Raw genomic sequence first — 57,671 nt, 5'->3', positions numbered from 1 at the left:
GTATTCACGGTGCCCACCCGGTCCTCGCTCGCTATTTTCCGTTTTCCGGACAGATTCTCGACAATTTCGATGGGCGCGGCATCATGACTACGCCGCGTGATATGCGACCGTGACCTTTTGGTGTAACGGGTTCCGGCAGATGAGCGACTTCAGCACTGCTCGATCGACCATGGCGAATGTCGGAATCGGAGTCGGATATGAAGGTGCGGGAAACCGGAAAACGCCGATTGGTGCGTCTTCTGGTTGGTGCCGTGGGTTTGTCGACATTGTGGCTTCCGGTGTCGGGAAGTGCGTCCGGTCAAGAGCAGGATTCGGCGCTGCCCGCGCTTCAAGTGGTGGTGCTGGTCGATGAGTCCGGCAGTCTCGGCGAACCCGATGTGGCCCGCGAGAAGGAAGCGGCCCGGACGATCGTGTACAGCGCACTCGCTCCAGGTTCGGTCATTTCGGTGGTCGGCTTCGGGAGCTCGAACGGCCCTGGACAGAGTGCGGTGCAGGTGGCTTGCCCGCCGACGGCTCTCGACTCCGCCCAGCAACGCGACTCGCTCGCCGGCTGCATCGGTGGCTTGCACCGGCGGGCTCCCGCCGAAGGCGACGGCACCGACCACGCGACCGCGCTGCAGCAGGCTCTCGGTTTCGTCGGGGCCGCAAAGCCGGAGAAAAAGCTGATCTTCTTGCTGACCGACGGCAAGCTCGATGTTTCGGACAGTCCGGCCTGGGGTGACACCCCGGCACGCCGCAATGGCGCTGCGGCCGCGAAGGTCCAGGAAACCTTGAATGACCTCGACCGCGCCGGCGCCCAGGTGTGGCCGCTGGGATTCGGCAAAGTCGACAACGCGGCCCTGCACGGATTCGCGAAGGGCAAGAGCTGCACGCCCAGCGTCGCGGATCCCCACGAACAGGTGACGCCGAGTTCGGCCGAACTGACCGCCGCGGTGCAAGAGGCGTTCAGTTCCGCGAGCTGCGTCAAATACGGTCCGCTGGACACCGGCAACGTGCCGAAAGGCGGATCCGTCGAACTGACCGTCGAAATTCCGCCGGTGGCGGGCGACGCCTCGATCCTGGTCTACAAACGGGACCCGCGGGTGCAGGTGGAATACCTGCCGCCCAGCGGCACGACGCCGGCACCCCGCGCGGGCGGTTCCCGTTTCGAATTCGCCGGTCAGAACACGGAGACCGAGGCACTGCGCATCACCGATCCCGAACCCGGCCGCTGGACGGTGCGGCTGTCGTCCGCGGACGTGCCCGCCCAGGACGTGGCGGCGACCGTCGCTTACCAGGCCACCGTCAAGGCGTACCTCACGGTCAACCCGCCGCAGCCGGCCGCCGGGCAGCCGGTCGACGTCACCATGCAGGTGTGGGCGAGGAACCGCGCGGTCACCGACGCCGGAACACTGCAGGGCCTCACCTTCAAGACGGTGGTGACCGGGGCGTCCGGCCGGCCACTGGGCGACGTCACGCTGTCCGACCCCGACCGGGACGGGACCTTCACCGGACAGGTCGGCCTGCCCGCCGACGCGACGGGCGCCTTGACCTTCACCGGCACGGTCACCGGGGTGGGCATCGGCGGGGACACCCGGGTGCTCTCGACGAGCGTCCAGAACGGCCCGGCCCCGGTCCAGGCGCAGATCCTGTTCGACACCAACACCGCCGCCGTCAACCCGGGCGGGACGGTCACCGGCACGATCGCGATGACGAACAACTCCGGCAGGCCGGTGCCCGCGCGGCTGGAGATCGCGTCCCCGACCGCGGGGGCCAGCATCAGCGTCGAGCCCGGCTCGGCGGTGGTGCCCGTCGGCGTCACGACGATCCCGTTCACGCTGCGGTTCGGAGCGGACACCGTCGAGGGGTCCAACGCCGCGACCCTGAGGGTGGTGACCGACGGCGCGGCGCCGGTGACCGTTGCCGAGCGGTTGTTCGCGACGGACGTCGAGCCGGAGCCGACCATCCTCGAGAAGCTCTTCTGGGTGTGGGTCGCACTCGGCATCGTGCTGGCCGGCCTGCTGGTGTTCGCGGTCATGAAGGTCCGGGCGCGGCGGTCGGCCGGCCAAGTGCGGGATCTGCAGGTGCAACTCCTGAAGGGTGACACCGAGATCTCGGCGATCGAGCCGCAGGACGGCGCGGCGGCGGAGTTCGCGTTCGTCATCTACCAGGACTTCCCGGCGCGGCAGCTGAACCCGGCCGGACCGGGCGACGCGGAGGTCTACCGCGTCCGCCGAGCCGGTCCGAACGTCCGGCTGGCGCCGCCGCGGGGAGAGCCCGTCGTGCTGACTCCCGGCCAGCGTCACGAACTCGGCGACGAGCACGTGCTCGTGGTCCTGGACCAGCGGGTCAGCGGAGTGGTGGGCAGCCCGGTCGTGGACAGCGGCTTCAGCCCGTTCGGCGGAGCGAGCACGACGGGCGGGATGCCGCCGTCGGACACCCGGAGCTATGCCGATCCGTTCGCCGATCCGGCGGGCCCCGGCGTCCCCGCGCCCGTGTCGTCGGCGTCGGGCGGGTTCGCCGGCCCAGGCGGCCACGACGCCGCCACCGGTGGGGACCCGTTCTCCGACCAGCCGTTCGGTGGTGTTCCGCCGGCCGGGGGCGGCTCGTACCACGATCCCAGCAACCCGTTCGCGACCGACTAGGAGCGCGAGGAATGGCAAGCCCGTGGAACGCCTTCGGCGCGAGGCGATCGAACTCCGCCGCCCAGGTGCGCCCTGCGGACGGCGAGACGCGGCCGATGTGGTTGAGCGCCTCCGGGTTCGTGCTCGCGCTGGTCGTGTCGATCGGCGGATCCGCGACCGTCCTGTTCGGCTTCCGGCTGCCCGTTTTCCTGACGCTGCCGCTCATGATCGGCTGGGTGGTCGGCCAGAGCGCCCTCAACTCGTGGACCATCGAGGTCAAGGCCGGTGACCCCGGCCGGTGGCGGCTTCCGGGCAGGCGAACCGTGTTCACGGTGCTCGAAGGGGTGGTCGTCGCGGCCGCTGCGGTGTTCTGGTTCATCGGCGGCATGGGCACTTCGGTACCGGCCTCCGGAGCAGCGGCGGCGAGCGATCTCCAGCAGCTGCGGGACGAACGCGCCGATCTGCAGTCCGTTCTCGCCCGGCCGATCCCGGACTCCGCGGGGGACCCCGAGGCCGTGCGGCTCGACCGGCAGGTCACGGCGACCGGGAGCGAGCTGCAGCGCGCCGATCACGACGTGCTGTGCGAGCTCGACGGCACCTGCGGTACCAGGGTGGCCGGCCGTGGTCTCGCCTACTACAAGAAGGTCGAGTACCGGGACGGTGTGAAGCGAGATCTGGACAAAGTCTCGGCGCAGCTGGAGGCCAGGAAGGCGGAGGTGACCCGCGAAGCCGGCCTGGTGCGTTCGGAGCAGGGCACGGCCAGGACGCGGGTGACCGAGATCGACCGCCGGCTGGCCGCCGCGACCCCGCCCCGTGATCAGCCCGCCGGCGCGGCGGTGGACCGGTTCTTCAACGACCGGGGTACGTCGTTCCTCGTGCTCTACGTCGGCGTCTTCGCCGGATTCTTCGTGGTGGACTGGATTCTCCTCGCGCTGCTCCTGCGCTTCGGCCACCGCCGGCTCAAGCAGTGGGACCTGGACTTCGGGACGGCTGCCGGTTCGGTCAAGCGGGGAACTCCTTGGCACCGGTACGTCGAGAGCCGCAACGGAGCCGCGGCCGAACCGGAGGACGAGGCGCGGTGACGGTCGACGAGCAGGCGTTCCAGGACTTGCGCGCCGCGGTGGAGCAGTTCCACACGTCGGTGAACGCGGAGTGGCGCGCACCCAAGGACAAGACGGTGCAAAGTGCGATCGACGACGCCAAGCTGATCGCCGAATTCGTGGTCTGCCACGTCCTGAAGGACGGCGCCGGCCACGTGATCGAGGGGCGGCTCCGGTCGGACCCGGGCTTCGGCGAATCGATCGGGACGATCCAGCGGTCGTTCGAGGAGTTCCGGAGCTGCCTGCTCGCGGTCGGCAAGGCGGGCCCGGACCGGCAGCGCAAGGTGCTGGACCGGCTGGCGGAGCAGGCCCGGAAGCTGCGGACGGTGGCGGAGTCCACTGTGGATCTCTTCGCCGAGATGCTGGACGACCCGCTCGTCAAGGACAAGGAGGACCCGGCCAACCGCGCCGTCGCCAAGGCGGCAGTGGCCGAGATCCGCCGGCAGCTCAAGGCGCGGTGGCTCCTCGACGAGACGGCGCACGCACTGGACGTGGCAAGGGAAGCGGCCGGCGCCGTCGGCGCCACGAGCGTGGGACGGCACTACTCGGACCACGCCGACGAAGAGGCGCGGAAAGCGGACCGGCTGCGCGTGGCGGTCGTCGCGCTCCTGGTCACCGTGGCCGCGGGGTTCATCGTGCTCAACTTCCTCAGCACCGAGTTCACCCTCGGCTCCGAAGTCCTCCGGCTCTCCGCGACGGTCCCGCTCGCCGCGCTGGCCGCGTACCTCATGCGCGAGTCGTCGAGACACCGTGCTTCGGCGCGGTGGGCGGGTGAACTCGCCATCGCGATGCATTCGCTGACCGCCTACATCCAGCCCCTCGGCGCCGAGGGCCTGGAACTGCGCCGGGCGCTGGGGATGCGGGCGTTCGCGGCGACGTCGAACCGTGACGCGGGCGGTGATCCAGGGCTCTACGAAGACCTCATGTCCGCGGTGGACGCCTTGGCCAAGGTCGAGCAGCTGCTGGAGCGCGTTCGCGGCGTGAAGAAACCGCCGGAGGAGGACTCGTGAACAGGACCGGCCGGGCACGCGGAGGAGCCACTCCCGAGCGTGCAGGGGCGCCGAAGACATCCGCCGGTCGTGCCGTCGACCGGCCCGTTGAACAGGGGAACACACGATGAGGATCTACCAGCCGATGATGTTCGTCGGGCTCGGCGGAACCGGCTGCAAGGTCGGTGCGGAGCTCGAGAAGCGCTTGCGCGAGGAACTGTGCGGTCCGGACGGCACCCGCTTGCTCGGCGACGTCCAGAACCCGAACTTCCTCCCGTACCAGCTGCCGTCGTGCCTGCAGTTCGTGTACGCCGACCTCAGCACCAACGAACTGCAGCGCGTGCGCCGGGAGGTCGTGCCGGGCCGCGAGCACGATCCCGCCGCGCAGAAGACCATGCACCTCATCACCGATCTCGTGCCCGCCCGCCTCGCCAACTCGGCCGATGTGGCGCAGAGCCTGCGGATCAACACCGACGAAGAGACCATCAGCTGGCTCCCGGCCAAGGAGAGCGACCCGCGGATCGGCCCGCTGGTCCGCGGGGCCGGTCAGCTGCCGACGGTCGGTCGGGGCGTGCTGTTCGAGACGATCCGCCGCAACCCGGACACCGCCCTGCTCGGGGTCAAGCAGGCCATCGCCGACATCAACGAATCGGCCGGGGACCTGTTCGTCGTGAGTGGCAAGCGCACGCAGCGGGTCGACACCGTCACCGTGTTCGTCGTGTTCTCGGTCGCCGGCGGGACCGGCAGCGGAATCTACTACGACTACCTGCACTTGATCGGCGACCTGATGCAGCGGGGCGGGAAGCAAGCCGAGATCTATCCGCTCGTCCTCATGCCGTCGGCGTTCGACGACGGTCAGGGAGGCGGCAGGCCCGCGGAGCTGAACGCCGGCTCCGCGCTGGTGGACCTGTTCCGCCTGATCGACGACCAGAACGCCCAGGGGTCGCCGGACGAACTGGACGCGCACGGAACCCATGGTGCCGTCGCCGTGCGGTATCCCCAGCTGGAACAGGTCCAGCTGCTGCCGAACACGATCCAGACCGCGTTCCTCTTCGGGCGCCCGGTCGGCGGGGTCCGCCGCGACGACCTCAACCGGTCGATGGTCTCGCTGATGACGTCGCTGGTCGGAGCGGGACCGACCGAGCAGGGCGACGAGGACGAAGGGGCCAACCGGCCGTACCAGAGCTTTGCCGACGGGTTCATCAACAGCAAGGTGGACCGCCACGCCACCGCGGAGACGGGAGTGGGCCGGCGTGGGGTGACGACCAGCGCGGTGGCCGCGCTCACCACCCCCTTGCTGGAGCTCACCGAAGCCGTCAGCTCGCACCTGCTCGCCAACGCGGTCAACGAGCTGCTCGTCCCACCCGGTGCCGCCGAGTCGAACCGAAGCCACATCCGCCAGTTCGTCACCGCTTCGGGCCTGGACCGGATCCTCGAGGCCAGCCCGGCGCGCATCCCGCCGCAGGGCAGCCCGGTGGGGTACGGACCGGTCCTCGCCGCGTTGACCGAGCGGGCGAACGCCATGGGCGTCAACATCGAACGCGGCCCGGACACGCTCGCCGGCCCGGTCGCGACGCTGGCCCAGAGCTTCATGCCGGCGAAGGCCGCCGAAGTGCTGTTGCGCGACCTCGACCTGTTCCGGCTCCAGCGGGCCGTGTTCGGCCACCGCGACCTGACCGACCCGCTCGACCGCAGCGGGTTCCGTTCCCTGCTCGAAAACTGGTGTTCGCCGCCACCCGCGCCGCCCGGGCTCCACGCGGCCGCCCCGCCGCTGCCGCAGAACCTGCCGAGGAAGCTCACCCAGCGGCTCCGGATCGCCGACGAGCCGGTGCAGGCCGTCATCCGGCAGCAGGACATCTGGTACGCCTGGCAGACCCGGCGGATCTGGAACGCGGCGTGGAACGAGAGCCGGCGGATGTGGACGCGCCCGTGGCAGGCCTTCGTGGAGGAGTTCAGCGCGATCCACGAACGGTTCGTCGCCTACGCGCGCAACGAGCCCCGCTCCTTCGACCAGCGGGCCAAGGACCTCTACAAGCCCCGGGTCGGCGTCGCCTACCTCCTGCCACCCGAAGACCACGGTCTCGAGGGTTTCTACGAGTCTGTTCTCGACCGGCTGAAGGAGGAATACAGCCAGCACCTCGGGCCGAACGCGCACGAAGGCGATCTGCTGAACCTCCTGCTCGGACAGGACGGCTGGGCCGCGGCCTACGCCAAGGGCAGGCAGGAGCCCGAGGACGCGGTCGCCTACGTCCGCCAGCGGATCAAGGAAGCGGTGTCCGAACAGCTGCGGCCGTCCGATCGGACCCGTCCCGCGCTGGTCCCGCGCATGGAGGACCTGCTCGCCAACGCGGTGCGGCGCCGGGACGACAGCCTCACCGAGGCCGATCTCGACCGGTTCCGGCAGAAGCTGGCCGAACTGGTCCCAGGAGGGTTCGCCCCCGACGGGAACGCGCCGCTCAAGGCGCTGTTCACCTATCCGGCGGCGCAGGAGAACCACGACATCGAGCGGTTCCTGCGCCGGGAGGTCTCGCTGCCGATCGACATGATCGGCGAGCCCGAGTTCCGGGCCGTCCAGGCGGACGCCATCGTCGTCGTGCTGAACCGCAGCTCCATGGGGGTGACCGAGGTGCCCGAGCTGCGTCGCGTCGTCAAGCTGTGGGCGGAAGCGCAGCACCGGCCGCATCCCCAGGACAGCCTTCCGTGGCGTCGTCGCCTGAGCCAGGACGCGGGGTACCTCCTGATCGGCGAGCAGGACCGCGCCCACGTCCTGCACCGCCTGCTGTGCGCGGCCTGGGACGGGAAGGTCATCGTGTCCGGCGACCTCGCCAGCCCCAAGTCCATCACGGTCGAGCTGGGAAGTCGCGAGTCGGTGGCGATGAAGCTGGAACTGAGCGCGCTGGGCGCGCTCTCGTCGTGGGCCAGTGTCCTGCAGGCCTACGAAAACTGGATCCTGACCGACGACAACCCCACCCGGCGCAGCCTCGCGGCTCGGCTGATGTCCTCCGTGCCGCTCGATGCCGGCCGGGCGCCGATGCCGCCGGCGGCGGAGTTCACCACGCTGGTCGACCTCGCCGAGTCCGAACTGCTGAAGGTGAAGCAGGCCGAACAGAACCGGGTGCTCCAGAAGGATCCGCAGCTGGCGGTGGTGCAGCAGTTCTGGTCCCGTTCCCTGCCTGCCGCACTGCGGCTGCAGGTCGGTGCGACGACGAAGAGCCTGGTGGATCTGCGCGAGCAGATCGAGATCACCCACGGCCTGGGGGAATGAGGAATCCCGGATGGACATGACGGAAGTGGTTCTGGTCGACCTGCGCGCGGGCGAGCGCTGTCCCTTCGAGCCCGCGGGCCGGATCCTGGTGCTCGACGACGCGGACGCGCTCGTCGAGCACGCGGAAACCTACCTGGCGCTCACCGGCGAAGAAATGGTGACCGGGATCGTGTGCGTGGTCGTCGGGGAAAGCACGGCCACCGGAGGTCCGCACGACGGTGCGGTGCTGGACGTGCCGGCCGCGCTGACGTACGCCGCGATCCTGTGGGCCGGGGACACCCGGGGGGTCGAGTGGGCACCGGGCAGCGAGGCACCGCGCCCGGCCGCGGCCGGGACGGATTCGCTCGACAGCCTCATCGCGGCGCTGCGCGTCCCCGAGGTCTTCGACCAGGTGGTCGCCGCAGCCGAGCGGACCGGCCCGGCGACCAGTCCCGGAGTGCGGGTCGTCCCGGTAGGGCCGTCCGGGCGGGAACTCGCGGAGGCCCGGGACGCCGTGGTCCGCGGGCTCGGGGTGCTCGAGCCGGCGGCGTCCCCGGCCGGGGTGCCGGACCTGCGAGGTGTGGGCGGCGAGCGCCTGCCCGAGCGAGGAGTGCTGACCGATCCGGTGCGGGCCGCGGGGACCGAAGCCGCCCGCTGGGTGCGCCGGACCAGTGAGCTGGCCGTCCGGCTGGGTACGGCACAGGCGGTTTTCGGCGCCCAGCGTCCCACGGCCCGGCTGGGTGAGCACTTCGCGCGGGCGAGTGCGGCCGCCGAGAACTACCGCCTGTACCTCACCGAGGTGCTCAACCGCGTCGACGGCCACCTCGAGACCGGGCATCCCCTGGTCGACGACGTCCTCGAACTCGGTGTACCCGCACCGGTGGAGGCGAACGGCCGGGCGGTCGTGACGGCGTTGCGCGATCACGTCGACCGCCGCATCGGAGCCGGGGCGTCGCTGCCGGGGTTGGCCCTGGAGCTGCGGATGGCCGCCGCCGCGGCGGCACCGCAGGGGTGCGCGGCCACGTTGGACAAGGTGCGCAACCACCCCGTGCTGGCGCTGGCCATGCCCCCGTTCAGCAGGTGGCCGTTGTCCTTGGCGGCGATTCCCTGGATTTTCGTCAGCTGCCTGGCCCTCACCGTCCTGCTTGGTCCGGGCCCGACCGGCTGGGTGGCCGGCGGGTTGCTGGCCGCCGGCTGGTTCGGCGCCGGCTGGCTGCTCCTGAGCCGCAGTCCCGTGCCCACGGGCGAGCGAGGGTTCCCGGCCACGGCGTTGCCTGCCTTGCTGGGCTACGCGATCGCGGCCGTCGCCGGGGTGGGTGCCCGGCTCGCCGGCGAAGTGGCGGCACTTTCCACGCTGGTGCCCCGGTTGGTGGCGCAGTCGGTGAGCCTCGTGGTCGTCGTCCTCAGTGCGTGTGTCGTCGTTCTCAGCTGGCGCTCGGCTGTGCGCCGCTGGCAGGCAGCGGTGCCCGCGGCGGCCTTGCTCGAGACGATGTCCGGGCTGACCGGACTGACCGAGGAAGCCGTCGGCCGGGAATGGGTGCCGATGCGACGGCACAGCGCGATCGCCACGGCGGCGACCGAAGTGGCGGTGAGCCTCGAAGAGGTCGCCCAGGAGCTGGAACGGTCCCGGGAGCGGCTTTTTGCGGTGGTGTCGGACGACTCCGGCGGCGAAGCGCGGCACTCGGTGCCACCCGAGCTGTACGACGTCGTCCGGGGCGACCTGGCCGACCTGGCCGTGGCGGCCTTGGAACCCGTGTGGCCGGCCACCGAAAGCGGACGGGACGTCACGCCGGGAGTGCTCTCGAAGGGACTCGATCGCCTGCTGCACCGGTACGACACCCACGTGCGGCAGCGAGGGCTGCTCGCGGCGCCGGAATTCGGCCGCGACCGGCGGCCGCGGGACGCGCTCACGGCACGGGTCTGGGCGGAGTCGGCGGAGTCCCCGGCCGTTCTGCGCACCGGCGCCGATGCCGTCCTGATGCAGCTGTGCCGCAGTGCCCAGCTCCGGTTCCTCCGCACGGTGAACGACCCGGAGCTGATCCGCTTCGCGCCCGCCCAGCTGCGGCGGGTGCTGGAGGAACAGGGAAATGCCCGGCCGGTCACGACGGACCCCCGGATCATCTGGAGTGAAAGCGGTGAGGTGGTGGGGGCACTCCGGCTGTTGCCGTTGCGACCCGAGTCCGTCCGGAAGTCATGGGGAGGTGTGTCCTGAATGGACGGCAACGAGGAGACCGTGCGGTGCCGCGACGTCACCGGACGGTTGCGGGAAATCCGCCTGACGTTCGGAAGTGACTTCGTCTCCCCCGGATCGGTGCTGAGCCAGCAGCTCGTGAAGGCGAACGAGCAGCTGTACGTCCGGAAGTTCGTGTCGCCGGGCGACGGCAGCCGGCACCCGCGTCTCTACCAGGTGCTCGACAACGAAGTGCGTGCCGGGACACGGATCGCGCAGGTGTTCGCCGATCGCCACCCGGCGGAGCTGCCCCAGCTGGTCGCCTACAACATGGACACGGAAGAACCGTTCGTGCTCCTGCGCGCCTACCTCGGCGATCCGGCGGCGGCGAGCGTCAAGCGCTTCGACGACGCCGCGAGACGGCAGTTCCAGATCGGATTGCTGCGGGCGCTGCACCTCACCGGCGTCGCCGGTGTCGTGCACGGCGCGGTGGGCATCAACACCGTGCGCTGGTCCGACGGGCAGGTGCAGCTCGTCGACTTCGAATCGGCCGGACGAGCCGGCGAGCCGCGCGTCGTCGGCGGCACGGCACCGGTCCGGTCACCCGAGCAGGCCGCCGGCGTGGGCGTGGCCGACGTGCGGGACGACCTCTGGGCCGCCGGCCAGCTGATCCGGTCCCTGCACTTCACGACGTCGAGCGACGCCGTCCCGCTGGATCGCGGCCGTGATCCGGAGCGGCTCCGCGTGCTCCTGGACGACGTCTTCGACAAACCCCTCGAACTGCGTCCGCATGCCGCGGAACTGCTGCAGAAACTGCATGCGCCGGCGCCTTCGGTGCCCACGACGAGCCCGGACGAGGCGTTTCGCGAGGGACGGCTGATCTTCGACCGCATCAGCACCGACCGGCGTGGGGCACCCGGCCCGGTGGCGGTGCGGCCGCCCGGCTCCGTTTCGAAGGCAGCCTTGCTGTTCCTGGCGGCCGTTGTCCTGGCGGCCGGCGTGATCGCCGGATTGGCGGTGTTCCTGTGACGAACCCCGATCAGCGAATCTCCGGGCGACGGGTGCGGTGCCCGATCTGCGCCGACGAATTCTTCTGGCCGGACGAGCCGACCGTCTCGCTGCATAACGCCGAGCACGATCGCTACGAACTGGTCGACATCTCGGCGTTGTCGCCCGCCAAGCAGGCCGACCTCGCCCGCCGGGGCTACCGCGAGTGCCCGAACCCGTCCGGCGACACGTCGCGGCACTTCCTGCCCGCCACCTACGCGAACTATGCGGATCCGCTCGTGGTGGGCCTGGTCGGCGCCTCGACGTCGGGCAAGACGCATCTGCTCACCGCGATGATCCGCCAGGCGTACACCGGCGGGCTGCGGCCCTACCGGATCACCGCGGCGGCGCTCGACTTCCGCAGGCACGCGCACTTCCGGGAGAACTACATCGAGCGGTTCGAGCGAGGAGGCGCGTTGCCGGCGACCAAGACCGGCATCATCGACGCGGCGGACATCCTGCTCCTCCGGGGCCCGGGCGGGGAACGTCCGGTGACGTTCTTCGACGTCGCCGGCGAAGACCTCGAAAGCCCCGAGGCCCGCAACCGGGCGTCGCGGTTCCTGGTCGGGGCCGACGCGGTGATCTTCGTGCACGCGTCCGACGACCCGCTGGAAACCCGGCGCCCGGCCGCGGCGAGCGAGAACAAGTCCTTCGACCTCGCCATCGAGCGGCTGCAGGGAATCGACGGCAGTGGTGCCCTGCCCGCCACGATCGCCGTCACCAAGTCCGACCGGCTGCGCTACCAGCCGCCGGCGGACCGGTGGCTGCGGAGGGGCGACGAGCAAGTGCTGGACGCCGCGAGGATCCGCGACGAGAGCCGCGACGTCTACGCCTACCTGCACCACATCGGGGCCGGGGCGTCACTCCGGCCGTTCGAGTCGTTCGCGCGCACCACGATGCACTTCGTTTCGGCGAGCGGCGGGGACGCCGTCGGCGAAGCGATGGACAAGTGGTTCCCGCGGGGCGTCCGCCCGACCCGGGTGCTCGAGCCCCTGGTCTCGATATTGGCGATGACCGGGGTCATCCCCGGGGTGGAGGCGGAGAAGGTGGGCAAACCATGACCGGCACGCGGACCCAGTTCCAGGTCGAACAGGCCGTTTTCGGGTGGTCGAACGAGAGACCCGGTGTGCAGCTGCTCGGCTATTCGTTCGCTTCCGAGCAGGAGGCGCAGAAGTGGAAGATCCGGCTGATCGACCACGTGCGGATGCTGCCGATCGGCAACGCCCCGGTGCCCGACACGGCCTGGTCCTACTTCCGGTTCGACGGCGGCACCGCGGCGCTTCTGTACCGCACGGTGTCGTCGGCTCATTCGACCGGGCGCAACAATTCGCGGGCGTTGATCGGTATGTCGGGCTCGCTCACCACGTCCGTCGCGCTCGGCTTCGCGCTCAAAGGCTTCCTGGGCGGCGGAGAGCAATCGGTGCGCGACGGTGCCCGGCTCATCGTCGACCCGGAAACCTGCGGCGTTTCCGAGGACCCCCGTGAATACGCTCAGGCTTGGTGGACCAACGTCGCGGCGATCCTCGCGCGGATGCTGGACGAACCGGGGCGCCCGGTGAGCATCATCGGCTGCCGGGACGACTGCCGGCTGATGATGATCGTCGTCCTGCGTGCCGTCGTGGAGGACCAGCGCCTCGCCCGGCACGGGCACCTGCCGTTCGATTCCTTCTCGACCTACGAGGACACGCACGACACGAGTGTCGTGGACCTTCCCGATCTCGTCTTCCTCAGCAAGCGGCCCTCGGGTCCCGGCGTGGTCGAGCGCGTCGTCGTCGACCTGGAGAACGACACCGGCGAGGGACCGAACCTGGACGAAGCGACCCGGATCCTCGACCGGTTCGTCAAGCGGCAGCCGGCGCTCGACTCGGTGCCGGCCGGCAGGGCCGCGGCCGGCGCCCCGGCCGGGTACGACAGCGGAACACCCTGGGAGAGCCACGAAGATGGGCATGCGAACGGCTACAGCACGCGCTCGGGCGGCGAGGTGCGAGTGACGAACCGCCGACAGGAACCCGCGACGCAGCACACCACCGCACTGCGGAACGCCGAATCGCTCGAGAAGTTCACCACCGAACTCGGGCGGTTGCGCTCCCTGTGCCAATCGAAGCAGATCCGCCAGCAGGTGCGCGGTGAACTGGACGTACGGGCGCTCGACACGCTGGCCGGCATCGTCGAAACCGACCTCGTCCGGCAGCTCGGCTCGCAGGTCCTGGAGACCGCTTACGGGAAATCCCTGTCGGACGTCGACGACGGAACGGCGCTGAAGCACGCGGCCGAGTACCTGCGGCGGGGCCAGTCCGAAGTGCTCGCCCACCTCCTGGGACGGGCAGTGGAGAAACGCAGCCCGAATGACGCACGCGACGCCGGCTTCGAGCGATGGCGGAACGACGATCCGTTCGTGGCGCCGAACCGCCGGCGCCGGATGGCCCCGCTGGTCCAGCGCGCGAAGCGGGCCCGATACCTGCCGCTGATCTCGGTGGTCGCCGTCGTCGCGCTGCTGGCGGTGGTGTTCCTGCTCGGAGTCCTCGCGGGTCGTTCACCCGCCACCGAGCAGTCCGCTGCCCCGGCGGCCGTCCCCTCGACGGTCCCGGTGCCCACCCAGCCGGCGGTGGCGGAGCCGGTCAGCAAGTCCGTCGCCGGCGCGGTACCGGCCGGGTACCGGGTGTTCTCCTTCTACAAGGCGGATGAGCTGTACTACCCGCAGTCGCCGTGCGAAAAGGCGCAGGGCGGGACGTGGCTGTGCCGATGGGACACGCCGCCGGCGATCCCGGCGGCGGTGCCGGTCGCGGTGCCGGTTCCGCCCGGTCAGGTGCCGGGACTGATTGACCAGGCCGCCGGGCACATCGGAGTCCGCCGCGTCGCGGATTGGGGGCTCGAGCTGAACGATGCCTGAGCTCCGTGCCGTGGTCGGTTACGGGTGGGCGGCGGCGCGTTTCGGGATCGAAGATCTTTGTGGCACAACCGGTCAGGAACCGCCCGAACCGGACTTCCAGCGCGCCGCAACGGGGTTGATCCTTGTGGCGGGTCGGACCTACTCTTCAGCGTCGATGACCTGCCGAGGAGGACCCATGCGTGGTGCCAACCGTTGCCGTGGTCACTTGGTGATCCTCTCCTGCGCGCTCTCCGCCGGTCTGCTCGCCGTGGCGAGTCCGGCAGCCGATGCGGCGACCGCGCCGCGGTACTCGCCCGGTGCGGCGGGCGCCGGGGATCCGTACTTCCCCGATATGGGCAACGGTGGCTACGACGTCGGGCACTACGACATCCGGCTGGCCTTCGATCCCGCGTCCCAGGCCATCGATGCCACCACGACGATTCTCGCCACGGCCACTCAGGACCTCTCGCGCTTCGACCTGGATTTTCAGGGGCCGCTGACGATCAGCCGGCTTTCCGTGAACGGCCAGAACGCCGCCTTCACCCGCAGTGGTGCCCAGGAGCTGGTGATCACTCCGCCGCGCGGGCTGCGCCGGGGCAGCACCTTCGTCGTTTCGGTGAGCTACGGCGGCGTTCCGCAGAAGATCGACGACCCCGCGCTGGGGCTCTCCGGCTGGGTCACCACCGAGGACGGCGCCGTTGCGCTCAACCAGCCGATCGGCGCCGCGACCTACTACCCGGTCAACGACACCACCGACGACAAGGCGACCTACACCCAGACCATCACCGTGCCGACCGGGCTCACCGTGCTGGCCAACGGCGAACCCGGGCCCACCACCACGCACGGTCGCCAGACCACCTTCCGCTGGACCATGAACCGGCCGATGGCCAGCGAGCTGAGCATGCTCGCGATCGGCCGCTACGACGTCACCCGCGGCGTGGCGGCCGGCGGCCTGCCGAACATCACCGCGATCGGCAAGTCGATCGACACCAAACCCGGTCAGGGCAAGGTGTTCAACCAGACCACGGCGCAGATCATCCAATGGGAATCCTCGATGTACGGGCAGTATCCGTTCGACTCGACCGGCGGCATCATCGCCGACGTCGGCGTCGACTACGCCCTCGAAACGCAGAGCCGGCCGGTCTACGACCAGAGCACCAGCGACGTCGACGGCGACCTGCTCGCCCACGAGCTCGGCCACCAGTGGTTCGGCGACAGCCTCACCCCGGTGCACTGGTCGGACATCTGGCTCAACGAAGGCTTCGCGACCTATTCGGAATGGCTCTACCAGGAGAAGTTCAACAACGTCCCGGTGCAGCAGACCTTCGCGAAGGCCTACGCCGACGAGAAGGACTGGAGCGGCAAAGTCGCCGACCCCGGACGTGACCACATCTTCGACGATCTGGTCTACAACCGCGGCGCGATGGCCCTGCAGGCGCTGCGCACGAAGATCGGCGACCGCGCCTTCTTCCGCGTGCTCACGCTGTGGCCGACGGCCAACCGGTACGGCAACGTCTCGACGCGGCAGTTCATCCAGTTCGTCGAGCGGCTGACCAACCGCAACCTCGACTCGTTCTTCCACACCTGGCTCTACCAGCCGGGCAAGCCGACGCTCTGACGAGCGGTCGCGCGAACGCGACAAGAGGTGATCGAAATTCGTCAGTCCTCCTGTCGACTGAGATCGCCGCGACCGCCCGCCGATTCCCCCTGTCCGACGCGGCGCCTACCCCGAACACTTGCTGCACGTGCATCAGCACGAGCTGATGCGAGCGCGAGGAGGGTGCATGCAGGACGATGGGAAGGGCAGGACCGAGCATCGTACGGTCGTGACCGTCGATGTCGAGCGGTTCTCCGACGAGTGCCGGACCAACAGCGACCGGCTCGAAGTCATGGAAGCACTGCCGGAGGTGGTCCGGACTGCGTTGGTCGAGGCGGGCATACCTTGGGACGAGTGCGTCTGCCAGCCCAACGGGGACGCCTTGTTCATCACGGTCCCGGCGACCGTGCCGAAGGAACTCCTCGTGGTCGCGGTGCCCACCTCGCTGAGCCGGGGCATCCGGACCCACAACGCGAGCCGGAACCCCCACGCGCACATGCGGCTGCGGATGGCGCTGGACTCGGGTGAAGGGGAGACCGGCGAAAGCATCTGGTCGTCCCGAGCGGGAATCCACGCCACCCGCCTGCGCGACGCGGACGTGGTCAAGGACGCCCTGGCCGGTTCGCGAGGCGTGCTGGCCGTGGTCACGTCGGACTGGTTCTACCAGCAGGTGGTGCGGCAGTCCCGCGCCATCGATCCGCGGGTCTACCGCCAGATCAGGGTGCGGGCGAAAGAGACGACGGCCATCGCCTGGCTCTGCCTGCCCGACGACCACCACGGGGAAAGCGGTGAGCAAGCCGGCAGCACGACGCGGCACAGTTCGCCGGCCGGCACTGCGGCGCCACGTGGGCACAGCGGCCTGGTGGCGCTACCGCGGCAGTCCAAGAACCTCCGGTCACTGGCGTTCAACGCCGACGACACCCTGCTCGCCGTGGGCGGCGACAGCGTGGAGGTCGACCGCGAGGGAACCGTCTGGCTCTGGGACGTCACGGACAGCGCCAACCCCGTGGCGACCGGCCGGCCGTTGACGGTCGACAGCCCGTTCGACGTCAAGTCCGTGGCTTTCCACCCGCACGAGACGCTGCTGGCCGTGGGCGGGAACGGGGGCAGCATGTGCTCCCAGGTATGGCTCTGGAGCATTGCCCCGGACGGATCGTCGTCCTGCTTCGAAAAACCGATCACCTGCTACACCGACTCACTGCGCGCCGCGCTCTTCAGCCCGGACGGGCAGCTCCTCGCCGTCGGCACCGGCGGCGGGATCAGCCTCTGGGACGTCCGCGACCCCGGCAGCCCCTGCCCGGTGGCCGAACTGCACGCGGGGACGAACCCCGACGACGCGATCGGCTCGCTCGCCTTCAGCCCGGACGGGACCGTGCTCGCGGGCACCGGGTACAACGGCAAGCTCTGGCTGTGGGACGTCACCGAACCGCGAGCACCTCGGGCCCTCGGCGGCGAGACGGATTCGATCGCCAGCTACGTCGTCGCCACGGCGTACTCCCCGCGCGGCACCGACATCGCGATCGTCGGCTACAACCTCGTGCCCGCTGGCCGGATCTGGCTTTGGGACGTCGCGAACACGAGCCGGCCCGTGCACCGGGGACGGCACCCGAAGTATTCGGGAGGGGTCATCAGTTCGGTGGCCTTCAGCCCCGACGGCGGCACTCTCGTCCACGGCGGTGAGGGCGGTATCTGGCTGTCGGACGTCTCCGACCCGAACCGGCCGGTCGGCAGCCGGCGGCTCGACGCCGACCGGCCCGCCGGTGTCGTGTCCACCGTCGTCTTCACCCACGGCGGGAACCTGCTGGCCTCCGGCAACCACGACGGCGACGTGCACCTCTGGCGGCTCGGCTGACGCGGAGGACCGCTGATCGGTCCTGGTGGTGGCAGTGCGGCTGCCACCACCAGGACGCTCACGCCGGCTGGAGCGAAAGGAGGACGCGGCCGAACGGGCCTCCCTCGGCGAGGTGGCGTTGCGCCTGCGCGGCCTGCTCCAGCGGGAACACGCGGTCGACCAGGGGGACGATCTCCTTGCGGCCGAGCATTTCGAGCAGGTGCGTGTTCGCCGCATTGATTTGCTCGGGGGTGAACAGCGCGAACCGGAAGCCGTGGATGTGGGTGTTCTTCCAGATGAGGTCGGTGACGTCGATTTCGGTGCGGGTGCTCGCCGCGTAGCCGATGCTGACCAGGGTGCCGTCCACGGCCAGGGCGCCCAGCGCGGCGCCGGTCACGGAGCCGCCGACACCGTCGAGGACGACGTCGACGCCTCGGCCGCCGGTCAGCCGGTGCACGCCGTCGCGGAGGGACTCGGTGGACAGGTCGATCACCTCGAACCCGGCCGCGCGGCCGCGCTCCGCCTTCGCGGTGCCCGTGGCGGTCGTGATGGCCACGCCGGCGCCGAGCACCCGGGCGACGTCCACGCCGCCCTGCCCGACACCGCCCCCGACACCGGGCGCGAGGACGGTCTGCCCGGGCCGGAACCCGGTGAGCTCGGTGAGCGCCAGGTAAGCGGTGAGGTGCCCGGTCGCGGCGGTGAGCGCCGCCGCGGCGGTGTCGTCGACGCTGTCCGGGATGGGCAGGACGTGCTGCGGGTCGACGGCGATGTACTCGGCCCACGCGCCGTCGGCGGCTAAGCCGTACCGGCCGCCGCTGAGCACGACCCGGGTCCCGGCCGGCAACCCGCTGGCACCGGGCTCGGTGAGGACCCCGACGCCGAACCCGCCGGGCCGGATCGGCAGCGGCCGGACGGCCGCCGCGGGAAGCTTGCCGCGGCGGACGGTGTCGTCCAGCGGGTTCACCCCCGCCAAGGTGAGCCGGACGAGAGCCTGCCCGGGGCCCGGGACCGGGATGGGGACGTCGACGGCTTCGAGGACGTCGTAGTCGCCGAACTCGTCGTACTGGATCGCGCGCATGGAAGACCTCCGAAACAGGTGTTCTGCTTTCAGTTCTTTTCGGAACGGTGCCGCGCGCGGTAGGCGCGCAGGTTGGCCGGATTGCCGCAGACGCGCACGTCGTGCCAGGTGCCGCTGTTGTTGCGCGAGCGGTCGAAGAACGCGGCCTCGCACCGGAGGTTGCGGCAGGTTTTGAGACGGCGCCACGTATCGGCGGCCTGGGCGTCCCCGATCGCGATCAGGGCGACCGAAGCCAGGGCCCGCCAGCCGGTGCCGCGCGGTTCCGGCCGGACCCGGCCGTCCGAGCCGAGGCGGAGAACCACCCCGGCCTGGTGTTCGGGGAGCGGTATCGCCGGTCGGGCCACGTGGGCGTGGAGATCGACGCGGAGGTCGCGAAGCGGGTCGAGGTCGTCCTCGCCGAGAGCCACCGCGGGTACGTCCTGGCCGGTCTCCCCGGCCCAGGCCGCCAGCGCCGCGCCGGCCCAGTCCCGCGCCGACGCCACCTCGGCGAGCAGGTCGGGCCGGCGGGGACGGCCCGCGGACCGGGTGTTGAGCAGGTCGTGGACGAACCCCAGGCCGCCCGGGGCGGGCACCAGGCCGTAGCGCTCGGTCGCGAGCCAGGTCATGAAATAATCATGACGCGTTTGACTATTTCATGGGTCGTGCTGTGGGCGAGGTCACTGCTCGACCGATCAGAAATCCTCCGCCGCGTCGTCAGTTCTGGCAGCCCCCTGACACCGGTGGAAGGATCGATGACCATGACCGACGCTGGACCGCTGGACGCCGACGAGAGCGCGTTCATCGCGGCGGCCCGCTCAGGCGATACCGCGCGGTTCGCGCTCGTCACGGAGCCGCACCGGCGGGAGCTGCAGGTGCACTGCTACCGGATGCTCGCCAACTACGAGGACGCCCAGGACATGACGCAGGAGACGTTCCTGCGGGCGTGGCACAAGCGGGAGACCTTCAAGGGCCACGCCGCGCTGCGGACCTGGCTCTACCGGATCGCGACCAACGTCTGCCTCGACTTCCTGGACAAGCGCACTCCGCTGCCGTCCGGGCTGCCGGACTCCGAGCTGCCGCACCTGCAGCCGTACCCCGACCGGATGCTCCCCGAGGACCCGCAGGAATCGGTGGTGGCGCGGGAGACGATCGAGCTCGCGTTCATCGTCGCCGTCCAGCACCTGCCGCCGCGGCAGCGGGCCGTGCTCGTCCTGCGTGATGTCCTCGGCTGGCCGGCGGCGCAGGCCGCCGATGCCCTCGAGCTGACCGTCGCGTCGGTGACCAGCGCACTGCAGCGGGCGCGCGCGACGATGCGCGAGCAACTCCCCGCCGGCCGCCTCGACTGGCGGAGCCCCGCCACCCACGAACTGTCGGACGACGAGCGCGGCGTGGTCAAGTCGTACATCGACGCCCATGAACGCAACGACCTCGACGCACTGGCGTCCCTGCTGCGCGACGACCTGCGCTTCGCGATGCTGCCCGATCCGGGCACCCTGAGCACGACGGCCACGGACGCCGTGGACGGCTGGGTCTCCGGCGGGCTTTTCCAGCGCGGCCACGACGACTGGCGCGGTATCAGCACGACGGTCAACCGCATGCCGGCCGCCGTGCTGTACCTCCGCACCCCCGACGCCCCGGAGCACCGGCTGTTCGCCATCGCGCTCCTGCACGTCGTCGACGGGAAGATCGCCGAGCTCACCGGGTTCGACGTCGCCGGCAAACCCTGGCTGGACCTGCCCGAGACGCTGTGATCACCGCTTCGTCTCGTACCGGGTCAGCACCACGCCGCCGGGGAACGTCCGCGTCTCCACGAGGTTCAGGTTCACCCAGCTGTCCAGCCCCGTGAAGAACGGCGTGCCGCCGCCCACCAGGACCGGATGGGTGACGATCTCGTAGTCGTCGACCAGCCCGGCCCGGATGGCGGCCCCGGCGAGCGTCGCGCCGGCGATGCGCATCGGGGCGCCGTCCCCGGCCTTGAGCCGGGTGATCTCGGCGACCGCGTCGCCGGCGACCAGGCGGGTGTTCCAGTCGACCTGGTCGATCGTCGAGGAGAACACCACCTTCGGCGTGTCCCGCCAGTTCCGCGCGAACTCGATCTGCGCCGGGGTCGCGCCCGGCAGCTGGTCGCCGGTCGGCCAGTGGGAGCTCATCGCCTCCCACAGCTTGCGCCCGTACAGCGTCAGGCCGCTCGCCTGCTCCTGGTCGAGCCACCACTGGAACAGCTCGTCGCTCGGCGGCCCGCTCCAGCCGATGCCGACGCCGGTCGCGGCGATGTAGCCGTCCAGGGTCACGTTCATGCCGAAGATCAGTTTCCGCATCGTGCCAGCCTTCCGTGAGTCGATCTCACAGGTACAGACGGGCGCGGCGCGAAAACCTGATCGGTGGATCCACCCCAGGCGACGCGCACCGTTCGTCAGAACAGGGTCGCGGGCTCGATCGGCTCCGGCTCGGGCAGCGCCTCGAGGCCCGGCACCAGCGCTCGGACGTCGTCGTGGAAGCGGCGGGCCAGCGCCGGTGCGTCGTTGTTGTCGGGGGTGTGCAGGAAGACCGTCGGCGATCGGCCCTCGCGCAGCCAGCCGGCGACCGCCTCGGCCCACGGCCGCCACCCCTCGACCGTCTCCTCGACCGAGTCGCGGCCCAGGTAGCGGACGATCGGCCGGTCGGTCAGCGCCCGCGTTCGCCGGGGCAGCCGCGGTTTCTTGGCCCAGGCGTCCTGCTCGGCCTCGCTGGTCGGCGGGCTCCCGAAGAAGACCGTGGTGTCGAACGGCACCCACTCGGCGTCCGCACTGGCGAGCGCCCCCTCCAGCAGCGACGTCGAGGCGGCGTCGGTGAAGAACCCGGGGTGACGCACCTCCACCGCGCGCCGGCGGTCGGCGGGGAGGCGGCGCAGGAAACGGCCGAGCGCGTCGACATCCGACGGGCCGAACGAGCCGGGCAGCTGGGTCCACAGGACCGCCCGTTCGCCGAGCGGTTCGATCGCGTCCAGGAACGCCCGCATCTCGGTCTCGACCCCGGCGAACCGGCGCTCGTGCGTGACGACCTTGGGCAGCTTGACCACGAACCGGAAGCCGGGATCGGTCTGCTGCGCCCAAGTCGCGACCGTGGTCCGGGCCGGAGTCGCGTAGAACGTCGTGTTGCCTTCGACCGCGTTGCACCAGCCGGCGTAGGCCCGCAGGCGTTCGCCGGCCGGCAGCGACTGCGGCACGAACCGCCCGGGCCACGCCTTGTGGGTCCACATCGCGCAGCCGACATGAAGACGCGCCACTCCGTCAGCTCCCCTCGATCGTGGACGAAGTTACCGGTCACTCCGCCGGCATGGTCACCAGGCTGATCATGCGGCGGGTGCGGCCCGGGCCGGGGTCCCGGCCCAGCCGGGCGGTGACGGCCTCGCGGATCGCCGTCGCCAGCTCGGCCATCTCCGCGTCGGTCAGCCACAGCGCCGCTTGCTGGTAGGTCACGCCGTCCGCGGTGGGGTCGGCCGGGTCGCGCGTCAGGTACTGGTCGAAGTCGGCCAGGAGACCGCCGACGAAGGCGGTGAAAGTCTTGCGGTGGTCCTCGGCCGTCATCGCCGCCCGGTCGGCCGGGCCGATCTCCGCGTGCTGCCAGGACAGCCGGTACCGGCGTTCGACCGTGCCCCGGACGCGTTTTTCGTCGAGCACCTCGAGCACGCCCGCCGACGCGAGCGCCGCGACGTGGCGGTACATCGTCGCGTGCGGGATGTCCGGCAGGCGCTCGCGCAGCTCGGCCGTCGTGGCCGGGTGGCCGTCCAGGAACGTCCGCAGGATGCGGAGCCGGACGGGGTGCAGCAGCAAGTCGAGCGTGGCCATGGACACGAGCTTCCCACATCTGATACTAATATCAAAACTGATACCAATGGAGGTGCGTCCCATGGACCGCGGCACGACCACGAACGATGTGCGGGAACTCCGGCTGACCGTCCCGGCCGCCGACGGCCTCGCCCTCGCGAGCACGCTCACGCTCCCCGCCGGCGAGGGCCCGCACCCGGCTGTGCTCTGCCTGCCCGGTTCCGGGAAGGTCGACCGCGACTCCAACGCCGGCCGGGTGCGGATGGACCTCGGCCGCCCGCTCGCCGCCGTCCTGGCCCGGCACGGCATCGCCTCACTGCGCTACGACCGCCGCGGCGTCGGCGCCACCCCGGGCGACTGGCACACCGTGGGGTTCCTGGACAACCGGGCCGACGGCGCGGCCGCCCTGAACGCCCTGCGTAGCCACCCGGAGATCCGCTCCCGCGCCGTCGGCGTGCTCGGGCACAGCGAAGGCGCCGTCCACGCGATGTGGCTGGCCGCCCACGCCCAGCCCGCCGCCGCGGTCCTGCTCGCCGGCTACGCGCGTCCCGGTGACCAGGCCCTGCGCTGGCAGGGCGCCCGGCTGGCGGAGTCGCTGCCGCGCCCGCTGCTGCCCGTCCTGCGCCGCGTCGCCACCCGGCAGCTGGCGCGGCTGGCCGCCACCACCACCGACACGGCCCGCATCGGCGGCCTGCGGATCAACGCGCGGTGGTGGCGCGAGCAGCTGGCTTACGACCCGCGTCCGGACCTGGCCCGCATCCCGGTTCCCGTGCTGGCCGTGACCGGCGCCGAGGACGTGCAGGTCGACCCGGGCGACCTCGACGTGATCGCGCAGCTGGTGCCGGGCGGGGCCGAAACCCACCGGACTCCGGGCCTTACCCACATCCTCCGCCGCACCGACGGGCCGGCGTCCGTGTTCTCCTACCGCCGGTTGCTCCGCAACCCCGTGGACGAGGAGCTGCTGAACACCGTCGCCGGCTGGCTGGCGATCCGGCTTCGCTGACTACCCGCCGGTAACATATTGCCGGCCTATCGAAATCCGCATACGGGACGGCAACAGCGGGCTGGTTTGACTGGCCGGCATGACCTACGGCGAACCAGCACGTACCGCGGTCCGATCGCCGGCCCCGTCCCCGCCGGCGATGGGGATCACGATCTACGGATGCGAGCCGGACGAGGCCGTCCTGTTCCGGGAGATGGCGCCGCGCTTCGGTGTCGTCCCGACCATCACCGACGCCGCCGCTTCCGAAGCCACCAGTGACCTCGCGCTCGGCAACCGGTGCGTCAGCGTCGGGCACAAGACCCGGCTCACCGAGCCTGCCCTGCTCGCCCTGAGCAAAGCCGGGGTCGAATACGTCTCCACCCGGAGCGTCGGGTTCAACCACATCGACGTGGGCTATGCGGAGCGCGTCGGCATTTCCGTGGGCACCGTCGCCTACTCCCCCGACAGCGTCGCCGATTACACGCTGATGTTGATGCTGATGGTGGTGCGGAACGCGAAATCCGTCCTCCGGCGCGCGGAAGTGCACGACTACCGGTTGAGCGAGGTACGCGGGAAAGAACTGCGCGACCTGACCGTCGGGGTGGTCGGCACGGGACGCATCGGGGCCGCGGTCATCGACCGGCTGCGGGGTTTCGGCTGCCGGACGCTGGCCTACGACAGCCGCCCGCAGACCTCGGCCGACTACGTCGCGCTCGATGATCTGCTGGTGCAGAGCGACATCGTGACACTGCACACGCCGCTCACCGCGGACACCCACCACCTCCTGGACCGGCGGCGGATCGGGCAGATGCGCCGCGGCGCGGTCGTCGTCAACACCGGACGCGGTTCCCTGCTCGACACCGAAGCCCTGATCCCCGCGCTGGAAAGCGGAAAGCTGGGCGGCGCGGCGTTGGACGTCCTCGAAGGCGAAGAAGGCATCTTCTACGCCGACTGCCGGGACCAGCCCCTCGGGAGCGAATCGCTGCTGCGGCTGCAGGGCATGCCGAACGTGCTGATCAGCCCGCACACCGCCTACTACACGGACCACGCCTTGAGCGACACCGTCGAAAACAGTCTCGTCAACTGCCTGACCTTTGAAAGCGGGAATCGGCATGGATAGGTTGAAGGTCGGAATCGTCTTCGGGGGATCCACCGAAGAACACCCCGTCTCCGTCAAATCCGCGCGAGAGGTCGCGAAGCACCTCGACCCGGAAAAGTACGAACCGTTCTGGATCGGGATCACGAAGAACGGCGAATGGAAGCTCTGCGACGGCCCCGGCGAGGGCTGGGAGAACAGCCGTCCGGTCGTGCTGTCACCGGACCGGACCGTCCACGGGCTGCTCGTCCTGGAAGCGGGCCGGTACGAAACGATCAGGCTGGACGTCGTGCTGCCCCTCCTGCACGGCCGGCTCGGCGAGGACGGCGCGATGCAGGGTTTGGCCGAACTGGCCGGCGTTCCCTACGTCGGCTGTGACGTCCCGAGTTCCGCTCTGTGCATGGACAAGTCCCTCACCTACCTCGTCACCGGGAACGCGGGGATCGCGACGCCGGAGTTCCGGGCCGTCACCGCGGACGAGACCGTCGATCCCGGCGAGCTCACCTACCCCGTCTTCGTCAAGCCGGCCCGTTCGGGGTCGTCCTTCGGCGTCAGCAAGGTGTCCCGCGCGGAAGAACTGCCGGGTGCGGTGGCGGCCGCGCGGCAGTACGACCACAAGGTGCTGATCGAGCAGGCGGTCGCCGGCAGCGAGATCGGGTGTTCCGTCCTGGGCAACGACGAGGACCTGATCACCGGCGAGCTGGACCGGGTCGCGCTCTCCCACGGATTCTTCAAGATCCACCAGGAAAGCAACCCCGAAAGCGGCTCCGAGAACTCGACGTTCGTCGTTCCCGCGGACATCCCGGCGGAGTCGCGTGCGCTCGTCCGGGAAACGGCGAAGGCCGTCTACCGTGCCCTGGGCTGCCGGGGGCTGGCGCGGGTCGACCTGTTCCTCAAGGAAGACGGGACGGTGGTCCTCAACGAGGTCAACACCTTGCCCGGCCTGACGTCCTACAGCCGCTACCCGCGGATGATGGCGGCCGCGGGGCTGCCGCTCGGCGAAGTGCTCGACCGGCTGGTGTCGCTGGCTTTGACGGGGAAATCCCAGTGAAGGACGACTTCGTCTTCGTGGACGAGTTCGCGCCCGGCATCCGCTGGGACGCCAAGTACGCCACCTGGGACAACTTCACCGGCAAGCCGGTGGACGGCTACCTGGCGAACCGGGTCGTCGGCACGCGAGCCCTGTGCGCGGCCCTGGAACGAGCGCAGGAAAAGGCCGAGACCCTCGGCTTCGGCCTGCTCCTGTGGGACGGCTACCGGCCGCAGCGCGCCGTGGACTGCTTCCTGCGCTGGTCGCGGCGGCCCGAGGACGGGCGGACGAAGCGGCGGCACTACCCGAACATCGACCGGGCGCAGATGTTCGAAAAGGGTTACGTGGCCACGAAGTCCGGGCACAGCCGGGGCAGCACCGTCGACCTCACGCTCTACCACCTGGCCACCGGTGAGCTCGCCGCGATGGGCGGTGACCACGACCTGATGGACGCGGTCTCGCACCACGGCGCACCGGGGATCACGCCGGCCGAAGCGGGCAACCGGCACCACCTCTGTTCCCTCATGGAGGCCTGCGGCTTCCGCCGGTACGACCGCGAGTGGTGGCACTACACGCTGCGGGACGAGCCTTTCCCGGAGACGTACTTTGACTTCCCCGTCGGCTAGCCGGGAGATCCGCCCGCTGCGGGCCGCCGACACTCCGCGGGTCACCGGGTTGCTGGCCGAACTCGGGTACCCGGGCGAACTCGCCGCGGTGACCCGGCGGCTGGCGGCCGTCCTGCGCTCGGACACGCAGCGGGTGCTGGTCGCGGCGCCGGGCGACGGCTCCCGCATCGACGGCTACGTCAGCGTCGAGCGGCGGCAGGCGCTCCCGCACCAAGACGAAACCCTCGAGATCACGGGCCTGGTCGTCGTCGCGGCGGCCCGCCGCTCGGGCGCCGGCCGCGCGCTGGTGGAAGCCGCCGAACGGTGGGCGGTCCGGCAGGGCCTGCGCACGATCGTGGTCCGCTCGAACGTCGTGCGCGCCGAGTCCCACCCGTTCTACGAGGACGCCGGGTACCGGCGGAAGTCGACCTCGCACACCTATCGCAAGGAGATCTGAGCCGTGGCCGCACCGCGCGTCGTCGTCGCCGGTGGCCATTCGGCCGGGCACATCGAGCCCGCGATGAACTTCGCCGACGCGGTGCGCCGGCTGGTGCCCGCCGTCGAGATCACCGCGCTCGGCACCGTCCGCGGCCTGGACACCACGCTCATCCCGGCCCGCGGCTACCCGCTCGAGCTCATCCCGCCGGCACCGCTGCCGCGCCGGCCGGGGCGAGCACTGCTGCGCACGCCGGGCCGGCTGCGCGACTCGGTGCGGGCGGCCGGGTCGGTGCTCCGCCGCGTGCGGGCCGAGGTCGTGGTGGGGTTCGGCGGTTACGTCTCCCTGCCTGCCTACCTCGCCGCGCGCGAGCAGGGCCTGCCGATCGTCGTCCACGAGGCGAACGCCCGGCCCGGCATCGCCAACCGGCTGGCGGCCCGGATGACGCCGCACGTGTTCGCCGCCGGGCCGGGGATCCGGCTGGCGCACGCCACCGCGATCGGGATCCCGCTGCGGCCGGCGATCGCCGGGCTCGACCGGCCCGCGCTGCGCGACGCGGCCCGGCAGCGGTTCGGCCTGCACCCCGATGGGCCGGTCCTGCTGGTCACCGGTGGTTCGCAGGGTGCGCGGGCGCTCAACGCCGCGGCGTCCGGCGCGGCGTCGGCGTTGCGGGCGGCCGGCGTGCAGGTCCTGCACATCACCGGGGCGCGGCACACCGTCGACGTCCCGGCCGGCGACCCGCCCTACGTCGTCACGCCTTACGTCGACCAGATGCGGTACGCCTACGCCGCGGCCGACTTCGCGCTCTGCCGCTCGGGGGCGATGACGTGCGCCGAACTCGCCGCCGTCGGCCTGCCCGCCGCGTACGTCCCGCTGCCGGACCGCGGCGGTGAGCAGCGGCTGAACGCCGAGCCGGTCGTCGCGGCCGGCGGAGGTCTGCTCGTCGGCGACGCCGCCCTCGACCCGGCCTGGATCGAGACCACCCTGATCCCCGTGCTCACCGATCCCCGGCGGATCGCGGCGATGTCGGCCCGCGCGCGGGCGACCGGCGCGGCCGACGCGGACGTCGTCCTGGCCCGGTACGTGCTCACCACGATCGCCGGGCGCCGCGGGTCAGCGGAGCCACCACCGTGGTAGCGACACGGTGATGCGGAGCCCGCCGCCGGGGCGGGGCTCGAGGGTGAGCGTGCCGTCGTGCGCCTGCGTGATGCTCTTGACGATCGCCAGGCCGAGGCCGACCCCCGCGTGGTCGGTGCGGATGCGTTCGGTGCCGCGCCGGAACGGTTCGACGAGCGTGGAAACCAGCCGCGGGGCGAGCGTCTCGCCGGTGTTCTCGACGGTCAGCGCCACGGTCTTGGGCCGCACCTCGGTCCTCACCCACACCGTGCCCCGGCCGGGCCGGTTGTGGACGATCGCGTTGTGCACGAGGTTCGTGGCCAGCTGCAGCAGGAGCGCGGGCGAGCCGTGGGCGGGGGCGACTTCGCCGGAGGTCTCGAGGGTGAGGCCGTGCTTTTCCGCGAGGGGGAGCAGGGTTTCCGTGGCCTCTTCCGCCAGCAGGGACAGGTCGACGCGTTCCCGGGTGAAGGAGCGCCGGTCGGCCTGGCTGAGCAGGAGCAGTGCTTCGGTGAGGTCGATCGCCCGGGTGTTGACGGTGTGCAGGCGCTCGACGAGCTCGCCGGGCACCTGCGCCGGATCGGTGCGGGCAACCTCGAGCAGGGCCTGCGAGATCGCCAGCGGGGTGCGCAGCTCGTGGGACGCGTTGGCGGCGAACCGCCGTTGCTCGGCGACCTGGGCTTCGAGCCGGGCGAGCATCGCGTCGAAGGCGTCGGCGAGCTCGCGGAACTCGTCCCGGCGGCCGTCCAGGAGGATCCGGTGGGACAGCGATCCGCCGGTGGCCATGCGGGCGGCGTCGGTGATGCGGGTCAGCGGGGCGAGCATGCGCCCGGCGAGGATCCACCCGCCCAGGAGCCCGAACACCAGCAGGAAGACCGCGGCCACGCCGGCGGCGGAGGTGAAGGTGCTCATCAGGGTGGCGCGGTTGAGCACTCCCCCGGGCATGACCGCGATGTCGGGCAGGTGACTGCGCAGGACCACCCACACGGTCATCAGCACCAGGAGACCGGCGAGCATGAGGAACCCGGCGTAGCTGAGGGTGAGCTTGAGGCGGACGCTCAGCCCCGGCTTCCGGTCCACGGTTTCGTCTCCCACGTCAGGTGCCGATGCGATAGCCGACGCCGGCCACGGTGGCGATGACCCAGGGTTCCCCGAGTCGCTTGCGCAGGGCCGAAACCGTGATGCGCACGGCGTTGGTGAACGGGTCGGCGTTCTCGTCCCACGCCCGCTCCAGGAGCTCTTCGGCGCTGACGACCCCGCCTTCGGCCGCGACGAGGACTTCGAGCACGGCGAACTGCTTCCGGGTGAGCGCGACGTAGCGGCCGTCGCGGAAGACCTCGCGGCGGAACGGGTCCAGGCGCAGGCCCGCGATTTCCCGGACGGGCGGCCGGTTGTGGGCGCGCCGGCGGTCGAGCGCCCGGAGCCGGAGCACGAGCTCCCGCAGCTCGAACGGCTTCGTGAGGTAGTCGTCGGCGCCGAGCTCGAAGCCGGACGCCTTGTCGTCGATCCGGTCCGCGGCGGTGAGCATGAGGATCGGCATGCCGCTGCCGGAGGCGACGATGCGGGCGGCGACCTCGTCACCGGACGGGCCGGGGATGTCGCGGTCGAGGACGGCGATGTCGTAGGCGTTGACGTCCAGCAGTTCGAGGGCGGTGTGCCCGTCACCGGCGATGTCGGCGGCGATCGCTTCCAGGCGCAGGCCGTCGCGGACGGCTTCCGCCAGGTAGGGCTCGTCCTCGACGATCAGCACACGCACGGTTCCGATGCTACGAGCCGGGCCTTATCGCGGGCATATCGAAACCGGGATACGGGCCGGCAACACCGCGTTGCCTTGACTGCGGGGCATGTCCTCCCAGCGATCGGCCGGTGCCGTCCCCTACCCGGTGAGAGTGTTCGACGACGACACGCCCGCCGTGGCCAACCTCGATCCCGCGCTGCTCGACACCCTGCGCCGGGCGGCCACGGACGCCGGGATCGAGTTCGTCGTCAACGGTGGCTGGCGTTCGCGCGAGTACCAGGCGGAGCTGTTCGCGGCGGCGGTGGTGAAGTACGGCTCGGCGGCGGAGGCCGCCCGGTGGGTGGCCACTCCCGAGACGTCGGCGCACGTTTCGGGCGACGCGGTCGACGTCGGGCCCGCTGCCGCCCGGGCGTGGCTCTCCGCGCACGGCGCCCGGTACGGGCTCTGCCAGATCTACCGCAACGAGCCCTGGCACTTCGAACTGCGTCCCTCGGCGGTGGAGCACGGGTGCCCGCCGATGTACCCCGACCCGACGCACGACCCGAGGATGCGTTCAGCGTCCGACTGACTCCCGGTACCAGTCCGCGGCCTCGGCCAGGCGGGGCCGCGGCGTGACGCCGGTCAGTTCCCAGATGCGGCTGCTTTCGTACCAGTGATCCCGCGTGAGCAGGGAGTACTGGTGGTCGGTGAGCGACGGGAGGGCCGCCCGCGTGCGGGCCCGGTGCTCGGCGAGCGGCAGGTCGGCGACCGGCAGCGGCAGGTCGAGCAGCCCGCAGACGGCGGTGACCAAGCCGCGGATCCGGACCGGCTGGGGATCGGCGACGTGGAGGACCTCGCCGGGGCGGCTCAGTCCGGGGTCGAGGGCCAGCACGGCGATCGCGGCGGCCAGATCGGCGACCGCGACGAGCGATGTACGGGCGGCGCCACCTGCGGCCCAGGCCGGGACCGCTTGGATCCAGCGGACCAGCGCGGGGACGACGTGCCGGTCGCCGGGGCCGTGGATGAGATGTGGCCGGAGAACGATGCCGCCGGCGGCCAGGACCAGGCGCTCGCCGGCCAGCCTGCTGCGGCTGGTCGGGGAGGCGGGGTCGAGGACGAGGTCGGGCCCGGTGCGCAGGTGCACACCCGCTGGGCCGGGCCGGGTGGCTGGCGGCCCCAGATCCGCCGCCGCCCCGGGCTCGGCCCCCGGGCACTCGCCCGTCCGCCCGCTGTCGGCCGGTGGCGCCGGATCCGTCTTCAGCCCGGATCCGCCTCCCGACCCGCCGACCCGCAGAACCCCTTCTGCCGGACCGCGCCGGCTGGTCGGCGGCCCCTGCTCCGCCGCCAACCGCGCCCCGCCCCGCCAGCCCCAGCCGGCCGGTACCCCCTGGTCCGCCGTCATCCCGGAGCCGGCCCCCAGACCGCTCCGACCTGCCGGCTTCTCCTCGCCCGGTACCGGCGCACCACGGTGTGCGCCGTCCCGATACACCGCGCACGTGCTCAAATACAGCACGCTGCTCGTCCCCGCGAGCCGGGCCTCGGCCAGGAGGTTGGCCGTTCCTCCCTCGTTGACCGCCGTGCAGCCGGCCGGGTCGCCGCCCACCTGGGAGGCCAGGTGGACCAGCGTGGTGATCCCCGTGCACAGCCCCGCCAGGGTGCTCGCTTGCGTGAGGTCGCCGGTCCACGTCGTCACGCCCGCGTCGGTCATCCACTGCGGCACCCGTCGCCGGACGAGGACGCGGACCCGGGGGCCCATTCCCCGCCCGACCAGCTCGCGCAGCACCGCCGTGCCGACGAAGCCCGTCGCGCCGGCGATCAGGATGTCCGGCTCGGCGGCCGTCACGACAAGCGCATCCCCAGCGTGCCGCTCGCGGCCGTCGCGCCCTTCTGGCGGACCTCGACCCGGACCGTCCGCGTGCGGTCCGGCCCCGGCTCGTCCGCCTCGACCACCAGCAGGCACTCGGAGTCGAACTCCACGTACGTGTCGAACCGGAAGTCCGCGCGCGCCGGGAGGGCGTACGCGTCGCCGATCGCCAGCAACGCCGCCTGCCGCGCGCCTTCGATGAGCACCATGCCCGGCACGTGGTCGGCCGGGTGGTCGAACAGCACCGCGTGGTCCGGGTCGAAGCGCAGGGCCCACGTGCCGTCCGTCGGCGTCGCCGCCACCAGGACGTCCTCCGCCCGGTCGCGGCCGACCGACGCCGGGGCGACCGGGGCCAGGACCGCGGCCTGGAACGGCGTCGCCGCGAAGTGGTCGCCCCGCACCCGCCGGTAGACCGCCGAGGACACGCAGCGCCAGCGCTCCGACGCGGTACCGATCCGGCGGCCGTCGCGGAAGCACTCGAAGTCCAGCCGCATGCCGCCGACGTTCTTGCCGCGGTACTCGACCTCGTGCGCGCTCACCCGCAGCACCACGTCCACCGGACGGCCCAGGGTGGCCAGCCCGGTCTCCTCGACCGAGTACTCCTTGTGGTCCGAAAGAAAACTGTGACTCAGCGGAACGCCGTATGCCCGGTGCGCGATCAGCAGCGCCGCCTGGCGGATCGTCTCGGCGTAGAGCATCGGATCGTGGAACACCGGCGTCCGCGGCCCGAAGAAGCTGTGCCGGCGCGGCCACTGCGCGCCGACCTCGAACCGGCCTTCGCCGAGGATGTTCAGATCGGTGACGAAGACCTCCGAGACGGCCGCGCGGTGCACGAGGCTCCGCGGGATCGTCTGCTGGAAGTCGACCGCCCGCACCGCGGGCCCCCCGATGATCTTGGTTTCCGGTATTTCGCGCGCAGATTCCTGAAGGATGGTGCCGACCATGACGGTCCTCCTAGAATGTCCTACCCCAGTACCCCAGTACTCCCCCGCTTTCATTTGTAGCCGAACCGGACACCTAAAACCATACCAACCGAGCGGTTTTTTTTAGTGGCTTTCCCGTGCAACGGGCCGTAGACTGGCGTACTGACGCATGAGGTACCGCCGAATGGTCTACTGTGGACCGCCGGCCGAAGCGAGAGGGGCTGGACGTGGCTCGCCAAGAACGTGCGGAGCAGACACGGAACGCGATCCTCGAGGCAGCGGCCTCCCGGTTCGACGCGGTCGGCTTCCTCGGCGCGAGCCTGTCGGACATCCTGACCGAAGCGGGTGTCACGAAGGGTGCGCTGTATTTCCACTTCAAGTCGAAGGAAGACCTGGCCGACGCGCTGATCGACGAGCAGTTCACGGTCTCGGACCCCCTGGCGGAGATCGAGAACCCGGGGTTGCAGACGGTCATCGACCTCACCCAGGGCATGGCGGCCAGCCTGCAGTCCGACGTCCGGGTGCGCGCCAGCATCCGCCTCGTCATCGAGCAGGGCTCGTTCATCACGCCCGCCAACAACGCCTACAAGCGGTGGGTCGACACGCTGCACGCCTGCCTGCTGGCCGCGAAGGCGGCGGGCGACATCCGCAAGGAGATCAACGCGCACGACCTCGCGCAGTTCGTGCAGGCGTCGTTCACCGGGATCCAGCTGAGCTCGCAGGTGCTCACCGGGCGAGTGGACCTGCTGGAACGGATCACGTTCATGTGGACCACGATCCTGACCTCGGTGGTCCCGCCGCGGCGGCTGCACCGGTTCCTGGCGCAGGGCACGCTCGCCGAGACCGCCTCGGCCTGAGTAACCACAGAGAAGAACGGGCCGCCCTCGCCTCGCTCTCGGCGTTACGCCCCCGCGCCCGCGGTCGGGCGCGGTGATCGCTCGGCCAGCTCGATGAGCCGCCACAGCTTGCCCAGCGTCACGGCGAGGTCGCTGTCCGGCACGACGATCCGGCTGGACACCACGGATTCGAGCCCGACGCAGGTGACCACCACCAGCAACTCCGCGGTCTCGAGCGGGACGTCGGCGCCGAGCTCGCCGCCGTCGATCGCGTCGGCGACGAACTCGTGGACCTGGGCCAGCCAGGTGCGGGAGAACACGACGAACCGCTCGTCCACGGAGCCCATCTCGCGGGCCATCCGGAAGCTCGCGCCGACCTTCGGGTCGGTGTCGAGCCAGTGCATCAGGGCGCGGCTGAGCTCGGCGAGGCGCCGCAGGGCCGGCCGGGCCACCGCGAGCTGACGGGCCACGTGCGCGCGCAGCACGTCCACGGCGGCGATCTGGACCTCGTCGCAGATCTCGTCCTTGGAGGAGAAGTGGAAGTACAGGCCGCCCTTGGTGACGCCGGCCGCCTGCGCGATGCCCACCATGCTGGTGGCGGCGTAGCCGTCCCGGTGCAGCAGCACGGCCGCGGCTTCCAGCAACAGGCGCCGCGTGTGTTCCGAGCGTGCCTGCTTGGTCACCGTCGGTCCCCTCGGGTCGAGCCGTTCCGGCGCAGGGACCCTGCGCGTCCCGATCATGATTACATACCAACCGCCCGGTTTACAACTAGGGGAACCCCAGAAATCGGCCCCTGCCAAGGCACTTCGCGACCGCTCACAGAACAAACCGACCGACCTCCCGGTTTTGTCTTGAAAACCGACCTCCCGGTTTAGTACGCTGCCGTTGTGGGACCGGGCACATGGGCGCTGGAGGACACACTGGGGGCGCCAGGCCGGGCAGATCCGATCGACACGCGGACACCGGAGGCACTGGACATGGACTACGAGATACTGGGGCAGATGAAAGTCGGCGGGCGGCCCGGCGTCAGCGCCCCGCGGGCGCGCAAGATCGAGACACTGCTCGCCGTGCTGCTGGTCAAGCGCAACCAGGTGGCGACCACCGAGCACCTGATCGGCGAGCTCTGGGGAGAGCACCCGCCGGCCCGGGCGAGCGCCGCGCTGTACGTCTACGTCTCGCAGCTGCGGAAGCTGCTGCGCGGCACGGGGGACGACGTGGACGACAGCCCGGTGGTGACCAGCCCGCGCGGCTACTCGCTGCACGTCACCGACGGCGAGCTCGACGCCGACCGCTTCACCCGCCTCTACGAGCGCGGGCGGGCCCTGTACTGGGACCGCAACTACAAGGAGGCCGCGGCCGTCCTGCGTGAGGCCGCGAACCTGTGGCGCGGCGAGGCGTTCGGCGGTTTCACCGACTCCCCCGACGTCCAGGCCTACGCCGCTCTGCTGGAGGAGACCCGGCTGGAGTGCCTGGAGCTGCTGATGGAGACGGAGCTGCTGATCGGCAGGCACCGCGAGGTCGTCGGGCAGCTTTCCGCGCTGGCGAAGGAGCACACGCTGCGCGAAACGTTCTACGAGTACCTGATGACGGCCCTGCTGCGGTCGAACCGCCGGGCCGAGGCGCTGGAGACGTTCGCCTCCGCCCGGAACCACCTGGTTCAGCAGCTGGGCATCGAGCCCGGCAGCTCGCTGCGGAAGCTGCACCACAGCATCCTCGTCGGCGAAATGTCCGACGCGGTCTGATCCCCCTCCGCGTCCGGCCCAGCGGCCCGGTTCCCGCCACCAGCGGGGCCGGGCCGCTTTTTACGGTTGTTCAGCTCCGGTAGAGCGACACGACCGGCGCACCGCACGCGGCGGGCTCGCCGTACCAGCCACCCCAGCGACTGTCGAGCGCGAGGTCGGCCAGCTCGGCCATCAGGTCCAGCTCCGCGGGCCACACGTAGCGCAGCGGGCTGCCGTCGGCCAGGAACAGCATCTGGCGGGCGCAGTCGTGCCCGGTGACGAGCGGGTGCGCCGCCCAGCGGGCCGGATCCGGGTGGAATCCCTGCACGACCAGGCCGCCGCCGGGACGCAGCAGCGTCGCGAGCCGGCGGACCAGGCGCACCTGCTCGCGCTGCACGAGCAGCCGCGAGAGGACGTCCGAGCCCGCGTAGACGACGTCGAAGCGTTGGGCGGGCAGGCTGTCGAAAGCGGTGTCCGTGACGGCGTAACCGTCGGCCGCGAGGGCCTCGGCCACCGGGCCACCGCCCGGGACGAGGACGCGAGGGCGGCGAGCGACCCGGTCGGCGACCTCGGCGAGGAACGCCGCCGCGCCGGCCGGCTCGGCGGCCAGCGGGGCGAACCACGCGTCGAGGGTCACGGCCGGCTTCTCGACGATGCGGGCAGGCATCGGGGCCACCTCACTTCACGGACTGGTCGGATCTTCTCTACGCAGAGTGCCGGACCGACCTAAAGTCGACCTTGCGCACGCGAAAGCGGCCCGTGCCGGGGCACGGGCCGCTCGGGCGTCGCGGGAGGTCAGCCGCGGGCGCGCTGGTGGAACTTCCGGATCGCCAGGTACGCGGCACCGGTGGTGATGACGACCCACCAGGCCAGCGCCAGCCAGCCGGTCGAGCCCAGCTCGGTGCCGTTCATCAGGCCGCGCACGGCGTCGATGAGCACGGTCACCGGCTGGTTGTCGACGACCGCCCGCAGCACCGACGGCATCGACGCCGTGGGCACCAGCGCGCTGGTGGCGTAGGGGACGAAGACGAGGATCATGCCGAGGCCGCCCGCGCCTTCGACCGTCTTGGCGATCGACCCCAGGAGCGTGGCCAGCCAGAACACGCCGGTCGCGAACAGCGTCAGCAGCCCGATCGCGCCGAGCCAGCCGAGCACGCCGCCCCCCGGGCGGAACCCGACGGCCAGGCCGACCGCGACCATCACCACGAACGAGAGCAGGCTGCGCAGCACGCCGGAGACGACGTGGCCGACGAGCACGGCCGGGCCCGCCATGGGCATCGACCGGAACCGCTCGACCAGGCCCTGCGTGAGGTCCGCGGCGACGCCCACCACGGTGGACGTCGAGTTGAACGCGATGCTGATGGCCAGCAAGCCGGGAACCAGGTAGTCGATGTAGGCCATGCCGGGGACGTTGATCGCGCCGCCGAACATGAAGCGGAACAGCAGCAGGAGCACGATCGGCAGCGAGACCGCCTGGATCAGCATCTCCGCGTTGCGCGCGATGTGCTTGACGTTGCGCCCGATCAGCACCCGGCAGTCGGACAGCGCGAGCGCGAACGAGGATCGGCTCGGGGTGTCGGGGAGCTGCGTCCCCTCGACCTCCCTGGACAAGGTCTGGGTCATCGCTTCTCTCCCGCGGTTCCGGTAAGGGTGTGGAAAACGTCGTCCAGGGTCGGCTCGGACAGCTCGAGGCCGGTGGTCTCGAGGCCCGCATCGGCGACCTGGTTGAGCACCTGCCGGACCTGGCCGGGCTGGTCGATGGCGACGCTGACCGTGTCGTCGATCAGCACGCCGCCGGTCACGCCGTGCGCGCGCTCCGCCTCGGCGGCGGTGGCGAAGGTGAGCTTCAGCCGCTCGGTGCCGACCTTGCGCTTCAGCTCGGCCGCGGTGCCCTCGGCGACGACGCGGCCCTTGTCGATCACCGCGATGCGGTCGGCCAGCTGGTCGGCCTCCTCGAGGTACTGCGTGGTGAGCAGGATCGTGGTGCCGCCGTCGAGCAGCTCGCGGATCGCGTCCCACATCGCCGAGCGGCTGCGCGGGTCGAGGCCGGTGGTGGGCTCGTCGAGGAACAGCACCGGCGGCGAGGTGATCAGGCTGATCGCCAGGTCGAGCCGGCGGCGCATGCCCCCGGAGTAGGTCTTGACCTGGCGGTCGGCGGCTTCGGTCAGGTCGAACTGCGTGAGCAGCTCGGTGGCGCGGGTCTTCGCCTCGGCCGTGCCCAGGTGGAACAGGCGGGCCATCATCTGCAGGTTCTCGCGGCCGGTGAGCAGCTCGTCGACCGCGGTGTCCTGCCCGGTGAGGCCGATCTGCTCCCGCACCTTCCGCTTGGGCCCGCCGAGGTCGTGTCCGTTGACCGTCACGGTGCCGCCGTCGGCGTCCAGCAGGGTGCTGAGGATCCGCACCGTCGTGGTCTTCCCGGCGCCGTTCGGGCCCAGCAGCGCGAACATCGTGCCGCGCCGCACGCTCAGGTCGACGCCTTCCAGGACGTTGACGTCGCCATAGGACTTGCGCAGCCCCCGTGCTTCGATTGCGTAGCCGGTGACCATCGGTTACCTCTCCTCGTTCGGGTCAAGATCGTTGTGGAGCACGGGAACTCTCCGTACCAGTGGGCCACGGACCGCGCGGCGGCGGCAATAATGGCCGGGTCGGGCCGGGTTAGGGGTGGCGCCGGGGCTAGTCGTCGTCCCCACCGCCGATCGCCATGCTGATCAGGGCGTCGGTGTCGAGGTCGTCGATCGTGGCCTCTTCGACGGCTTCGGCCTCTTCCTCCTCGGGCAGGCGCACGCCGGCCAGCTCCAGCAGCCCGTCCAGGAGCCCCGCGGCGCGCAGCTTCTCCAGCGGGATGCCCGCCAGCGCGTCGCGAACCCCTTGCTCCGTAACGGCTTCCGCGACGACCTCGACCTCGGCCGGGGCCAGTTCGCCGACCAGGTGCTCGGCGAGGATCCGCGGGGTCGGGTAGTCGAAGATCAGGCTCACCGGCAGCTTCAGGCCGGTGACGAGGCTGAGCTTGTTGCGGAACCCGGTGGCGGACAGCGAGTCGAAGCCGACCTCGTTGAACGAGCGGTCCGGTTCCACCGCCTCCGGCCCGGCGTGGCCCAGCAGCGCCGCGGCGTGCGTGCGCACCAGGGTCAGCACGGTCGGGACGCGCTTGGCCACCGGCAGCCCGGCGAGCTTCTTCGCCAGGGACTCGGTGTCCTCGGCCGCTTCCTGCGCCGCGCGGCGGCCCGGCGTGCCCGCCAGCCCGCGCAGCACCGCGGGCAGGTCGTCGTCGCCCGACGAAGCCAGCACGCGGGTGTCCAGCGCGATCGGCACCAGCAGTGCCTCGGTGGCACCGGCCGCCGAGTCCAAGAGGTCCAATCCGTCCTCAGTGGACAGCGCCGTGATCCCGATGTGGTGCGCGTCCGCACCGTCGAGGGCCTCGCCCATGCCGTCGGCCCACAGGCCCCACGCGAGCGAGGTGCCCGGGAGTCCTTCGGTCCGGCGCCTGGTCGCCAGCGCGTCGAGGAACGCGTTGGCGGCGGCGTAGCTGCCCTGGCCCGGGGCGCCGAGGACGCCGGCGGCCGAGGAGAACAGCACGAACGCGGTCAGGTCCAGGTCCCGGGTCAGCTCGTCGAGGACCGATGCCGCGTCGGCCTTCGGGCGCAGCACGGTGTCCAACCGGGACGGCGTCAGCGACGTCAGGATGCCGTCGTCGAGGACGCCGGCGGCGTGCACCACCGCCCGCAGCGGCGCTTCGGCCGGGATCCCGGCCAGCAGCGTGGCGACGGCGTCGCGGTCGGCGACGTCGCAAGCGGCGATCGTGACGTCCGCGTCGAGCGCGGCCAGTTCGGCCGCCCCGGGCGCGTCGGCGCCCCGGCGGCTGACCAGGAGCAGGTTCCGCACGCCGTGCTCGGCGACCAGGTGCTTCGCCACGGCCGAGCCCAGCGCACCGGTGGCACCGGTGACGAGCACCGTGCCCTCGGCGTCCCAGACCGGTGCGGCCGCCGCGTCGGCCGCCTTGGCCAGCCGCGGCACCAGCACCGCACCGGCCCGCAGGGCGACCTGCGGCTCGTCGGAAGCGGCCACCGCGGCGAGCGTCCGGCCCGCCGGCGTGCCCGCGCCGAGGTCGACGAGGGTGATCCGGTCCGGGTGCTCGGCCTGCGCCGAGCGGACCAGGCCGGCCACCGCGGCGCCGACCGGGTCGGGGTTCTCCCCTTCTTCGGTGGCCATCGCACCGCGGGTCACGACGATCAGCGACTCCCCCGGTCCGGCCAGCCAGGACTGCAGCAGGCCGAGCACGCGGTGCAGTTCGGCGTGCAGGTCGTCGCCGGCCACCGGGAGCACAGCGTGGCCGGTGGCCGCCGCCTGGGCGCCCAGGGCCTCGGTGAGGCCGAAGGCGTCGTCGCCCAGCACGGACCAGTCGGTGACTTCGGCGACCGCGTCCAGCTCGGCCGGCTCCCAGGCGACGCGGAACAGTGCGTCCCCCTCACCGGTCGGTGCGGCCTGCGGAACGGCGGACATCGGGCGCAGCAGCAGGGATTCCACCGACGCGACCGGGGCGCCGGCACCGTCGGCGACGTCCAGCGCGACCGCGCCGGTGCCGACCGGGCGGACGTGGACCCGCAGCGTCGTCGCGCCGACCGCGTGCAGCCGGACGCCTTCCCACGCGAACGGCAGCGCCGGCTCGTCGCCCGCCGCGCCGGAGACGCCGATCGTGTGCAGCGCCGCGTCGAGCACGGCCGGGTGGACGCCGTACCGGTCCACATCGGACACCGACGCCGGGAGCCGGATCTCGGCGAACGCCTCGCCGTCGCGCTTCCAGGCCGCGACCAGCCCGCGGAACGCGGGACCGTAGGCCAGGCCGTCGGCGGCCAGCTCCTCGTAGGTGCCGTCCAGGTTCACCTGCTCGGCGCCGGCGGGCGGCCAGGCCGTCAGGGCGAAGTCCGCCTTCTGACCCGCCTTGGCGAGCTTGCCGGTGGCGTGCCGCGTCCAGGCGGCCGCCGAGCCCTCGGGCCGCGAGTGGACGCTGAACGCGCGGGTGCCGTCGGCGCCCGGGGCGTCGAGGGCGAACTGGACGCGGACGCCGGTCCGCTCCGGCACGACCAGCGGGTACTCCAGGGTCAGCTCGTCCAGGCGCGGGCAGCCGGCCTCGTCGCCCGCGCGGATCGCCATCTCGACGAACCCGGTGCCGGGGAAGAGGATCGCGCCGCCGACGACGTGGTCGGCCAGCCACGGGTGGGTGCCCACGGACAGCCGTCCGGTGAACAGCAGCCCGTCGGCGCCGGCCAGTTCGAGGGCCGCCCCGAGCAGCGGGTGGTCCTCCTGGCTCACCGCGCCGGTGGTGCTCTCCAGCCAGAAGCGCTGCCGCTGGAACGGGTAGGTCGGCACGGCGACCGGCCGGGCGCCGGTGGGCTCGTAGATCGCGGCCCAGTCGACGTCGACACCGCTGACGTGCAGCTGCGCGACACCGGTCAGCGCGGCCACGGCCTCGTCGTTCTCCTTGTGCAGCATCGAAGCCAGGACCTCCGGCCGTTCGTCGAGGCAGCCCGCGGTCATCGCGGTGAGCGTGGTGTCCGGGCCCAGCTCCAGGAACCGGGTGACGCCGTCGGCCGCGACGCGGGTCACCGCGTCGAAGAACCGGACGCCTTCGCGGACTTGCTGAACCCAGTACTCCGGCGACGTCAGGTCCGCGGACTCGGTGACCGTCGAAACCACCGGGATCCGCGGCGAGGCGTAGGTCAGCTCCGCGGCGACCGCGCGGAACTCGTCGAGCATCGGGTCCATCAGGCGGGAGTGGAACGCGTGCGACACCTTCAGCTGCTTGGTGCGCTCGAACTTCGCCGCGACTTCGGCGACGGCATCGGCCGCGCCCGAGATCACGACGGCGTTCGGGCCGTTGACCGCGGCGATGTCGACGGTGTCGTCGGAAATCGCTTCGGGCGTCGTCTCGATGGCCACCATCGCGCCGCCGACGGGGAGCGCCTGCATCAGCGCACCGCGGGCGACCACCAGCGTCGCCGCGTCCGCCAGGGAGAGCACGCCGGCGCAGTGGGCCGCGGCGATCTCGCCGATCGAGTGGCCGATGAGGACGTCCGGCTTGACGCCCCACGAACGCACCAGGCGGAACAGCGCGACTTCCAGCGCGAACAGCGCGGGCTGCGTGTAGCGGGTCTCGCCCAGCTCGTCGGTGACCGAGCGAATCGGGCGGTCGAGGTGCCGGTCCACCTCCGCGCAGACTTCGTCGTACGCCGCGGCGAAGGCCGGGAACTGCTCGGCGAGCCGGGCACCCATCCCCACCCGCTGAGAACCCTGGCCGGCGAACAGGAACGCCGTGCGTCCGCCCGCGGTGGCGACACCGCTGACGACACCCTTCGCTTCCTCCTCGTCGACGAGCGCCGCGAGACCGCGGACGAACTGCGGCGAGCGGCTGCCGATGAGCACCGCGCGACGGTCGAACGCGCTGCGCGTGGTGGCCAGCGAGAAGCCGATGTCGGCGAGGCTGCCCTCCGGGTCTTCGTCCACATAGGACATCAGCTGCTCGGCCTGGGCCCGCATCGCGGCGGCGCCGCGCCCGGAGACCGGCCAGGCGACCGGGCCTTCGTGGTCGTGCCCGCCGGTCACTTCCCGGCGGTCGCCCTCTTCGAGGATCACGTGGGCGTTGGTGCCGCTGACCCCGAACGACGAGACGCCGGCCCGGCGGATGTGGCCGTTGGGCAGCCACTTCACCGGCTCCACCAGCGCGCGGACCGCACCGGACGACCAGTCGATCTCGGTGGACGGGCGGCCGACGTGCAGGGTCGCGGGCAGTTCACCCTGGCTCATGGCCATGACCATCTTGATGACACCGGCTGCGCCGGCCGCGGCCTGCGTGTGACCGAGGTTCGACTTCACCGACCCGATCCACAGCGGCCGGTCGGCCGAGGTCTCCTTGCCGTAGGTGGCCAGCAGCGCCTGGACCTCGATCGGATCGCCGAGCTTCGTGCCGGTGCCGTGCGCCTCGACGGCGTCGACGTCGGCCGCGGTGATCCCGGCGTCGGCCAGTGCCGCGCGGATGACGCGTTGCTGGGCCGGGCCGTTGGGGGCGGTGAGGCCGTTGGACGTGCCGTCCTGGTTGACCGCGCTGCCCTTGAGCACCGCGAGCACCGGGTGGCCGAGGCGGCGGGCCTCGGACAGCCGCTCCAGCACGACCACGCCGACACCCTCGGACCAGGTGGTGCCGTCGGCGTCGTCGGAGAAGACCTTGCAGCGGCCGTCGGCGGCCAGCCCCTTCTGGCGGCTGAACTCGACGAACGTCTCCGGCGTCGCCATCACGGTCACCCCACCGGCCAGCGCCAGGGTGCAGTCGCCGCCACGCAGGGCCTGGGCGGCCATGTGCATCGCGACCAGCGAAGACGAGCACGCGGTGTCGACGCTGACGGCCGGGCCCTCCAGCCCGAGGGTGTAGGACACGCGGCCGGTGACGATCGAGCCGGCGCTGTTGGCGCCCACGTAGTCGTGGTACTGGACGCCCGCGTAGACGCCGGTCGGGCTGCCCTTGAGCGACGACGGGTCGATGCCCGACCGCTCGAGGGCCTCCCAGCAGGCCTCCAGCAGGAGCCGCTGCTGCGGGTCGATGGCCGGGGCTTCCTTGGGCGAGACGCCGAAGAACGTCGCGTCGAAGTCGCCGGCGTCGTGGACGAACCCGCCGCGGGCGACATACGTGGTGCCCGGACGGCGGCCGGTCGGGTCGAGCAGGCCGTCGACGTCCCAGCCGCGGTCGGCGGGGAAGTCGCCGATGGCGTCCCGGCCGTTGGCGACCAGCTCCCACAGCTGCTCGGGCGAGGTGACCCCGCCGGGCAGCCGGCACGCCATGCCGACGATCGCGATGGGCTCGTCGTGCGCCTGGGACACCGCCGTGGCGACCTCGTCCGGCGCGCCCACCAGCTCGGTGAGCAGGTGCGTGGCCAGCGCCGACGGCGTCGGGTGGTCGAAGATCAGGGTCGCGGGCAGCCGCTGCCCGGTCGCCGCGGTGAGGCCGTTGCGCAGCTCGATCGCGGTGAGCGAGTCGAAGCCGAGCGACTGGAACTGCGCGGCCGGCTCGATCTCGTGCCCGCCGCCGTAGCCGAGCACGGTCGCGGCGTGGCCGCGGACCAGGTCGAGCACGGCGTCGGCCCGGTCCGCCTCCGGCAGGGCCCGGACGCGGGCGGCGAAGGAGTCCTCCGCGACCGCCGTCCCGTTCGCCGCCGCACGCCGGGCCGGCCGGCCGGTCAGCTCCTCCAGGGTCTTCGGGATCCGGTCCAGCTTCCGCAACGCGGGCAGGTCCAGCTTCACCGGGACGACGGCGGCCTGCCGGGACGCCAGCGCGCGGTCGAAGAGGTCCAGCGCGTCCGAAGTGGACAGAGGAACGATGCCGCCCGAGGCGAGGCGCGTGACCTCGGCCTCGGTCAGGGTGCCGCCCATGCCGCCGACCTCGCCCCACAGGCCCCAGTCCAGGGACAGCGCGGGCAGGCCGTGTGCGACGCGGTGGGCGGCGAGGCCGTCGAGGAACGCGTTCGCGGCGGCGTACCCGCCCTGGCCCGGGGCGCCGAGCACGCCGGAGACCGAGGAGAACAGGACGAACGCCGAGAGCGCGGTGTCGCGGGTCAGCTCGTGCAGGTTGAGCGCGCCGTCGACCTTGGGCCGCAGCACCGTGTCGAGACGCTCGGGCGTCAGCGCCGTGATGACGCCGTCGTCGAGGACGCCCGCGGCGTGCACCACGGACGTGAGCGGGTGCTCGGCCGGGATCGCGGCCAGCACCTGGGCCAGCGCGGCGCGGTCGGCGACGTCGCAGAGCGCGATGTCGACGTGCACGTCCAGCTCGGCGGCCAGGCTCTCCAGCTCGGGCGTGCTGCGCCGGCTGACCAGGAGCAGGCGGCGGACGCCGTGCTCGCGGACCAGGTGCCGGGCCAGCGTGCCACCGAGCGCGCCGGACGCGCCGGTGACCAGGACGGTGCCGTTCGGGTGGAAGTACGCCGGTTCGGCGGCGGCCGTCGTGCGGACGAGCCGCGGGACGAGCACCGTGCCGAAGCGGACGGCCGCCTGCGGTTCGCCGGTGGCGAGGACCTGCGGCAGGACGGCGTCGGCCGTCGACTCGGCGTCGAGGTCGAGCAGCACGAACGTGTCGGGGTTCTCCTCCTGCGCCGAGCGCACGAGGCCCCAGGCGGCGGAGGCGGCGAGGTCGGTGACACCGCCGGCGGCCGCGACGGCCCCGCGGGTGACGACGACCAGGCGCGCGTCCTCCGGGTGCTCGGCGGCGAGCCAGTCCTGCAGGGCGCCGAGCACGCGGTGGGTCAGCTCGTGGGTCTCGGAGCCCGTGCAGTCGAAGATCCCGACGGCCGATGTGTCCACAGTGGACTCGGCGGGGATCCGCTGCCACTCGATCCGGTAAAGCGGCGCCTCCGCCGCGACCGGCGTGGTGAACGCGCGGAACACGGTCTCGGCGACGGTGGCGACGGGTGCGCCCGTGGTGTCGGCGAGAGCGACCGCGAAGCCGTCCTCGGTGGTGGGCGTGAACCGCACCCGCAGCGCCGAGGCGCCGGTGGCGTGCAGCTCGACGCCGGTCCAGCAGAACGGGACGCGCCCGACTCCGCCGTCTCCCCCGCCCGCCACGCGCAGGGCGTGCGTGCACGCGTCGAGCGCGGCCGGATGGAGGCCGAAGCGTTCGGCGTCGCTGTCCTCGGGCAGGGCGACCTCGGCGAAGACTTCGCGGCCGCGCTTGAAGACCGCGCGCAGTGAACGGAACAGCGGGCCGTAGGTGAGGCCGGTGTCGGCGAAGTCGTCGTAGATCCCGTCGATGGCGACCGGCTCGGCGCCCGCGGGCGGCCACTCGGTCAGCTCGGTGCCACGGTGGGTCTGCGGCGCGACGGTGCCGCCGGCGTGCAGGAGCCAGGGCTCGCCGGTGCCGGCGGTGTCTTCGGGGCGCGAGTGGATCTGGACGGCGCGGACGCCGTGCTCGTCGGCGGCCCCGACCGTCACCTGCACCTGGACGCCGGTGCGGTCCGGGACGACCAGCGGGCTGCCGAGCGTCAGCTCTTCGATCCGGCCGCAGCCGACCTGGTCGCCGGCGCGGATCGCCAGCTCCAGGAAGGCCGTGCCGGGCACGGTGGCGACGTCGCCGAGGCGGTGCCCGTCGAGCCACGCGTGCGTCTCGAGGGACAGCCGGCCGGTGAGGACGACGCCGTCGGTGTCGGCGAGCGCGATGGCCGCGCCGAGCAGCGGGTGCCCGGCGGAGGTGAGGCCCGCGGCGGTGACCTCGTCGCGGTTGGCGCGGGCGTCGAGCCAGTAGCGCTTGCGCTGGAAGGCGTACGGCGGCAGGTCGGTGCGGCGAGCGCCGCGGCCCTCGAACACCGCGGCCCAGTCCGGGGCCAGTCCGCTGACGTACAGCTCGGCCAGCGCGGTGAGCGCGGCCTGCGGCTCAGGACGGTCCTTGCGCAGGACCGGCACGACAACGGCGTCCGTCGTTTGCCGGGTCAGGGCGGACAGCACGCCGTCCGGCCCGACCTCGACGAACCGCGAGACGCCCTGATCGCTCAGCGCGGTGAGCCCGTCGTGGAACCGGACGGCCGCGCGGACGTGCGAGACCCAGTACTCCGGCGTGGCGACCTCTCCCCCGGCCAGCGCGCCGGAGACGTTGGAGACCAGCGGGATCGCAGGCTCGGAGTAGGTGAGCGAACGGGCGACCTCGGCGAACTCGGCCAGCATCGGCTCCATCAGCGGCGAGTGGAAGGCGTGCGACACCTTGAGCTGCTTGGTGCGCTCGAACTTCGCGGCCACCTCGGCGACGGCGTCGGCAGCGCCCGAGATCACGACGGCGTCCGGGCCGTTGATCGCGGCGATGCTGACGTCCTCGGTCAGGTGCGGCGTGACCTCGTCCTCGGTCGCCTGGATCGCGACCATCGATCCGCCGGTGGGCAGCGCCTGCATCAGCTTCGCGCGAGCCGCGACCAGCTTCGCCGCGTCGGCCAGGGACAGCACCCCGGCGACGTGCGCGGCGGCCAGCTCGCCGACCGAGTGGCCGAGCAGGAAGTCGGGCTTGATGCCCCACGACGCCAGCAGCCGGAACAGCGCGACCTCGATCGCGAACAGCGCGGGCTGGGTGTAGCCGGTCTGGTTGATCAGGCGCGGTTTGTCGAAGACGACCGTCTTCAATGGACGGTCGAGGTGCTGGTCCAGTTCGGCGCAGACCTCGTCCAGCGCCGCCGCGAACACCGGGAACGCGGCAGCCAGCTCGGCTCCCATCCCGGCGCGCTGCGCGCCCTGGCCCGAGAAGAGGAACGCGGTCAGCCCTTCGACCGGCGTGCCGGTGATGGCCGAACTGGCGTCCCCGGCGGCGAGCGCGGCGACCCCGGCCTTCCCGTCGAACACGACGGCGCGGTGACTCAGCGGCGAGCGGGACGTCGCCAGCGAGAACCCGATGTCGAGTGCCGAGCCGTCCACATCGGACAGCCGGGCCGCCTGTGCCTTCAGCGCGGCGGCACCGTGCCCGGCCAGGGGCCACGGGACCGGCACACCTTCGGGCCAGTCGGGAGTGACTTCTTCCGGCGAAGCCGCCGGGGCCTCCTCGATGATCACGTGTGCGTTGGTGCCGCTCACGCCGAACGACGACACACCCGCGCGGCGCGGCTTCTCGCCCGGCGCCCACGAACGTTCCTCCGTCAGCAGCGAGACGTTCCCGGACGTCCAGTCGACCTCGGTGGTCGGCTCGGTGACGTGCAGGGTCTTCGGCAGCAGGCCGTTCTGCAGGGCCTGCACCATCTTGATCACGCCGCCGACGCCGGCCGCGCCCTGGGCGTGGCCGATGTTCGACTTGATCGAGCCGAGCCACAGCGGGCGGTCGCGGTCCTGGCCGTAGGTGGCGAGCAGGGCCTGGGCCTCGATCGGGTCGCCGAGCGTGGTGCCGGTGCCGTGGCCTTCGACGGCGTCCACATCGGACGCCGAGAGCTGCGCGTTGGCCAGTGCCTGGCGGATGACGCGCTGCTGGGACGGGCCGTTCGGCGCGGTGAGGCCGTTGGACGCGCCGTCGGAGTTGACCGCCGAGCCGCGCACGACGGCGAGGACGGGGTGGCCGTTGCGACGCGCGTCGGACAGCCGCTCCAGCAGGAGCGTGCCCGCGCCCTCGGCCCAGCCGGTGCCGTCGGCGCTGTCGGAGAACGGCTTGCAGCGGCCGTCCGCGGCGAGCCCGCGCTGGCGGCTGAACGCGACGAACGGGCCCGGGCGCGACATCACCATGACGCCGCCGGCCAGCGCCAGCGAGCAGTCGCGCTGCCGCAGTGCCTGCACAGCCAGGTGCAGCGCGACCAGCGAAGACGAGCAGGCCGTGTCGATCGTGATGGCGGGGCCCTCCAGGCCCAGCGCGTAGGCGATCCGGCCGGAGATGACCGAACCGGCGTTGCCGGTGCTCAGGTAGTCCTGCACTTCACCGGCGAGCACCGACGGCGGCAGCTCGTCATAGTAGTCCTGGTCGCCGCTGCCGAGGAAGACGCCGACCTGCTGCTTGGCCAGGGAGTGCGGCGCGATGCCGGCGCGTTCGAAGGTCTCCCACGCCAGCTCCAGCGTGAGCCGCTGCTGCGGGTCCATGGCGAGCGCTTCGCGCGGTGAGACGCCGAAGAAGGGCGCGTCGAACTGGGCGACATCGTGGATGAAGCCGCCCTCGCTCACGTAGCTGGTGCCCGGGCTGTCGGGGTCGGCGTCGAACATCGAGTCGAGGCCCCAGCCGCGGTCGGTGGGGAACGGGCCGATGGCGTCGCGGCCCTCGGCGACCAGGTCCCAGAGGTCCTGCGGGGAGCGGACGTCGCCCGGGTACCGGCAGCCCATCGCGACGATGGCGATCGGCTCGGCGTCGGCGGCTTCGACTTCGCGCAGCCGCTCCCGCGTCTCCTGCAGGGTGGCGGTCACCCGCTTCAGGTAGTCGACCAGCTTGCTTTCGTCAGTCATCGTGGGGATACCTCTCAGGCGCCGAGCTCGTTGTCGATGAGGGCGAACAGCTCATCCGTGGTCGCGGTCTCCAGCACGTCGGTGGCCTTGGTGCCGGACAGGGTCTTGTGCAGGGTGGTCACCATCGCCTGCAGCCGGGCGACGATCCGGGACCGGTCGATCTCGGCGGCGTCCAAAGTGGACGCGACAGCCTCCAGGCGGTCCAGCTCCACTTCGAGCGGGACGGCTGCTTCGCCCCCGCCGAGCTGGGTCCAGAGGTGCTCGGCGAGCGCCTGCGGGTTGACGTGGTCGAAAGCGACGGTCGCCGGGAGCTTCAGCCCGGTCGCGGCGCCGAGCCGGTTGCGCAGGTCGACCGCGGTCACCGAGTCGAAGCCGAGCTCCTTGAACGCGCGGGCCGGTTCGACCGCCGACCCGCCGTCGTAGCCGGCGACCACGGCGACCTCGCCGCGGACCAGCTCCAGGAGCGTCCGCTGCTGTTCGGCAGGGGTCAGCGCGGCCAGCTTCGCCTTGAAGTCACCGGTGTTCTCGACGGCTTCGCTCTTGTCCTCGGCCACCTCGGGCAGCGCGCGCAGCAGCGGCCGCGGGCGGGCGAGCTGGTAGACCGGGGCGAACGCGGCCCAGTCGATGTCCGCGACGACCAGCTGCGTCTCATCGTGGTCGAGCGCTTGGCCCAGTGCTTCGACGGCGAGTTCCGGCGCCATCTCGGCGAGGCCCATGCGGCGCAGCAGGTCGCTCGCCTCGGCGTCGACCATGCCCCCGCCACCCCAGGAGCCCCAGGCGATCGCGGTCGCGGTGCGGCCCGCGGCACGGCGGCGCCGGGCGAGGGCGTCGAGGTAGGCGTTGCCCGCGGCGTACGCGGGCTGGCCGGAGGTGCCCCACACGGCGGCGCCGGAGGACATCAGCACGAACGCGTCCAGCTCGGTGTCGCCGAGCAGCTCGTCGAGCAGCGCGGCGCCGGTGACCTTGGCGCGGGTGGCCGCGGCGAACTCGGCGGGCGTGACCTCGGACAGGGGTGACTCCGCGGTGAGGACACCGGCGGCGTGCACGACGGCGGTCGGCGGGTACTCGGCCAGCAGCGCCCGCAGCTGCTCCTTGTCGGAGACGTCGCAGGCCACCACGGTGACTTTGACGTTCAGTTCGTCGACCAGCTCGCGCGCGCCTTCGGCGTCGAGCCCGCGGCGGCTGGTGAGCACGATGTGCCCGGCACCGCGGCCGGCCAGCCACCGGGCGACGTGCGCGCCGACTGCGCCGGTGCCACCGGTGACGAGGACCGTTCCCCGCGGCTTCCACTCGTCGGCGGTGCCCTTCAGCGGGGCGCGGACCATCCGCCGGGCGAACACCCCGGACGGCCGGATCGCGACCTGGTCCTCACCGTCCACACCGGACACCACGGCGGCGACGCGCGCGGCGTCCCCTGGGCCCTCGACGTCGACCAGTCCGCCCCAGGTGGCGGGCTGGTCGAGCGCGGCGACCGTGCCGAGGCCCCACACGGCCGCGGCGGCCGGGTCGGCGTCGGAGAAGGCGTCCACCGCGACCGCGCCGCGGGTGACCACCCAGACCGGAGCGTCGATGTCGCGCAGGGCTTGCAGCAGGGCGATCGTGGCCGCGACCGCGGTGCTGAGCGCGGGGTGCTCCGGGTGTTCACGGGTGTCGAGGGCGAGCAGCGACAGCACGCCGTCGAACGGCCGCAGCGCCGTCGCTTCGGTGAGCACCTCGGCCAGTTCCCCGTGCTCGGCGATCACCCGGACGACGTCGCCTTGCTCGGAGAGCGCGTCGGCCAGCTCCGCCGCCGCGGGGACGTCCGCGGGGACGACGACCAGCCAGGTGCCGCTCAGCCCGCCCGCGACGCTCACCGGCGCCCAGGACACGCGGTACCGCCAGGACTCCACCGTGGACAGCTCGGTGCGGCGGCCGTGCCACGCGGCCAGCGCCGGGACGACCTCGGCCAGCGGCGCGGCCTCGACGCCGAGCCTGGAAGCCAGCGCATCGACGTCGCCGCTCGTGACGTCCTGCCAGAAGTCCTGGTCGGCGACCTGTGCTCCGGTCGCGGGAGCCGCGGCTTCCTCTTCGAGCCAGAAGCGCTTGTGCTGGAACGGGTAGGTCGGCACGTCGGCGATCCGGCCGCCGGGCACCAGCGACGCCCAGTCCGCCGCACCGCCGCGGACCGAGTGCTCGGCCAGCGACGTCGCGAACCGGGTCAAGCCGCCTTCGTCGCGGCGCAGGGTGCCGGTGACGGAACCGCTGTGCCCGCCTTCGTCGAGGGTCTCCTGGATGCTCATGGCCAGCACCGGGTGCGGGCTGACCTCGACGAACCGCGTGTAGCCCGCCTCGGCGAGCTTCGCGACGACGGGGGCGAACCGGACCGTGGTGCGCAGGTTGGTGAACCAGTACTTCGCGTCCACAGTGGACTCGGCGACCGGTTCCCCGGTCACCGTGGACGTCATCGCGACGCTGCCGGCGGCCGGGGTGATCGGGCCGAGGTCGGCCAGCAGGCGGTCGGCGAGGTGCTCGACGTGCGCGGAGTGCGACGCGTAGTCCACCGGGACGCGCTTGGCGCGGAAGCCTTCGGCGACGAGCTGGTCACGCAGCTCGTCGAGGGCGTCGCCGTCCCCGGACAGCACAGCGGAGGTGGCGCCGTTGTCGGCGGCGAGGGAGATCCGGCCGTCCCAGGCGTCGAGCCGCTTCAGCAGCTCGGCGGCGGGGAGCCCGGCGGCCAGCATGCCGCCGCCTCGCCCGCCGAGGACGTCTCCGATCGCCTTGCTCCGCAACGCGACCACGCGCGCACCGTCCTGAAGGGACAGTGCACCGGAGACGGTCGACGCGGCGATCTCGCCCTGCGAGTGGCCGATCACCATGTCCGGTTCGACCCCGTGCGCGCGCCACAGCGCGGCCAGCGAGACCATCACCGCCCACAGCATCGGCTGGACGACGTCGACGCGGTCGGCCGGCGGCGTGCCGGGTTCGCCGCGCAGCACGGCGAGCACCGACCAGTCGGTGAACTCCCGCAACGCCGCGTCGCATTCGGCGATCCGCGTGGCGAACACCGGCGACTGCTCGATCAGCTCGAGCGCCATGCCGGTCCACTGGGAACCCTGGCCGGGGAAGACGAACACGGTCTTGCCGCGGACGTCGGCGGTGCCGGTGACGACGTCGGGCCGTGACCCGCCGGCGGCCAGTGTCTCCAGGGCCTGCTTGGCGTCCGTCGACAGCACCACCGCGCGGTGGTCGAGCTTCGCGCGCCCGGTGGCGAGGGTGTAGGCGATGTCGGTGAGGTCACCGTCCACTTGGGACGCGAGCTGCCCGGCGGCCTCGGCCAGCGCGGCCGGGGTCTTGGCCGAGAGCACCAGCGGGTGCACCGCGGGCTTCGGGGGCTCGACGGCGTCTTCGGCCGGGGCCTGCTCCAGGATGACGTGCGCGTTGGTGCCGCTGACGCCGAACGACGAGACGGCGGCCCGGCGCGGCCGGTTCACCTCCGGCCAGTCGCGCGGCTCGGTGAGCAGCTCGACCGCGCCGGCGGTCCAGTCGACGTGCGTCGAGGGCGTGCCGACGTGCAGGGTCCGCGGCGCCTTGCCGTGCCGCAGTGCCTGCACCACCTTGATCACGCCCGCGACACCGGCCGCGGCCTGCGGGTGGCCCATGTTGGACTTGATCGAGCCGAGCAGCAGCGGCTCACCCGTGGTGCGCTGGCCGTAGGTCTCCATCAGCGACTGCGCTTCGATCGGGTCGCCGAGCGCGGTGCCGGTGCCGTGCGCCTCGACGAGGTCCACATCGGACCGCGACAGCCCGGCGTCGGCGAGCGCGGCTTCGATCACCCGGACCTGCGAGGGGCCGTTGGGTGCGGAGAAGCCGTTGCTGGCGCCGTCCTGGTTGATCGCGGAGCCGCGCAGCAGCGCGAGGACGCGGTGCCCGTTGCGGCGCGCGTCGGACAGCTTTTCCAGCACGAGGACACCGACGCCTTCGGCCCACGACGTCCCGTCGGCATCGTCCGAAAAGGACCGGCTGCGGCCGTCGGCGGACAGGCCGCGGCGGCCGCTGAAGTCGACGAACATCTCCGGGGTGCCCATGACGGCGACACCGCCGGCGAGCGCGAGGGTGCAGTCGCCGTCGCGCAGGCCCTGGGCGGCCATGTGCAGCGCGACCAGCGACGACGAGCACGCGGTGTCCACCGAGACCGACGGGCCTTCGAGGCCGAGGGTGTAGGAGACCTGGCCGGAGACGAGGCTGCCGTCGGGGCTGCCGCCGCTGTAGTCGTGGTACATGACGCCGGCGTAGACGCCGGTCGGGCTGCCCTTGAGCGCGTGCGGGTCGAGCCCGGCGCGCTCGAAGGCCTCCCACGAGGCTTCCAGCAGGATGCGCTGCTGCGGGTCGGCGCGGCGGGCGTCGCGCGGGCTGATGCCGAAGAACTCGGCGTCGAAGCCCGGGGCGTCGTAGAGGAACCCGCCGTGGCGCGTGTAGGTCTTGCCGGGCCGGTCGGGGGTGGGGTCGTAGATGCCCTCGAGGTCCCACCCTCGGTCGGCGGGGAACTCCCCGATGACGTCGCGGCCCTGGTCGACCAGGTCCCACAGGTCGTCCGGCGTGCGGACGTCCCCGGGGTAGCGGCAGCTCATGCCGATGATGGCGATGGGTTCGGCGCTGCGCGCTTCCAGCTCCTGCACGCGGCGCCGCGCCGCCTGCAGGTCCGCCGTCGCGCGCTTCAGGTAGTCGCGGAGCTTGTCCTCGTTGCTCATGAGATCCCCAGTTCTTCGTCGAGCACGGCGAAGAGCTCGTCGTCGGTGGCTTCGTCCAGGTCGGCGGCCTCGGTGACGCCCGTGTTCGCCTCGGTCCACTTGCGCATCAGGGCATCCAGGCGGGCGGTGACCTTCGCCGTCGAGCCGTTCAGCGAGCCCGCGGCGGCCAGGGACGCCTCCAGGCGGTCGATCTCGGCCAGGAGCGAGTCCGCCGGACCGCGGCTCGGGCCCAGCAACGCGTGCAGCCGGGACGCCAGCGCCGCCGGGGTCGGGTGGTCGAACACGATCGTCGCCGTCAGCTTCAGCCCCGTCAGGGCGCCGAGCTGGTTGCGCAGCTCCACCGAGGTCAGGGAGTCGAACCCCATTTCCTGGAAGGCCCGCTCCGGCTCGACGAACCCAAGGCCCAGCACCGCCTGGACCTGACCGGAGACGACCTCCAGCAGGTACGCCTCGCGCTCGGCCTCCGGCAGCGCGGTCAGGCGGGCCGTGACGGCGCCGTCGTTCTTCGCCGCCATGCGGCGAGGGGTCGCGGGCCGGACCATGCCGCGCAGGACCGGCGGCAGCGAGTCCGCGCGGGACCGCAGGGCCGCGACGTCCAGCTGCACCGGCGCGAGGACGGCGTCCTCGGCGACGAGGCACGCGTCGAGCAGCGCGAGGGCGTCGGCCGTCGCCATCGGCGGGGTGCCGAGGCGGCGCAGGCGGCGGAAGTCGGCCTCGACGAGTTCGCCGGCCATGCCGCCGTCTTCGGCCCAGGCGCCCCAGTCCAGGGCCGTCGCCGGGAAGCCTTGGGCGTGGCGGTGGCGGGCCAGCTCGTCGAGGAACGCGTTGGCCGCCGCGTACCCGGCCTGCCCGGCGGCCAGCACCGTGCTCGCGGCCGAGGAGAACAGGATGAACGCGTCGAGGTCCTTCGCGAGTTCGTGCAGGTGCCAGGCGCCGTCGACCTTCGGGGCGAAGACGCGGTCGATCTCCTCGTCGGTGAGGTTCTCGACGCGGCCCGCGGACGGGACGCCCGCCGCGTGCACCACCGCGGTCAGCTCGACGCCGTCGAGCAGCGCCGCCACCGACGCGCGGTCGGTGACGTCGCAGCTCGCGATCGTGACGTCCGCGCCCAGGCTCGTGAGTTCGTCGCGCAGCTCGGCAGCGCCGGGCGCGTCCGCGCCGCGACGGCTGGTGAGCAGCAGGTGCCGGACCCCGTGGTCGGTCACCAGGTGCTTCGCGACGACCGCGCCGAGCCCGCCCGTGCCGCCGGTGATCAGGACCGTGCGCTCCAGGTTCCAGCCCAGGTCGCCCGACGGTGTCGCCGCGACCAGCCTGGGGACGTATGCCTGCCCGTCGCGGACGGCCACCTCGGGCGCACCGGTGGCCAAGGCCGCTTCGACGTCCTCGCCGTCGATGAGCACGAACCGGCCCGGGTTCTCGGCTTCGGCCGCGCGGACCAGGCCCCAGACCGTCGCGAGGGCCGGGTCGACGTCCTCGCCGGCCACCGACACCGCGCCGCGCGTGACGACGGCCAGGCGGTCCTCGGACTCCCGGATGGCGGCGAGCACCTGACGCGTGGCCGCGCGGGCCCGCTCCGGCACCGAACCGTCCGATGTGGACACTTCCAGGATCTGCGCGGCGACCGGCGTTCCCGCAGGAGCCGGCTCCCAAGCCACGCGGAACAGCGAGCTGGGCGCGAGCTTGTCGAGCGAGATCGGCCGGGCGGCCAAGGAGTCGACAGACAGCACCGGGGCGCCGGTCGTGTCGGCGATCCGCAGCGCGATGGTGTCCGGGCCGGCCGGCGACACGTGGACGCGCAGCGCGGACGTGCCCGCGGCGTGCCACGTGGTGCCGCTGAAGGCGAACGGCAGCATCGGCTTCGTTTCGCCGTCCTCGGGAGCCGGGCCGAGCAGCTGGGCGTGCAGGGCGGCGTCGAGCAGGGCCGGGTGCAGGCCGTAGTCGCGGGCGTCGGCCAGGGCGACCTCGGCGTAGACGTCGTCGCCGTCACGCCACATCCGGCTCAGCCCCTGGAACGCGGGGCCGTAGTCGTAGCCGAGGTCCGCGAGCTGCGCGTACGGGTCGTCCAAGGCGACCTCGGTGGCGCCCGCGGGCGGCCACTCGGCGAAGCCGAACGACGGCTCGGCCGCTTCGGCGGTCACGAAACCTTCGGCGTGGAGCGTCCAGGCGTCCTCGCCGTCGAGTCGCGAGTGGACGGTGACGCGGCGGCGGCCGTCCTCCTCGGCGCCGAGGGACACCTGCAGTGCGGCGCCCTTGGTCAAGGCGAGCGGGGCCTGCAGCGTCAGCTCTTCGAGGCCCGCGTAGCCGACCTCGTCGGCGGCGGCGCGCGCCAGTTCGACGAACGCCGTGCCGGGCAGCAGGATCGTGCCGAGCACGACGTGGTCGGCGATCCACGGCACGGTGTCCGCCGACAGCCGGCCGGTCAGCACGACCGTGTCCGACTCGGGGACGCGGACGACGGCGCTGAGCATCGGGTGCGTGGCGGGCTGCTGGCCGTGGTCGGCGGCATCGCCGGTCGCGGTGGTGGCGGACAGCCAGTAGCGGGTGCGGCGGAAGGCGTAGGTCGGCACCTCGACGCGGCGGGCGCCGGCATAGAACGCTTGCCAATCCACGGGAATCCCGCGGGCGTGCAGGGTGGCGACCGCGGTGACGACGTCGGGGACCTCGTTCTTGCGCACGGCCGGGACGAAGGCGAGCGTCTCGTCGTCGAGCGCGGTGCTCGCGGCGGCGGTCAGCACCGGTGCCGGGCCGATCTCGACGAACGTCCGGACGCCTTCGGCGGCGAGCGCGCGCAGGCCGTCGTCGAACCGGACGGTCGCGCGGACCTGCTCCACCCAGTACTGCGGCGACGCCAGGTCGGCCCCGGCGGCGACCGTGGAAACGATCGGGATCTCGGGCTTCGCGTAGGTGAGCTTCTCCGCCACGACCGCGAACTCGTCCAGCATCGGTTCCATCAGCGGCGAGTGGAAGGCGTGCGAGACGCGCAGCTCCTTGGGATGTTCGAAGTGCGCGACGACGGCGGCGACCTCGTCCTCGGCGCCCGAGACCACCAGGGAGCGCGGGCCGTTGATCGCGGCGATGCTCACCCCGGCCGTCAGCAGCGGGGTCACGTCGGCCTCGGCGGCCGGGATCGTGACCATCGCGCCGCCGGCGGGCAGGGCCTGCATGAGCCGGGCGCGGGCCGCGACGAGCGTGCAGGCGTCGTCGAGCGAGAGGATGCCCGCAACGTGGGCCGCGGCCAGCTCGCCGATCGAATGGCCCAGCAGGTGGTCGGGCTTCAGGCCCCACGACGTCAGCAGCCGGTAGAGCGCGACCTCGAACGCGAACAGCGCGGGCTGCGTGAACCCGGTCTGCGCCAAGGCTTCGGCGTCGTCGAAGGCCGCGCGGTCGAGGTCGAGCCGGGCGCAGGCGGCGTCGAGGGCTTCGGCGAACACGGGGTACTTCGCGGCGAGGGCGTTGCCCATGCCGGCGCGCTGGGCGCCCTGGCCGGTGAAGACGAAGGCCGTCCGGCCGGTGCCCCGGCGGTCGCGGACGACGTTCGGCGCGTCCTCGCCGGCGGCGAGCGCGGTCAGCCCGGCGCGCAGCTCGGCGGCGTCGGAGCCGACGACGACGGCGCGGTGGTCCAGCGCCGAGCGGGTCGTGGCCAGGGAGAACCCGATGTCCGCCAGGTCGCCGGGGTGGTCGATGAGCTGCTGGGCCTGCGCGGCGACGGCGTCGGCGGAGTCCGCCGAGACCGGCCACGCGACGACCGGGACGTCGGCTCGCGAAGGCTCCTCGGCGACGGGCTCGGCCTGCTCGATGATCACGTGGGCGTTGGTGCCGCTGATCCCGAACGACGACACCGCGCCGCGGCGGGGGCGGTCGACGTCGGGCCACTCGCGGGCCTCGGTGAGCAGCTCGACCGCGCCGGCCGACCAGTCGACGTGCGGCGACGGCGTGTCGACGTGCAGGGTCTTCGGGAGCACGCCGTGCCGGATGGCCTGGACGACCTTGATCACGCCGCCGACCCCGGCAGCGGCCTGAGTGTGGCCGATGTTGGACTTGAGCGAGCCGAGCCACAGGGGCTCTTTCCGGTCCTGCCCGTAGGTGGCGAGCAGGGCCTGCGCTTCGATCGGGTCGCCGAGCTTCGTGCCGGTGCCGTGGCCTTCGACGAGGTCGACGTCCGTTGTGGACAGTCCGGCGGTGGCGAGGGCCTGGCGGATCACGCGTTGCTGAGCTGGTCCATTCGGGACGGTCAGGCCGCTGGACGCGCCGTCGGAGTTGACCGCGCTGCCGCGCACGACGGCGAGAACTTCGTGACCCAGGCGCTGAGCGTCGGAGAGGCGTTCGACGACGAGCACCCCGGCGCCCTCGCCCCAGCCCGTGCCGTCGGCCGCGGCGGCGAAGGCCTTGCAGCGGCCGTCGTCGGACAGGCCGCGCTGCTCGGTGAAGTAGACGAACGTCTCGGGGGTGGCCATCACCGTGACGCCGCCGACGAGGGCCAGCGAGCAGTCGCCGCGGCGCAGCGCCTGCGTGGCCCAGTGCAGGGCGACCAGGGAGGACGAGCAGGCGGTGTCGACCGAGACCGCGGGGCCTTCCAGGCCGAGCGCGTAGGCGACCCGGCCGGAGACGACGCTGCCGGCGGCCGCGTGGCCGAGGTAGTCGTGGTACATCACGCCGGCGAAGACGCCGGTGCTGCTGCCGCGCAGGGTTTCCGGGACGATGCCCGCGCGTTCGAGTGCGGTCCAGGACGTCTCGAGCAGCAGCCGCTGCTGGGCGTCCATGGTGAGCGCCTCGCGGGGCGAGATCCCGAAGAACTCGGGGTCGAACTCGGCGGCGTCGCGCAGGAAGCCGCCTTCGCGGGTGTTCGTCGTGCCGGGACGTTCGCCCGCCGGGTCGTAGAGGCGGTCCAGCGGCCAGCCGCGGTCGGCCGGGAACGCGCCGATGGCGTCGGTCCCGGTGCCGACCAGCTCCCAGAGGTCGTCGGGGCTCGCGACGCCGCCGGGAAAGCGGCAGTCCATGCCGACGATCGCGATGGGTTCGCTGTCGCGCCGCCGGACCTCCTGCAGGGCACCCTTGGCCTCGCGCAGGTCGGCGGTCGCGCGCTTGAGGTAGTCGAGCAGTTTCCGCTCGTTTTCGGCGCTCACGCCATTACCCCCTGGGAAACGGTATTCACGTAATCGACCACCTAACCGCGAAAAAGGGTGGAAGGTGCCACGCCGAAAACGCTACCGACGGACTTTGTGCCGTCCCACCCCTAACGGCCCCACAATCAGCGGGTCAGGGCGCCGACCAGCTCACGCGGCGCGGGCAAAGCGGCGATCTCGTCCCGCAGCGCGATCGCCGCGGCACTCAGCGAAGCCAGCTCCCCGGCCTGCTCCGCGGACCCCACGAGCCCGGCC

34 protein-coding genes and 3 pseudogenes (1 of these 37 only partly in view) are annotated in these 57,671 nt (G+C 72.1%); 20 read left to right on the top strand and 17 right to left on the bottom strand.

The window, feature by feature from the left end:
- Positions 1-278 precede the first annotated feature (278 nt).
- From QSK39_RS51845 to QSK39_RS51800, 10 genes are all read left to right on the top strand, one after another.
- A complete protein-coding gene (locus QSK39_RS51845; protein WP_285485239.1) occupies positions 279-2,624 on the top strand; it encodes a vWA domain-containing protein in 2,346 nt (781 codons plus the stop codon).
- Positions 2,625-2,635: 11 nt separating this feature from the next.
- The gene (locus QSK39_RS51840; RefSeq protein WP_285485238.1) at positions 2,636-3,685 is read left to right on the top strand and encodes a DUF4407 domain-containing protein; all 1,050 of its coding nucleotides are present in this window, start codon (positions 2,636-2,638) and stop codon (positions 3,683-3,685) included.
- Positions 3,682-4,713, top strand: coding sequence for a hypothetical protein (locus QSK39_RS51835; protein ID WP_285485237.1), 1,032 nt, complete (start codon positions 3,682-3,684; stop codon positions 4,711-4,713). The genes QSK39_RS51840 and QSK39_RS51835 overlap by 4 nt, the downstream gene beginning before the upstream one ends.
- 106 nt (positions 4,714-4,819) lie before the next feature.
- Positions 4,820-7,957, top strand: coding sequence for a tubulin-like doman-containing protein (locus QSK39_RS51830; RefSeq protein ID WP_285485236.1), 3,138 nt, complete (start codon positions 4,820-4,822; stop codon positions 7,955-7,957).
- A gap of 10 nt (positions 7,958-7,967) precedes the next feature.
- Positions 7,968-10,148, top strand: coding sequence for a hypothetical protein (locus QSK39_RS51825; RefSeq protein WP_285485235.1), 2,181 nt, complete (start codon positions 7,968-7,970; stop codon positions 10,146-10,148).
- Positions 10,149-11,135: a serine/threonine-protein kinase gene (locus QSK39_RS51820; protein ID WP_285485234.1), complete on the top strand. Its 987-nt coding sequence runs from the start codon at positions 10,149-10,151 to the stop codon at positions 11,133-11,135.
- Positions 11,132-12,214, top strand: coding sequence for a GTPase domain-containing protein (locus QSK39_RS51815; protein WP_285485233.1), 1,083 nt, complete (start codon positions 11,132-11,134; stop codon positions 12,212-12,214). The genes QSK39_RS51820 and QSK39_RS51815 overlap by 4 nt, the downstream gene beginning before the upstream one ends.
- Positions 12,211-14,043 (top strand): hypothetical protein, encoded by a 1,833-nt coding sequence (locus QSK39_RS51810; protein WP_285485232.1) that lies wholly within the window; start codon positions 12,211-12,213, stop codon positions 14,041-14,043. Before QSK39_RS51815 ends, QSK39_RS51810 begins: the two co-directional genes overlap by 4 nt.
- A 175-nt stretch (positions 14,044-14,218) precedes the next feature.
- Entirely contained in the window at positions 14,219-15,640 is a 1,422-nt protein-coding gene (locus tag QSK39_RS51805) for a M1 family metallopeptidase (RefSeq protein ID WP_285485231.1), read from the top strand.
- A 208-nt stretch (positions 15,641-15,848) separates the two neighbouring features.
- A complete protein-coding gene (locus tag QSK39_RS51800) occupies positions 15,849-17,471 on the top strand; it encodes a WD40 repeat domain-containing protein (protein WP_285485230.1) in 1,623 nt (540 codons plus the stop codon).
- Between the two features lie 58 nt (positions 17,472-17,529).
- On the opposite strand, the gene QSK39_RS51795 is transcribed toward QSK39_RS51800, so the two are convergent.
- Positions 17,530-18,528 carry a quinone oxidoreductase family protein gene (locus QSK39_RS51795; RefSeq protein ID WP_285485229.1) on the bottom strand — a complete coding sequence of 333 codons (999 nt, stop codon included), beginning with the start codon at positions 18,526-18,528 and terminating at the stop codon, positions 17,530-17,532.
- 29 nt (positions 18,529-18,557) lie between these two features.
- The gene (locus QSK39_RS51790) at positions 18,558-19,133 is read right to left on the bottom strand and encodes a CGNR zinc finger domain-containing protein (protein ID WP_285485228.1); all 576 of its coding nucleotides are present in this window, start codon (positions 19,131-19,133) and stop codon (positions 18,558-18,560) included.
- Positions 19,134-19,265: 132 nt separating this feature from the next.
- Here QSK39_RS51790 and QSK39_RS51785 point away from each other — a divergent pair, with 132 nt between their 5' ends.
- The gene (locus QSK39_RS51785; RefSeq protein WP_285485227.1) at positions 19,266-20,258 is read left to right on the top strand and encodes an RNA polymerase subunit sigma-70; all 993 of its coding nucleotides are present in this window, start codon (positions 19,266-19,268) and stop codon (positions 20,256-20,258) included.
- Here the strand turns inward: QSK39_RS51785 and QSK39_RS51780 are convergent, their stop codons facing one another.
- The 3 genes from QSK39_RS51780 to QSK39_RS51770 all read right to left on the bottom strand — a co-directional run bounded on the left by QSK39_RS51780 (position 20,259) and on the right by QSK39_RS51770 (position 22,334).
- A complete protein-coding gene (locus tag QSK39_RS51780) occupies positions 20,259-20,825 on the bottom strand; it encodes a dihydrofolate reductase family protein (protein WP_285485226.1) in 567 nt (188 codons plus the stop codon).
- Between the two features lie 95 nt (positions 20,826-20,920).
- Positions 20,921-21,772 (bottom strand): DUF72 domain-containing protein, encoded by an 852-nt coding sequence (locus QSK39_RS51775; protein ID WP_502873394.1) that lies wholly within the window; start codon positions 21,770-21,772, stop codon positions 20,921-20,923.
- A 37-nt stretch (positions 21,773-21,809) separates the two neighbouring features.
- Positions 21,810-22,334, bottom strand: a complete 525-nt coding sequence (locus QSK39_RS51770) for a helix-turn-helix domain-containing protein (protein ID WP_285485225.1) — start codon at positions 22,332-22,334, stop codon at positions 21,810-21,812.
- A 61-nt stretch (positions 22,335-22,395) separates the two neighbouring features.
- On the opposite strand from QSK39_RS51770, the gene QSK39_RS51765 reads away from it, so the two are divergent.
- The 6 genes from QSK39_RS51765 to QSK39_RS51740 all read left to right on the top strand — a co-directional run bounded on the left by QSK39_RS51765 (position 22,396) and on the right by QSK39_RS51740 (position 27,599).
- Entirely contained in the window at positions 22,396-23,316 is a 921-nt protein-coding gene (locus tag QSK39_RS51765) for an alpha/beta hydrolase family protein (RefSeq protein WP_285485224.1), read from the top strand.
- Positions 23,317-23,455: 139 nt separating this feature from the next.
- Positions 23,456-24,415: a D-isomer specific 2-hydroxyacid dehydrogenase family protein gene (locus QSK39_RS51760; RefSeq protein ID WP_285485223.1), complete on the top strand. Its 960-nt coding sequence runs from the start codon at positions 23,456-23,458 to the stop codon at positions 24,413-24,415.
- Positions 24,408-25,442, top strand: coding sequence for a D-alanine--(R)-lactate ligase (vanA, locus tag QSK39_RS51755; protein ID WP_285485222.1), 1,035 nt, complete (start codon positions 24,408-24,410; stop codon positions 25,440-25,442). Before QSK39_RS51760 ends, vanA begins: the two co-directional genes overlap by 8 nt.
- Positions 25,439-26,047: a D-Ala-D-Ala dipeptidase VanX gene (gene vanX, locus QSK39_RS51750; RefSeq protein ID WP_285485221.1), complete on the top strand. Its 609-nt coding sequence runs from the start codon at positions 25,439-25,441 to the stop codon at positions 26,045-26,047. Before vanA ends, vanX begins: the two co-directional genes overlap by 4 nt.
- Positions 26,028-26,483 carry a GNAT family N-acetyltransferase gene (locus QSK39_RS51745; protein ID WP_285485220.1) on the top strand — a complete coding sequence of 152 codons (456 nt, stop codon included), beginning with the start codon at positions 26,028-26,030 and terminating at the stop codon, positions 26,481-26,483. Before vanX ends, QSK39_RS51745 begins: the two co-directional genes overlap by 20 nt.
- A 3-nt stretch (positions 26,484-26,486) precedes the next feature.
- On the top strand, positions 26,487-27,599 hold the full coding sequence (locus tag QSK39_RS51740; RefSeq protein WP_285485219.1) for a UDP-N-acetylglucosamine--N-acetylmuramyl-(pentapeptide) pyrophosphoryl-undecaprenol N-acetylglucosamine transferase: 1,113 nt from the start codon (positions 26,487-26,489) through the stop codon (positions 27,597-27,599).
- Here QSK39_RS51740 and QSK39_RS51735 read toward each other — a convergent pair.
- The gene (locus QSK39_RS51735; RefSeq protein ID WP_285485218.1) at positions 27,576-28,655 is read right to left on the bottom strand and encodes a sensor histidine kinase; all 1,080 of its coding nucleotides are present in this window, start codon (positions 28,653-28,655) and stop codon (positions 27,576-27,578) included. The two genes, QSK39_RS51740 and QSK39_RS51735, sit on opposite strands and share 24 nt — an antisense overlap.
- 16 nt (positions 28,656-28,671) lie before the next feature.
- Positions 28,672-29,331, bottom strand: a complete 660-nt coding sequence (locus QSK39_RS51730; protein ID WP_285485217.1) for a response regulator transcription factor — start codon at positions 29,329-29,331, stop codon at positions 28,672-28,674.
- An 88-nt stretch (positions 29,332-29,419) separates the two neighbouring features.
- On the opposite strand from QSK39_RS51730, the gene QSK39_RS51725 reads away from it, so the two are divergent.
- Positions 29,420-29,881 (top strand): M15 family metallopeptidase, encoded by a 462-nt coding sequence (locus tag QSK39_RS51725; RefSeq protein WP_285485216.1) that lies wholly within the window; start codon positions 29,420-29,422, stop codon positions 29,879-29,881.
- Here the strand turns inward: QSK39_RS51725 and QSK39_RS51720 are convergent.
- On the bottom strand, positions 29,867-31,135 hold the full coding sequence (locus QSK39_RS51720) for an NAD-dependent epimerase/dehydratase family protein (RefSeq protein ID WP_285485215.1): 1,269 nt from the start codon (positions 31,133-31,135) through the stop codon (positions 29,867-29,869). The genes QSK39_RS51725 and QSK39_RS51720 overlap by 15 nt on opposite strands.
- Entirely contained in the window at positions 31,132-32,100 is a 969-nt protein-coding gene (locus tag QSK39_RS51715; RefSeq protein WP_285485214.1) for a ScbA/BarX family gamma-butyrolactone biosynthesis protein, read from the bottom strand. Before QSK39_RS51715 ends, QSK39_RS51720 begins: the two co-directional genes overlap by 4 nt.
- A 206-nt stretch (positions 32,101-32,306) precedes the next feature.
- Here QSK39_RS51715 and QSK39_RS51710 point away from each other — a divergent pair, with 206 nt between their 5' ends.
- Positions 32,307-32,936 (top strand): ScbR family autoregulator-binding transcription factor, encoded by a 630-nt coding sequence (locus tag QSK39_RS51710; protein ID WP_285485213.1) that lies wholly within the window; start codon positions 32,307-32,309, stop codon positions 32,934-32,936.
- Between the two features lie 44 nt (positions 32,937-32,980).
- Here the strand turns inward: QSK39_RS51710 and QSK39_RS51705 are convergent, their stop codons facing one another.
- Positions 32,981-33,598 carry a ScbR family autoregulator-binding transcription factor gene (locus QSK39_RS51705; protein WP_285485212.1) on the bottom strand — a complete coding sequence of 206 codons (618 nt, stop codon included), beginning with the start codon at positions 33,596-33,598 and terminating at the stop codon, positions 32,981-32,983.
- Positions 33,599-33,892: 294 nt separating this feature from the next.
- Here QSK39_RS51705 and QSK39_RS51700 point away from each other — a divergent pair, with 294 nt between their 5' ends.
- Entirely contained in the window at positions 33,893-34,657 is a 765-nt protein-coding gene (locus tag QSK39_RS51700) for an AfsR/SARP family transcriptional regulator (protein WP_285485211.1), read from the top strand.
- A 70-nt stretch (positions 34,658-34,727) separates the two neighbouring features.
- On the opposite strand, the gene QSK39_RS51695 is transcribed toward QSK39_RS51700, so the two are convergent.
- The 7 genes and pseudogenes from QSK39_RS51695 to QSK39_RS51665 form a co-directional block, all read right to left on the bottom strand.
- Complete coding sequence (locus QSK39_RS51695; RefSeq protein ID WP_285485210.1) at positions 34,728-35,303, bottom strand: class I SAM-dependent methyltransferase; 576 nt, start codon at positions 35,301-35,303, stop codon at positions 34,728-34,730.
- 128 nt (positions 35,304-35,431) lie between these two features.
- Positions 35,432-36,259, bottom strand: coding sequence for an ABC transporter permease (locus QSK39_RS51690; protein WP_285485209.1), 828 nt, complete (start codon positions 36,257-36,259; stop codon positions 35,432-35,434).
- A complete protein-coding gene (locus tag QSK39_RS51685) occupies positions 36,256-37,182 on the bottom strand; it encodes an ATP-binding cassette domain-containing protein (protein WP_285485208.1) in 927 nt (308 codons plus the stop codon). The genes QSK39_RS51690 and QSK39_RS51685 overlap by 4 nt, the downstream gene beginning before the upstream one ends.
- Positions 37,183-37,309: 127 nt before the next feature.
- Positions 37,310-47,554, bottom strand: a pseudogene (locus QSK39_RS51680) (SDR family NAD(P)-dependent oxidoreductase); the annotation flags it as partial.
- Between the two features lie 26 nt (positions 47,555-47,580).
- A pseudogene (locus QSK39_RS51675) lies at positions 47,581-52,287 on the bottom strand (type I polyketide synthase); the annotation flags it as partial.
- A 2-nt stretch (positions 52,288-52,289) separates the two neighbouring features.
- Positions 52,290-57,404: pseudogene (locus QSK39_RS51670) on the bottom strand (type I polyketide synthase); the annotation flags it as partial.
- Positions 57,405-57,541: 137 nt separating this feature from the next.
- A protein-coding gene (locus QSK39_RS51665; RefSeq protein ID WP_285485204.1) for a nucleotide disphospho-sugar-binding domain-containing protein crosses the window boundary here: on the bottom strand, positions 57,542-57,671 show its end. 704 nt of this gene lie beyond the right edge of the window; 130 of the gene's 834 nt are visible here — the last part of the coding sequence; its start codon lies off the right edge, out of view; it ends in the stop codon at positions 57,542-57,544.

This window comes from Amycolatopsis sp. NBRC 101858, assembly GCF_030269325.1.
GTDB lineage: Bacteria > Actinomycetota > Actinomycetes > Mycobacteriales > Pseudonocardiaceae > Amycolatopsis > Amycolatopsis ponsaeliensis.
Note: the sequence above shows the minus strand (reverse complement) of the source record. Positions and strands in the feature narration are given on the sequence as shown.

Coding starts and splice junctions, on each gene's coding strand:
- QSK39_RS51840 (WP_285485238.1), top strand. CDS start 2,636: ATGGCAAGCCCGTGGAACGCCTTCGGCGCGAGGCGATCGAACTCCGCC.
- QSK39_RS51830 (WP_285485236.1), top strand. CDS start 4,820: ATGAGGATCTACCAGCCGATGATGTTCGTCGGGCTCGGCGGAACCGGC.
- QSK39_RS51825 (WP_285485235.1), top strand. CDS start 7,968: ATGGACATGACGGAAGTGGTTCTGGTCGACCTGCGCGCGGGCGAGCGC.
- QSK39_RS51820 (WP_285485234.1), top strand. CDS start 10,149: ATGGACGGCAACGAGGAGACCGTGCGGTGCCGCGACGTCACCGGACGG.
- QSK39_RS51810 (WP_285485232.1), top strand. CDS start 12,211: ATGACCGGCACGCGGACCCAGTTCCAGGTCGAACAGGCCGTTTTCGGG.
- QSK39_RS51805 (WP_285485231.1), top strand. CDS start 14,219: ATGCGTGGTGCCAACCGTTGCCGTGGTCACTTGGTGATCCTCTCCTGC.
- QSK39_RS51795 (WP_285485229.1), bottom strand. CDS start 18,528: ATGCGCGCGATCCAGTACGACGAGTTCGGCGACTACGACGTCCTCGAA.
- QSK39_RS51790 (WP_285485228.1), bottom strand. CDS start 19,133: ATGACCTGGCTCGCGACCGAGCGCTACGGCCTGGTGCCCGCCCCGGGC.
- QSK39_RS51785 (WP_285485227.1), top strand. CDS start 19,266: ATGACCGACGCTGGACCGCTGGACGCCGACGAGAGCGCGTTCATCGCG.
- QSK39_RS51780 (WP_285485226.1), bottom strand. CDS start 20,825: ATGCGGAAACTGATCTTCGGCATGAACGTGACCCTGGACGGCTACATC.
- QSK39_RS51770 (WP_285485225.1), bottom strand. CDS start 22,334: ATGGCCACGCTCGACTTGCTGCTGCACCCCGTCCGGCTCCGCATCCTG.
- QSK39_RS51765 (WP_285485224.1), top strand. CDS start 22,396: ATGGACCGCGGCACGACCACGAACGATGTGCGGGAACTCCGGCTGACC.
- QSK39_RS51760 (WP_285485223.1), top strand. CDS start 23,456: ATGGGGATCACGATCTACGGATGCGAGCCGGACGAGGCCGTCCTGTTC.
- vanA (WP_285485222.1), top strand. CDS start 24,408: ATGGATAGGTTGAAGGTCGGAATCGTCTTCGGGGGATCCACCGAAGAA.
- QSK39_RS51725 (WP_285485216.1), top strand. CDS start 29,420: ATGTCCTCCCAGCGATCGGCCGGTGCCGTCCCCTACCCGGTGAGAGTG.
- QSK39_RS51715 (WP_285485214.1), bottom strand. CDS start 32,100: ATGGTCGGCACCATCCTTCAGGAATCTGCGCGCGAAATACCGGAAACC.
- QSK39_RS51700 (WP_285485211.1), top strand. CDS start 33,893: ATGGACTACGAGATACTGGGGCAGATGAAAGTCGGCGGGCGGCCCGGC.
- QSK39_RS51695 (WP_285485210.1), bottom strand. CDS start 35,303: ATGCCTGCCCGCATCGTCGAGAAGCCGGCCGTGACCCTCGACGCGTGG.
- QSK39_RS51690 (WP_285485209.1), bottom strand. CDS start 36,259: ATGACCCAGACCTTGTCCAGGGAGGTCGAGGGGACGCAGCTCCCCGAC.
- QSK39_RS51685 (WP_285485208.1), bottom strand. CDS start 37,182: ATGGTCACCGGCTACGCAATCGAAGCACGGGGGCTGCGCAAGTCCTAT.